Source organism: Streptomyces sp. NPDC060198, from assembly GCF_042728415.1.
In the GTDB taxonomy this organism is placed as follows: Bacteria; Actinomycetota; Actinomycetes; order Streptomycetales; family Streptomycetaceae; genus Streptomyces.
In genome coordinates, this window is record NZ_JBHWZJ010000011.1 from 1 (window position 1) to 47,543 (window position 47,543).

Annotated in this window: 41 protein-coding genes and 1 riboswitch; of the genes, 11 read left to right on the forward strand and 30 right to left on the reverse strand. The window is 72.5% G+C overall.

Annotated elements, in window-relative coordinates; translation table 11 throughout:
• Positions 1-137: 137 nt before the first annotated feature.
• The 9 genes from eno to ACFWEP_RS03200 form a co-directional block, all read right to left on the reverse strand.
• Entirely contained in the window at positions 138-1,424 is a 1,287-nt protein-coding gene (eno, locus tag ACFWEP_RS03160) for a phosphopyruvate hydratase (protein ID WP_266708104.1), read from the reverse strand.
• 350 nt (positions 1,425-1,774) lie between these two features.
• Complete coding sequence (locus ACFWEP_RS03165) at positions 1,775-2,491, reverse strand: transglycosylase family protein (protein ID WP_387364669.1); 717 nt, start codon at positions 2,489-2,491, stop codon at positions 1,775-1,777.
• 3 nt (positions 2,492-2,494) lie between these two features.
• Positions 2,495-2,675: riboswitch (cyclic di-AMP (ydaO/yuaA leader) on the reverse strand.
• Between the two features lie 290 nt (positions 2,676-2,965).
• Complete coding sequence (locus tag ACFWEP_RS03170) at positions 2,966-4,018, reverse strand: transglycosylase family protein (protein ID WP_387364672.1); 1,053 nt, start codon at positions 4,016-4,018, stop codon at positions 2,966-2,968.
• A 106-nt stretch (positions 4,019-4,124) separates the two neighbouring features.
• Entirely contained in the window at positions 4,125-5,465 is a 1,341-nt protein-coding gene (locus ACFWEP_RS03175) for a cytochrome P450 (protein ID WP_387364675.1), read from the reverse strand.
• Positions 5,458-6,441 carry a nucleoside triphosphate pyrophosphohydrolase gene (locus ACFWEP_RS03180; protein WP_387364678.1) on the reverse strand — a complete coding sequence of 328 codons (984 nt, stop codon included), beginning with the start codon at positions 6,439-6,441 and terminating at the stop codon, positions 5,458-5,460. Before ACFWEP_RS03180 ends, ACFWEP_RS03175 begins: the two co-directional genes overlap by 8 nt.
• Positions 6,442-6,466: 25 nt before the next feature.
• Complete coding sequence (locus ACFWEP_RS03185; RefSeq protein ID WP_387364682.1) at positions 6,467-7,183, reverse strand: SurA N-terminal domain-containing protein; 717 nt, start codon at positions 7,181-7,183, stop codon at positions 6,467-6,469.
• 166 nt (positions 7,184-7,349) lie between these two features.
• Complete coding sequence (locus ACFWEP_RS03190) at positions 7,350-8,912, reverse strand: protein kinase (protein ID WP_387364685.1); 1,563 nt, start codon at positions 8,910-8,912, stop codon at positions 7,350-7,352.
• On the reverse strand, positions 8,909-9,628 hold the full coding sequence (locus ACFWEP_RS03195) for a hypothetical protein (protein ID WP_387364688.1): 720 nt from the start codon (positions 9,626-9,628) through the stop codon (positions 8,909-8,911). The genes ACFWEP_RS03190 and ACFWEP_RS03195 overlap by 4 nt, the downstream gene beginning before the upstream one ends.
• A gap of 39 nt (positions 9,629-9,667) precedes the next feature.
• Positions 9,668-11,971 (reverse strand): N-6 DNA methylase, encoded by a 2,304-nt coding sequence (locus ACFWEP_RS03200; protein WP_387364691.1) that lies wholly within the window; start codon positions 11,969-11,971, stop codon positions 9,668-9,670.
• 291 nt (positions 11,972-12,262) lie between these two features.
• Here ACFWEP_RS03200 and ACFWEP_RS03205 point away from each other — a divergent pair, with 291 nt between their 5' ends.
• Entirely contained in the window at positions 12,263-13,042 is a 780-nt protein-coding gene (locus tag ACFWEP_RS03205; RefSeq protein ID WP_387364694.1) for a hypothetical protein, read from the forward strand.
• Positions 13,043-13,391: 349 nt separating this feature from the next.
• On the opposite strand, the gene ACFWEP_RS03210 is transcribed toward ACFWEP_RS03205, so the two are convergent.
• Complete coding sequence (locus ACFWEP_RS03210; protein ID WP_387364697.1) at positions 13,392-14,165, reverse strand: SDR family NAD(P)-dependent oxidoreductase; 774 nt, start codon at positions 14,163-14,165, stop codon at positions 13,392-13,394.
• A gap of 161 nt (positions 14,166-14,326) precedes the next feature.
• On the opposite strand from ACFWEP_RS03210, the gene ACFWEP_RS03215 reads away from it, so the two are divergent.
• Complete coding sequence (locus ACFWEP_RS03215) at positions 14,327-15,271, forward strand: helix-turn-helix transcriptional regulator (RefSeq protein WP_387364700.1); 945 nt, start codon at positions 14,327-14,329, stop codon at positions 15,269-15,271.
• Here ACFWEP_RS03215 and ACFWEP_RS03220 read toward each other — a convergent pair.
• From ACFWEP_RS03220 to ACFWEP_RS03230, 3 genes are all read right to left on the reverse strand, one after another.
• Positions 15,207-15,989, reverse strand: a complete 783-nt coding sequence (locus tag ACFWEP_RS03220) for an HNH endonuclease family protein (protein WP_387364702.1) — start codon at positions 15,987-15,989, stop codon at positions 15,207-15,209. The two genes, ACFWEP_RS03215 and ACFWEP_RS03220, sit on opposite strands and share 65 nt — an antisense overlap.
• 191 nt (positions 15,990-16,180) lie before the next feature.
• Positions 16,181-16,528: a TraR/DksA family transcriptional regulator gene (locus ACFWEP_RS03225; protein WP_387364705.1), complete on the reverse strand. Its 348-nt coding sequence runs from the start codon at positions 16,526-16,528 to the stop codon at positions 16,181-16,183.
• A 216-nt stretch (positions 16,529-16,744) separates the two neighbouring features.
• Complete coding sequence (locus ACFWEP_RS03230) at positions 16,745-17,644, reverse strand: hypothetical protein (RefSeq protein WP_387364708.1); 900 nt, start codon at positions 17,642-17,644, stop codon at positions 16,745-16,747.
• 117 nt (positions 17,645-17,761) lie between these two features.
• Here ACFWEP_RS03230 and ACFWEP_RS03235 point away from each other — a divergent pair, with 117 nt between their 5' ends.
• On the forward strand, positions 17,762-18,355 hold the full coding sequence (locus ACFWEP_RS03235) for a TetR/AcrR family transcriptional regulator (RefSeq protein WP_387364711.1): 594 nt from the start codon (positions 17,762-17,764) through the stop codon (positions 18,353-18,355).
• A gap of 73 nt (positions 18,356-18,428) precedes the next feature.
• Positions 18,429-19,211, forward strand: coding sequence for a hypothetical protein (locus ACFWEP_RS03240; RefSeq protein ID WP_387364714.1), 783 nt, complete (start codon positions 18,429-18,431; stop codon positions 19,209-19,211).
• Positions 19,212-19,247: 36 nt separating this feature from the next.
• Here ACFWEP_RS03240 and ACFWEP_RS03245 read toward each other — a convergent pair whose 3' ends face one another.
• The 6 genes from ACFWEP_RS03245 to ACFWEP_RS03270 form a co-directional block, all read right to left on the reverse strand.
• A complete protein-coding gene (locus tag ACFWEP_RS03245) occupies positions 19,248-20,978 on the reverse strand; it encodes a CocE/NonD family hydrolase (protein WP_387364717.1) in 1,731 nt (576 codons plus the stop codon).
• Between the two features lie 17 nt (positions 20,979-20,995).
• Positions 20,996-21,934 (reverse strand): MBL fold metallo-hydrolase, encoded by a 939-nt coding sequence (locus ACFWEP_RS03250; RefSeq protein ID WP_387364720.1) that lies wholly within the window; start codon positions 21,932-21,934, stop codon positions 20,996-20,998.
• 97 nt (positions 21,935-22,031) lie between these two features.
• Positions 22,032-22,955 (reverse strand): alpha/beta hydrolase, encoded by a 924-nt coding sequence (locus ACFWEP_RS03255; RefSeq protein WP_387364723.1) that lies wholly within the window; start codon positions 22,953-22,955, stop codon positions 22,032-22,034.
• 5 nt (positions 22,956-22,960) lie between these two features.
• Complete coding sequence (locus ACFWEP_RS03260; RefSeq protein WP_387364726.1) at positions 22,961-24,076, reverse strand: FAD-dependent oxidoreductase; 1,116 nt, start codon at positions 24,074-24,076, stop codon at positions 22,961-22,963.
• A 77-nt stretch (positions 24,077-24,153) separates the two neighbouring features.
• Positions 24,154-25,113, reverse strand: a complete 960-nt coding sequence (locus ACFWEP_RS03265) for a phosphotriesterase (RefSeq protein ID WP_387364730.1) — start codon at positions 25,111-25,113, stop codon at positions 24,154-24,156.
• A gap of 55 nt (positions 25,114-25,168) precedes the next feature.
• Positions 25,169-26,134: an amidohydrolase family protein gene (locus tag ACFWEP_RS03270; protein ID WP_387364733.1), complete on the reverse strand. Its 966-nt coding sequence runs from the start codon at positions 26,132-26,134 to the stop codon at positions 25,169-25,171.
• A gap of 443 nt (positions 26,135-26,577) precedes the next feature.
• Here ACFWEP_RS03270 and ACFWEP_RS03275 point away from each other — a divergent pair, with 443 nt between their 5' ends.
• The 4 genes from ACFWEP_RS03275 to ACFWEP_RS03290 are packed head-to-tail and all read left to right on the forward strand — an operon-like array spanning position 26,578 to position 30,754.
• A complete protein-coding gene (locus ACFWEP_RS03275) occupies positions 26,578-28,005 on the forward strand; it encodes a CHAT domain-containing protein (RefSeq protein ID WP_387364736.1) in 1,428 nt (475 codons plus the stop codon).
• Between the two features lie 33 nt (positions 28,006-28,038).
• Complete coding sequence (locus ACFWEP_RS03280; RefSeq protein ID WP_387364739.1) at positions 28,039-28,359, forward strand: hypothetical protein; 321 nt, start codon at positions 28,039-28,041, stop codon at positions 28,357-28,359.
• Positions 28,356-28,985: a hypothetical protein gene (locus ACFWEP_RS03285; protein WP_387364742.1), complete on the forward strand. Its 630-nt coding sequence runs from the start codon at positions 28,356-28,358 to the stop codon at positions 28,983-28,985. Before ACFWEP_RS03280 ends, ACFWEP_RS03285 begins: the two co-directional genes overlap by 4 nt.
• Before the next feature lie 11 nt (positions 28,986-28,996).
• Positions 28,997-30,754 (forward strand): hypothetical protein, encoded by a 1,758-nt coding sequence (locus tag ACFWEP_RS03290; RefSeq protein ID WP_387364745.1) that lies wholly within the window; start codon positions 28,997-28,999, stop codon positions 30,752-30,754.
• A gap of 51 nt (positions 30,755-30,805) precedes the next feature.
• On the opposite strand, the gene ACFWEP_RS03295 is transcribed toward ACFWEP_RS03290, so the two are convergent.
• From ACFWEP_RS03295 to ACFWEP_RS03330, 8 genes are all read right to left on the reverse strand, one after another.
• Complete coding sequence (locus ACFWEP_RS03295) at positions 30,806-31,414, reverse strand: TetR/AcrR family transcriptional regulator (protein WP_387364748.1); 609 nt, start codon at positions 31,412-31,414, stop codon at positions 30,806-30,808.
• A 127-nt stretch (positions 31,415-31,541) separates the two neighbouring features.
• Complete coding sequence (locus tag ACFWEP_RS03300) at positions 31,542-32,216, reverse strand: 3-oxoacid CoA-transferase subunit B (RefSeq protein WP_387364751.1); 675 nt, start codon at positions 32,214-32,216, stop codon at positions 31,542-31,544.
• Complete coding sequence (locus tag ACFWEP_RS03305; RefSeq protein ID WP_387364754.1) at positions 32,216-32,908, reverse strand: 3-oxoacid CoA-transferase subunit A; 693 nt, start codon at positions 32,906-32,908, stop codon at positions 32,216-32,218. The genes ACFWEP_RS03300 and ACFWEP_RS03305 overlap by 1 nt, the downstream gene beginning before the upstream one ends.
• Complete coding sequence (locus ACFWEP_RS03310) at positions 32,905-34,098, reverse strand: thiolase family protein (RefSeq protein ID WP_387364757.1); 1,194 nt, start codon at positions 34,096-34,098, stop codon at positions 32,905-32,907. The genes ACFWEP_RS03305 and ACFWEP_RS03310 overlap by 4 nt, the downstream gene beginning before the upstream one ends.
• Positions 34,095-35,390, reverse strand: a complete 1,296-nt coding sequence (locus tag ACFWEP_RS03315) for an FAD-dependent monooxygenase (protein ID WP_387364760.1) — start codon at positions 35,388-35,390, stop codon at positions 34,095-34,097. The genes ACFWEP_RS03310 and ACFWEP_RS03315 overlap by 4 nt, the downstream gene beginning before the upstream one ends.
• Positions 35,391-35,400: 10 nt before the next feature.
• Entirely contained in the window at positions 35,401-36,033 is a 633-nt protein-coding gene (locus ACFWEP_RS03320) for a maleylpyruvate isomerase family mycothiol-dependent enzyme (RefSeq protein WP_387364763.1), read from the reverse strand.
• Positions 36,030-36,857, reverse strand: coding sequence for a fumarylacetoacetate hydrolase family protein (locus ACFWEP_RS03325; RefSeq protein WP_387364766.1), 828 nt, complete (start codon positions 36,855-36,857; stop codon positions 36,030-36,032). Before ACFWEP_RS03325 ends, ACFWEP_RS03320 begins: the two co-directional genes overlap by 4 nt.
• A gap of 2 nt (positions 36,858-36,859) precedes the next feature.
• Positions 36,860-38,041, reverse strand: a complete 1,182-nt coding sequence (locus tag ACFWEP_RS03330) for a cupin domain-containing protein (protein WP_387364769.1) — start codon at positions 38,039-38,041, stop codon at positions 36,860-36,862.
• 70 nt (positions 38,042-38,111) lie between these two features.
• On the opposite strand from ACFWEP_RS03330, the gene ACFWEP_RS03335 reads away from it, so the two are divergent.
• On the forward strand, positions 38,112-38,888 hold the full coding sequence (locus ACFWEP_RS03335) for an IclR family transcriptional regulator (protein WP_387364772.1): 777 nt from the start codon (positions 38,112-38,114) through the stop codon (positions 38,886-38,888).
• Positions 38,889-39,109: 221 nt separating this feature from the next.
• Positions 39,110-40,753 carry an MFS transporter gene (locus tag ACFWEP_RS03340; RefSeq protein ID WP_387364775.1) on the forward strand — a complete coding sequence of 548 codons (1,644 nt, stop codon included), beginning with the start codon at positions 39,110-39,112 and terminating at the stop codon, positions 40,751-40,753.
• Positions 40,754-41,137: 384 nt separating this feature from the next.
• Here the strand turns inward: ACFWEP_RS03340 and ACFWEP_RS03345 are convergent, their stop codons facing one another.
• The 3 genes from ACFWEP_RS03345 to mfd all read right to left on the reverse strand — a co-directional run bounded on the left by ACFWEP_RS03345 (position 41,138) and on the right by mfd (position 46,556).
• Positions 41,138-41,641, reverse strand: a complete 504-nt coding sequence (locus ACFWEP_RS03345; RefSeq protein WP_387364778.1) for a DUF4265 domain-containing protein — start codon at positions 41,639-41,641, stop codon at positions 41,138-41,140.
• Between the two features lie 63 nt (positions 41,642-41,704).
• Positions 41,705-42,826 carry a Rieske 2Fe-2S domain-containing protein gene (locus ACFWEP_RS03350; RefSeq protein ID WP_387364781.1) on the reverse strand — a complete coding sequence of 374 codons (1,122 nt, stop codon included), beginning with the start codon at positions 42,824-42,826 and terminating at the stop codon, positions 41,705-41,707.
• Between the two features lie 199 nt (positions 42,827-43,025).
• Positions 43,026-46,556, reverse strand: a complete 3,531-nt coding sequence (mfd, locus tag ACFWEP_RS03355) for a transcription-repair coupling factor (RefSeq protein ID WP_387364784.1) — start codon at positions 46,554-46,556, stop codon at positions 43,026-43,028.
• Between the two features lie 290 nt (positions 46,557-46,846).
• Between mfd and ACFWEP_RS03360 the strand changes: the two genes are divergently transcribed.
• Complete coding sequence (locus tag ACFWEP_RS03360; RefSeq protein ID WP_387364787.1) at positions 46,847-47,440, forward strand: hypothetical protein; 594 nt, start codon at positions 46,847-46,849, stop codon at positions 47,438-47,440.
• Positions 47,441-47,543 lie beyond the last annotated feature (103 nt).

Below are 47,543 nucleotides of genomic sequence, written 5' to 3' on the forward strand. Positions count from 1 at the left end.
GCCGGTGCGGGTTGTCCACCGGGTGGGGGTCTTACACGGCATTTTTCATCCCCCCCCCTCCCGCAGGCCGGCCCCCCCCCGCGGTACGGGACCGAGTGCGGGGACGGACGGAGGCTGGTGCCCTCACGGGCAGTGGATCAGCCCTTGAAGCGGGGGAACGCCGAGCGGCCGGCGTACACCGCGGCGTCGTCGAGGATCTCCTCGATGCGCAGCAGCTGGTTGTACTTGGCGACGCGGTCGGAGCGGGCCGGGGCGCCGGTCTTGATCTGACCGCAGTTCACGGCGACGGCGAGGTCGGCGATGGTGACGTCCTCGGTCTCACCGGAACGGTGGGACATCATGCACTTGAAGCCGTTGCGCTGCGCGAGCTCGACGGCGTCCAGGGTCTCGGTCAGCGAACCGATCTGGTTGACCTTGACGAGCAGGGCGTTGGCCGAGCCCTCCTCGATGCCACGGGCGAGGCGCTCGGGGTTGGTCACGAAGAGGTCGTCGCCGACGATCTGCACCTTGGTGCCGAGCTTGTCGGTGATGACCTTCCAGCCGGCCCAGTCGTCCTCGTACAGCGGGTCCTCGATGGAGACCAGCGGGTACGCGGAGACGAGCTCCTCGTAGTACTCGGTCATCTCGGCGGCCGAGCGGGACTTGCCCTCGAACTCGTACTTGCCGTCCTTGTAGAACTCGGACGCGGCGACGTCGAGCGCGAGCGCGATGTCACGGCCGGGGACGAAGCCGGCCTCCTTGATGGCCTCGACGATGAGGTCGAGCGCGGCGCGGTTGGACTCGAGGTTCGGGGCGAAGCCGCCCTCGTCGCCGAGACCGGTGGAGAGGCCCTTGGTCTTCAGGACCTTCTTCAGCGTGTGGTACGTCTCGGCACCCCAGCGAAGGGCCTCGGAGAAGGACTCCGCGCCGATCGGGGCGATCATGAACTCCTGGATGTCGACGTTGGAGTCGGCGTGCGACCCACCGTTCAGGATGTTCATCATCGGAACGGGCAGCAGGTGCGCGTTCGGGCCGCCGAGGTAGCGGAAGAGCGGGAGGTCGGCGGCCTCGGAAGCGGCGTGGGCCACGGCGAGCGAGACGCCGAGGATGGCGTTGGCGCCGAGCGAGCCCTTGTTCTCCGTGGCGTCCAGGTCGCACATCGCCTGGTCGATCAGGCGCTGCTCGGTGGCGTCGTAGCCGACGAGCTCCGGGCCGATCTGCTCGATGACGGCGAGGACGGCCTTCTCCACGCCCTTGCCCAGGTAACGCTTGGGGTCGCCGTCGCGAAGCTCGACGGCCTCGAACGCGCCGGTGGAGGCGCCGGACGGAACGGCAGCACGGCCCGTGCTGCCGTCGTCGAGACCAACTTCGACCTCGACGGTGGGGTTACCCCGCGAGTCGAGGATTTCCCGGGCTACGACGACGTCGATGGACGGCACGAGCATCTCCTTCTGGGATGTGACGCTGACTGTGCGGGGCTCTTGAGCCTGGCGACTAGAGCCTAACCGGACACAGGACATCGGCCAGCCGACCGTCCGTCCAGTGACACGGCGAGCCTACACATTGTTTCCGTACGGAACATAACGTCCGGCGGTACGGGGGTCGGCGGCCCGCGGTACAGCGGGGTGCGCGGCACGCTCCTCCCCCGCTCCACCTGTACGCCACCCGCGGGCGCGCACCCGCACCGGCGCCGGAAAAGGCCCTGGCCCGGCACGCGGGGGGAGTGCGCGCCGGGCCAGGGAGTGGGAAAGGGGTGCCGCCGGACACCCCCGTTCCGGGGAGGAGTGGTTCGTGATTACTTCAGGTGGAGCTGCTGACCCGGGAAGATGAGGTCGGCGTCCTCGACGATGTCGTGGTTCAGCTTGAAGAGCTTCTGCCAGCCACCCTTGACGCCCTGCTTCTCGGCGATGGTGCTGAGGGTGTCGCCGGTGACGACCTTGTACTCGCCGTCACCCTTCTCCACCTTGTCGCCGGTCGGCGTGGTGACGGTCTCGGACTTCGCGGCAGGGCGCTCCTCGCTGCGGGAGGCGGTCTGCGAGTCGGTGGCGCGGTCCGGCGTCGCCGTGGCGGCGCTGTCGTCGGTCGCGGTCGAGCCGGTGCTCGCGGAGGAGCCCGTGTCGACGCCCGGGTCGACACCGTCGTTGGTGAGGTTGCCGGCACCGGCGCAGGACCAGGCACCCGGGCCCTGCAGGTCGAGCAGCACCTCGGCGGTGGCGATCTGCTGCTCCTTGGTCGCCAGGTCGGCGCGGGGGGCGTACTTCGTACCGCCGGCGGCGGCCCAGCTGGACTGCGAGAACTGCAGACCGCCGTAGTAACCGTTGCCGGTGTTGATGGACCAGTTGCCACCGGACTCGCACTGGGCGACGGCGTCCCAGGTGGCGACGGAGGCGGCGGAAGCGTTGGTGGCGCCCATCAGCGGGAGGGCGATGGCGGCACCGGCGACGCCGGCGAGCGTGGCCACACGGACGGCCTTGGACGAGCGGCGGTGCTTACCGTTGCTGGACAGCAGCATGGAACGTCTCCTCACCGACGCCTACGAGGTGAGCTGTCGGGTTCGGGCCAATGAGTGCCCGGCCACACGTCCTTGCGTGTGGCTTAACCCCTAGCCGGTCCCGGTCGCCCGTCGCTTCCGACGGGCCGTCCGATACCGGCGGCTTACCTGGGTCCCCCGCTCCTGCCTACGGCGCTTTACGCGTCTGTTCCCTTCGACCGACGGCAGGATTCGGCGTGACGGTCGACGGGGCCCGCGGTGCGAGCGGTTCTGACCGTAAACAGAGGGAACCCCCACATTCAATGATGGACATATACGACAATCAGACCTTACTGGTCACGCCCGGATAACCGTTTTCGCAGGTCAAAGCGGACATCCGCGAACCTCGGCGACCGCGACACGCCGGAACAGCGAAGAGACCCATGTCTCACTTTCGCAAAAGTGGACATAGGCCCCTTAACTGCCCCTCTTTTTGGGGTGTTTTCCCGAATTGGATCAGTTGGCGGGAGCGGTCTCCGCCGTGTCGGGAACGGTCTCCGGCGTGTCGGAGGTGGTGTCCGACGCGGCCGCAGCGGTGTCGGTCGCCGCGGGGGCCGCCGCCGTACTCAGGTCGAGCTCCTGGCCGGGCAGGATCAGGTCGGGGTCGGAGCCGATCACGCTCTCGTTGGCCTGGTAGAGCTCGGTCCAGCCGTCGGAGAGGTTCTGCGCGTCGGCGATCGCCCAGAGGTTGTCGCCGGACTGGACCGTGTACGTCCCGTCCGTCGCGAGCGTCGCGTCGTCGCGCGCTTCGCCGTCCCCGCGCGAGGCGTGCCGGCCGGTGTCGCGCGACGCGTCGGCGGCGGCGGCCTCGGCCGGGTCGGGCGTCCCGCGGTGCTTGCCGCCCGTCGCGGTGTCAGCGGTCGCCGCGTCCGTCGCGCCGCCCTTCGCACCGCTCTTGCCGGGCGTGGTGGCGCCCGGGGTGGCCGAGCCGGAGGGCGAGGGGGTCACGGAGGCGTCGGGGCCCGGCGTGGCGCTGCTGCCGGTGGTGGTGCCGGAGTCCGAGGCCCCGGTGGAACCGGAGGTGCCCGTCGACTCCGTGGTGCCGGTGGAGACGGGTGCGCCGTCCGCGTCCGGGATCGTGCCGGCCGAGGCACCCGCGTCCGTGGAGCCGGGGTCGACGCCGATGGGGGTGCCCGCGGGCGCCAGCCCGGAGATCACCGCGCACCCGGGCCACGCCTGCGGGCCCTTGGCGTCGAGCACCTTCTCCGCCACGGCTATCTGCTGGGTGCGGCTGGCGAGGTCCGCGCGCTGCGCGTAGTCCGTACCGCCGTAGGCGGACCAGGTCTCCTGGGAGAACTGCAGTCCGCCGTAGTAGCCGTTGCCGAAGTCCGCGCTCCAGGTGCCGCCGCTCTCGCATTCGGCGACCTTGTCCCAGGTGTTCGCGTCCGCCGCGCCGGCGCTGCCCGCGGCGAGCAGCGGAATCGCGAGGGCGGAGCCTGTCACGCCGGCTGCGACGACGATGGCGGGTGCCTGGCGAGGGCGGCGGTGTCTGCCGTTCGCGGAGCCCATGGGAGTGCCTTCCGTGTGACTGACGGGTGAACTGATGCGTCGAACCGTGAACCTAGCGGGACTCGAACGTGTGTCACAAGTCGATGCCTCGCAGATCACGTGAACATCACAGTGTTGACGGAGCGTCACTTTCACCGAGCGCCGGTCCCGGCGTGAACTCCACCGGAAGGGTGCGCAGTCCACGCATGATGAGCCCTCCACGCCACCGCAAATCGGCCGTTTCTCCCGCAAGACGCAGGTCAGGGAGACGTCTCAACAAGGTGGCGAGGGCGGTCCGTCCCTCCAGCCGGGCGAGCGGCGCACCCACGCAGTAGTGGATGCCGTGGCCGTAGCCGAGGTGCTGATTGTCACGCCGGGCGAGGTCGAGCACGTCGGGGTCCTCGAAGCGCGCGGGGTCGCGGTCGGCCGCCGCGAGGACCACGAGCACGGGATCCCCGGCCGCGATCTCCTCGCCTCCGAGGGTCAGCGGTTCGGTGGCGTACCGCCAGGTGGCCAGCTCCACCGGGCCGTCGAAGCGGAGCAGCTCCTCGACGCCGGTGGCGAGCAGCTCCTCCTCCCCCGCTTCCAGCGACGCCTGGAGGCGGGCGCGCTCCTCGGGGTGGCGGAGCAGGGAGTGGGTGCCGTTGCCGATGAGGTTGACCGTCGTCTCGAAGCCGGCGAACAGCAGGATGAAGGCCATCGCGGCGGCCTCGTTCTCCGTGAGGTGCTCGCCGTGGTCGCTGGTGCGGATGAGTTCGGAGATCAGGTCGTCGCCCGGGTTCTCCCGCTTGCGGTGGATGAGTTCGGCGAGGTAGGCGCGCATCCGCTTCACCGAGCGCGCCACTCCGCCGCGTGGTCCGCCGCCGTGGCGGATCATCATGCCCGCCCAGTCCCGGAAGTCGTCCTGGTCCTCCTCGGGCACCCCGAGCAGGTCGCAGATGGCGTAGATGGGGAGCGGGAACGCGAACTCGTGGATGAGGTCGGCCTTGCCCTCGGTCACGAACCGGTCGATGAGCCGGTCCGTCAGCTCCTGCACCCGGGGCGCGAACTCCGCGACCCGGCGCGGGGTGAACGCCTTGGACACGAGCCGGCGCAGCCGGGTGTGGTCGGGCGGGTCGATGTTGAGCAGATGGGTCATCAACTCGGCCTTGCGCTCCCCCGGAATCCCCGTCTTCCCCTTGGCGTGCGCAGACCCGGCGTGGTGGACCGGGTTCTTGGAGAGCCGGTTGTCGGCGAGGGCGTGACGGGCGTCCGCGTACCGGGTGACCAGCCAGGCTTCGACCCCGCTGGGCAGCGTGGTCCGGTGCACCGGGCTGTGCTCGCGGAGCCAGGCGTACGCGGGGTACGGGTCGGTCGCGAACTCCCAGGTGAAGAGTTCGGGGGCGGCGCTCGCGCGGTGCGCGGGGCAGCCGGCGGGCGCGCCGGGGCCGGGTTCCACGGGGCTGTCGTCCACCGGCCGGTCACTCATCGTCGGTGCCCGGAGTGTCCGCGCCCTCCGCCGCGAGGATCGCGTCGCGGTAGGCGCGGGCCGCGGCGCGCAGGGCGGCTTCCGGGTCGACGCCCTCGGCCTCGGCGCGGACGGCGAGGGCGAGCAGTTCGTAGCCGAGGGTGTCGCCGGTGGGCGGGGCGACCTCCAGGCCGGAACCGCGGACCCGGCCGCCGAGCTTCGCCGCGAGGGCGAGGGCGGGCTGACCGAGCGGGACGCCCTCGGTGACCGAGTCGCGTCGCTTCTCGACCGCCTTGGTGCGCAGCCAGTGCGCACGGACGTCCTCCGGGGTCTTCGCGGTCGCGTCGCCGAAGATGTGCGGGTGGCGGCGGATCAGCTTCTCCACCAGGGTGCCCGCCACGTCGTCGACGGAGAAGGGCGCCTGGGTGTCCTCCTCGGCGATCCGGGCGTGGAAGACGACCTGGAGGAGGACGTCCCCGAGCTCCTCGCGGAGTTCGTCGCGGTCGCCGTCCTCGATCGCCTCGACCAGCTCGTACGTCTCCTCGATGGCGTACTTGGCGAGCCCCCGGTGCGTCATCGTCGAGGTCCACGGGCAGTCGCGGCGGATCACGTCCATGACCTGGACGAGGTCGAGGAGGCGGGCGCCCGGCAGGTCGTACGAACCGGGGAGCAGCTCCAGGTCCGGCATCCGTACCCGGCCGGAGCCGCCGAGGCGGGCGAGTCCGTCGGTGAGCCGCTGATCGCCCTCACCGCCGACCAGCACCACCACGGTCCGGTCACCGGCGCAGGCGTCGACGAGTTCCTCGGCGGTCGGCTCGGTGTGCTCGACGGTGACGCCCGCCTCGCGCAGGTAGGGGAGCTGCACGTGGTCGGGGGCGCCGCACAGGACGCGGTCGGCGGTGCGCAACGTCTGCCAGGCGGGCCAGGACAGCAGTCCGGGGGCGACTCGGTGGCTGGCGGTGAGGAGGACGACCCGGCCGGGTGCTTCAGCGTTCACCCGTCGAACCTACCCCGGCGGCGTGTCAGCCCGCCGGGGCGGTGTCCGTCTGCCCGGAGCCGTCCTGCCCGCTGCCGTCGCCTCCGGCGCCGTCCCCTCCGGACGTCGCGTCGTCGGCGCCGGTGGCCTTGGCGAGCCAGGGGGACTCGTAGGTACCGAGGCGGATCTGCTGGTCGTCCCAGGCTCCGTAGCGCGGGTTGACGTCGATGTGCAGCGACTTCGACGCCTTGGTGAGCGCCTCGGTCACCTTCTGGGTGCCCTCCTGGGTCTGGAGGTCCGCGCCGAGCGAGGCCGCCAGTTTCGGCAGCTGGACCTCCTGGCGGAGGTCGCCGTCGATCTGCTCCGGGGAGATCCAGCGCTCCTGGAGGAGGGTCGCGGCCAGCTCGTCCTCGCCGCCGTACTGGGCGACGGCCGTCTGGTGGACCTGCTGGAGCTCCTTGCGGCTGACGGTCACCCCGGCGTCCTCGGCCGCCTTGTCGAGGACCTGTCCGAAGATCAGCCGGTGCAGGGCGGCACGCGGGAGCTGTCCGGACCCCTTCACCAGCTGGGCGGACTGCGGCGAGTTCTGCTGCGCGCCGCGCACCTCGGCGACGTCCGCCTGGAGGGTGGAGACCTCGATCCGCTGCCCTCCGACGATCGCGGCGGCGCCGGGATGGGCCTCGCCGCCGCAGGCGGTGAGGACGGGCGCGGAGAGCAGGAGTGCGGCGGAGAGGGTGAGCGCGGTGCGACGACGGCGGTGCAAAGGGAGCCTCCCGATGAGAGTTTGTGCATCAGTGCACAAAGCCTTGCGGTGATCGATGTTAGGCAGTGGCGGCCATGGGGGCCACTGGTTCGACCAACGATTCGGGACGAGTTGGGGATGTGGTGCCGTCGGGGGGTGTCCGCCCCGGCCGTGCTCGGCGTCGGCCTCAGCCGCCGCGTACGTCCCGCTGGTGCGTCAGCTGACGGCGGAGTTCGGCGGGGAGCGGGTGGTGCGGGCCGTAGGAGCGCTCGGTGTCGTACAGCAGGGCCTGGAGTTGGGCCCGGCCGGCGGTGTGGTCGCCGACCGCGAGCAGCAGCAGACCGATGCGGTGGCGGATGTCGAAAGCCCGGCCGGGGTCGGTGGCGACGGCTCCGTAGACGTTCTCGTAGTACGGAAGGACCGCGCGGTACTCGTTGAGCGCGGCGGCCGTCTCGCCCAGCTGCTCCAGGCACTGGGCGGCGTCGTAGCGGTACTGGAGCGTCTGCGGGTCGCCGGGGCCCGCTTCGGAGGCGCGGTCGTCGGCGAGGCGCCGCAGTTCGGGCAGGGCGCGGCGGTACTGGCCGTCGTCCATCAGCGTCGCCGCGTACTGCTTGCGCAGGATGCGGACGACGGGTGAGCGCTCGCCGTGCTCGGCGGCGGCGGTCGGCAGGATGGAGCCCAGGATGTCCACGGCCTGGGTGATCCGGCCCTCGCCGAGGAGCTGCTTGACCTCGTCCACGGCGCGCGCCACGTCCGCCCGGCCGGACGCCGGACGCTGGGCGGGTACGGGCGGCGGGCCGAAGCCGCCGGCCGTCACGGGAGCGGGGGCGGTCGCCCGGTCGGGCCAGGGGGCGTGCGGGCGGAGGAACGGTCGGGTCGGATCGAGCGGCCCGGCGGGCGTCCCGTGCGCCGGCAGCAGCGGGGCGAGGGCCTCGTACACCTCCTGGGCGGAGCCGGGACGGGCCTGCGGGTCCTTGGCGAGCAGCCGCAGGACGAGGGCCTCCAACTGCTCGGGCACGTCGGCCCTCAGGTTCCGGACCGGCAGCGGGGGTTCGTAGAGGTGGCGGTGGAGCACGCCGAGGGCGGTGGACCCGGAGAACGGCACGTCCCCGCTGAGCAGCTCGTGCAGCAGCACGCCGAGTGCGTACAGATCGGTGTACGGGCCGACCGCGCCGCCCATCGCCTGCTCGGGCGCCATGTAGGCCGGGGAGCCGATCGGGGAGCCGGTGTGGGTGAGCCGGGTGGTGTCGGTGTCCAGCACGGAGGCGACGCCGAGGTCGAGCACGGTGACGGTGCCGTCGGGGCGGACCATGACGTTGCGGGGCTTGAGGTCGCGGTGGACGATCGGCACCGCGTGCACGGCGCTGAGCACCGCGCAGAGCTGGGCGGCGACCGCCACGGCCCAGGGCCACGGGTAGGGGTCGTGCTCGGCGAGGTGGTCGGCGAGGTCGGAGCCTTCGACGTACTGCATGACGAGGAAGAGGTCGTCGCCGTCGCCCCCGGCGTCGTGGACGGTCACCAGTCCGGGGTGGTCGACCTGCGCGGTCACCCGGCACTCCCGGGCGAACCTGCGGCGCATCTCCTCGGCTTCCTCCCGGCCGCCGGGCACGCCCATCCGGTCGGGTCGCAGCAGCTTCACCGCGACCCGGCGGTCGAGCCGCTGGTCGTACGCCGTCCAGACCTGGCCCATGCCGCCCTGGCCGAGGATCGCGGCGAGGGCGTACCGCCCGGCGACGACGCGTCCGCTCACCGGCCCTCACCCTCCTTGCGCAGGTAGTCGCTCAGCTCGTCCAGCTCGGCGCGGACCTGGTCGAGCCGCTGGGGCGGGCCGGGGCGCCGCGGGGGCGGGGTGGGCTGCGGCTGCGGGGTGGGCTGCGGCTGCGGCGGGACGGCTCGGTAGGGCGCGGCGGGGCCCTGCGGGTGAGGGGTGACGGGCGGTGCGCCGTAGGGGGGCGTCCGGTGCTGGGGGGTGGTGGCCGGCGGGTAGCCGTACCCCTGGGCGGGGCCTGCGGACGGGTAGCCGGGGGTGGCCCGCGCGCGGGCCGCGAGGGCCCCGGGGCCGTTCGGGCCGAAGTGCCGGATGTCGGCGAAGAGGTAGTACCAGGTGACGCCGCCGAGGAGGGCCAGGATCCAGCCGATCAGGGCGAACGCCTGGTTGTCCGTCATCTCGTCCTCGGCGCTGGGGAGCACGTCCAGGTAGACGCCGAGTCCGACGGTGAGCACGACGGACAGGACGAACAGCCCCCAGTCGCGCGGGCGCCGGGTCACGATGGCCAGCCGCAGCATCGCCGTCCATGCCAGGAAGCCGCAACTCAGCACGGTCAGTGCCACGAAGACCACGCGCAGGACCGTCAGCGTCGCCGAGGACGGGCGCGCCGGGGGAAGCTCCGGCGGATAGCCGTAGCCGTGCATGTGCCGCTCCCGGGAGGCGATGGGCGGATGTGTGGTGCGAGCGTATACACCCACGCGTGCGGCCGTTCCCTGGTTGTGCACAACGGACGTGACTCAGCTCACTGAAGGGGACACCGTCCCGTCCGTGAGTCCGTCGTACATGCCCTGGACCAGCAGCCCGCCGAGTCGGCCCGCCGTGCGCAGCGCGTCCTCGAAGGCGGCGAGGGCGCGGAACTGCTCACCGTACCGGCGCTGTTCGTCCAGCGGGAGCCGGGGCAGCCGGATACGGCGGGCGTCGAGCCGCGAGGCGGTGGAGGCGTGGCTGCTGGCACGGCGGTTGTTGGCCGTGCCACGCAGGAATCCGGCGAGGAACCACGGGTCGAGCACGGCCGGATCGGGGCGCAGCAGTTGGAGGTTGCGGCCGAGCACGGCACCGGCGGTCGCCTCGTCCACGACCCGGACGACCGAGCCGCCGCCGAGCACGGGGACGACGACGTCCCCCGTGCGCAGGACGACCGCGTCGTCGGCGGGCCCCGCCGCACCGGTGGCGCTCGCGGAGGCGGGCCCGGTCGCGAGGAAGGCGAGGGTCTCGGACTCCTGGGCGGGGCCGGCGGGAGCGCCGCTGGGCGGGGTGTTGCCGAGGACGTCGTGTTCGGTGAGGACGGGCCCCCGGCCGCCGCCGGAGCCGCCGGTGCTGAGCCGGAGCGCGCCCGCGCGGGCGAGTTCACCGAGGGTGGTGAACGGCCGGGAGGCGGGCTCGACCAGGCCGGCGGAGGGCGGGGTCAGCCGGAGGGTGAGCCGCAGTTCGTCGGTCAACCTGTCCCGTACGTCGGCGAGTTCCGCCGCACCCCCGGCGGTGGAGGGCCGGGGCAGGTGGCGTGCGGGGGTGAGGTCGACGTCGTCGTCGAGGAGGTCGATGACGGGCACGGCCCGGCTCGGCCCCGAGGCGGGCGGGGCGGTGGTCCCGGCGGTCGGCGGGCCGCCCGGCGCGGCGGGGGCGCCGGATCCGCGACCGGCGGTGGCGAACGCGCGCCAGGCGTCCAGGACCGTACGCCGGACGGCGGGCCAGTCGATCCGCTCGCGTCCGCTTCCCGCGAGGCTTCCGGTGCCGCCTCCTCCGGCGGCACCAGGGGCGCCCGCCGCCGGGTCGGGGGACTCGGCCGTGTCGACGAGGAGGAGCTCGGGCGTGGGCTGCACGCCGTGGTCCGGCTTGCGCAAGATCCACAGGTGCAGCGGGATGCCGTACGGCGGGGCGGCTCCGGCGGGCAGCGCGACGACGGCCCGCAGTGCGCCCCGGCGCAGCAGGTCGGCACGGATGCGGCGGCCGGAGCGGCGGGAGACCGCGGCCGGCGGCATCAGCAGCACGGCGGTGCCGCCGTGGCGCAGCCGGGCCAACGCGTGCTGGACCCAGGCGAGTTCGGACTCGGCACGGGCCGGATAGCCGTACTCCCACCGGGGGTCGTAGGCCAACTCGTCGTGGCCCCAGTTGCGTTCGTTGAACGGCGGGTGGCAGAGCACCACGTCGGCCGCCAGCTTCGGGAAGGCGTCGGCGCGCAGGGTGTCCCCCGTGCGCACCACGGGCTCCGGCGCCCCCTGGTCCGCGCCACCACCGACACCCAGGGCGAGGCGGAGCGCGGTGAGCGCCGCGAGGTCGGGGTCGGCCTCCTGCGCGTGCAGGGCGGCGGGCCTGCCGACGGCCCGCAGCAGCGCCCCGGTCCCGGAAGCGGGGTCCAGGACGACGGGAGCAGGCGCCTTCCCGGGCGCACGGCCGGGCCCTTCGCCCTGAAGGGCCAGGTCGGCCATGAGTGCGGCCAGCTCGGGCGGGGTGAGCGTGTACTGCCGTGGATTGGCGTCCAGTTGGCGGCCGAACAGGAACTCGAAGGCCTGGCCCGCCCCGGACTCCGCCGCCAGCGCGGCGGCCCCGCGGAGCAGCGGTACGGACGGTCGCAGCGCCTCCGGCCCGGGCACCCGGACGGCCCGGACCGCCGACGGCGCGGCGCCCTCGGCACCGGCCGGGACCTGGGGCCCGAACCGGGCTTCGAGTACGGGGGCGAGGGCGTCGGGCAGCAGGCGGGCGACGCGTTCGTCCGAGACCGCCACCAACTCCAGCCAGTCGGTGGGCCGGTCGCGCACGAGCAGCAGGGCGCAGCCCACGTGGATCAGGGCGGTGACGGCCCCGGCCGGGTGGCCGGAGAGCTGCTGCCAGACACGCTCCCGGAGCGGCACCTCGGCCAGCTTCCCCTGGCCCCGGAGCCACTCCTCGACGTCGGCGAGCGCGAAGGAGGGGCTGGTCTCCGTGCCGCCGACCGGCTTGGGGAAGTCCGCGTGGCGGCGGCGCCAGTTGCTGACGGCGGCCCGCCCGACTCCGGCCAGGCGGGCGATCCCGGCCGCGGTCACCTCAGAGGCGTTCTCCGGCACTGTGCTGTCTCCCTGGTCCGAACCGTCACCGTTCGCGCCACCGTCCGCGCTGTGCAGGCGAGCATACCGACGCGCACCGCACCGATCGATTCACAGGCGAATTGCCGTTGTTCACAGAAACGCTGGTTGACTCGGTTCACAAGCTCTGCTGTGATGGGGCTGTGCCCGCACCGGTGGAGTCCACCGGTGCGAACGGTCCGGAGAAACCCGCCTGCCCGGGTACCGCCGGGCGTCGGCGCCCCCTTTCTCTCCCGTCCCCCTCTTCTTTCTGACTTCTCCTGGAGTACCGCCATGCGCCGAGTCGCGCGTACCGCAGCTGCCGCCGTCTGCACCCTCTCCGTGCTCACCCTTGCCGCCTGCGGCAGCGAGGGGGGCGACACCGCCACGGACGCGAAGAAGGGCGGCGCCGCTTCCTCGGCCGCCCCGGCGGAGAAGGAGCCGTTCGCGGACATGTCGGGCCCCGACGTCATCAGCGCGGCGTTCAAGAACATCCACAAGGCGACCTCCCTGCGCCTCTCGGTCGACATGCGGTCGACCGACGCCCCCATGAAGGCCGATTTCTCCACCACCGTCGACGGCGCCCGGTGCGCCGGCACGACGGACATGGGAGCCGGCGGCTCGATGTCCATCATCAAGATCGCCGAGACCGTCTACATGAAGCTCGACGAGACGATGCTGCGCGCTCAGTCCGAGGGCGAGTCCGAGGCGGACATACAGGCCACGGTGGACATGGTCGCCGACCACTGGATGGCCGAGAAGGCTTCCGACCCGGACACCAAGGACATGATCGGGTTCTGTGACCTGAAGTCGTTGCTCTCGGAGTTCGAGGGAGGCGACACCGAGGCGAAGAAGGCGGGCACGACGACCCTCGACGGCACTCCCGCCCTCCGCCTGACCGAGAAGGACGGCGAGGAGACCTACTCGGTCCTGGTCTCCACCGAGGGTGACCCGCAGCTCCTCCAGGTCAGCTCCACGGGCGGCGACGAGCCGATGACGATGACCTTCTCCGATTTCGACAAGCCCGTCGTGGCGGAGAAGCCGGCCGCGAAGGACATGGTGGACGTCGGCTGAGCCGGGCGTCCGGCATCCGGGCATCCGGGCATCCGGGCATCGAAAACGGCCCGGTGCGCTCGGGGGGACGCGCCGGGCGGGGGCGGGCGTCGGGGGCGTCCGGGGCGGGGGCGGGCGTCGGGGGCGTCCGGGACGGGGGTGGGCGCCGGGGGCGCCCGGGACGGGGGCGGGCGTCGGGGGGCGTCCGGGACGGGCAGCGCCGGGCCGGGGGGCTCGGCGCCGCCCGTTCACCCGGGGCCGCGCCCTCCCATCCCCCTCGACCCCTCGCCCCCTCGACCCCTCGCACACGCGAACCCGCGGGCCCCGCACACCCGCGCGCGCCGGCACCCGCCCACTCGGACCGGCCCGCTCAGACGAAGCTCCGTGTCGCCGTGAGCCCTCCGTCCACGGGGAGCGTGGCCCCGGCCACGTAGGAGGCCCGGTCGCTGAGCAGCCAGGCTGCTGCCTGGGCGAACTCCGCCGGCTCGGCGACACGACCCAACGGCGTGACGCGGGAGACCATTTCGGCGAAGGCGGGACCCGCGGCGAAGAAGCCCTCCGTGGCTGAGGTCCGGGTCACCCCCGGCGCGATGGCGTTCGTACGGATGCCGTGGTGCGCGTAGTCCGCGGTGGCGGCCTTCACCAGCCCGATCAGGCCGTGTTTGGCCGCCTGTTGGACTCCGTCGCCGAAGCCGCCCACGAGGCCGCCCACGCTGCTGTTGACGACGATCGAGCCGCCCCGGCCCGCCCGGGCCATCTCGCGCAACTGTGCACGCAGGCACAGCCAGGTGCCACGCAGGTTCAGCGCGTGCACCTCGTCCCACTCCTCTTCCGTACGGTCTGCGAGCGGCGCGGGTGCCGGCCCGGCGCCCGCGTTGTCGAAGGCGGCGTCCAGGCACCCGAATTCGGACAGCGCCGCCCGTACCGCGTCCTCCGCTCCCCGCTCGGTACGCACGTCGCCGGGCACCGCCACGGCCTGCGCGCCCCCCTTCCTCAACTCGGCGGCCAGTGCGCCGATCTCGTCTCCGGAGCGGGCCACCAACACGAGCAGCGCCCCCTCCGCCGCGAACACCCGGGCCGCTGCCGCGCCGACACCCCGCCCGGCACCAGTGATGATCGTGACCTTGTCGTCGAGAAGTCCCATGGGTGAGAGCCTGCGGCGGTCGGGCCCGGGTGTGAAGGGTCCGGGGAATCCTCGGACGGCCAGGTCCTGCCCGGGGCCCGGCCAGTACCGCCGTTCCCCGGCCGTCTGCCGGGACCCGTCAGGTCCTGGTTGCCATCGGGCGCGTGTGGGACCGTTGCGGCATGACCGAGACACCCCTCGGCGCGTTCCTGCGTGCCCGCCGACGCGGCCTGAAACCGGCCGAGTTGGGGCTGTCGCCCGGCGCCAGGCGACGCACGCCCGGTCTGCGGCGCGAGGAGGTCGCCGGCCGGGCGGGCATCTCGGCGGACTACTACGCCCGCCTGGAGCAGGGCCGCCAGTCGGATCCCACGGAATCGGTCCTCGACGGCCTGGCCACGGCGCTGCTGCTCACGGACGCGGAGCGCGGCTATCTGCACCGGCTCGCCGCCCCTCGCGGGCACCGTTCGCCGCCTCGTACCGCCGCCGTCAGCGAGTCGACCCGCACCCTGCTGGCGGCCTTCACCGACAGTCCCGCCCTCGTCCTGGGCCCGTGTTTCGACCTGCTCGCCTGGAATCCGCTCGGCGGAGCCCTGCTGAACGGACCCGGCAACCGTCTCCCGCACGAGCGCAATCTGCTCTGGCAGGTCTTCTGCTGCCCCTACGGCGACCGTCTGCCCGGCAATCGCGCCCCCGGCATCTCGGTCGGCGCCGACCTGGTCGCGGCGCTGCGCGCCCACCACGCCGACCACCCGACCGACCCGGATCTGGCACGGCTGGTGGCAGGTCTGTCGGCATCGAGTGCCGCGTTCGGGGCGCTCTGGTCCGAGCACCGGGCCTCCGCCGTCCGCGAGGGCACCCTCCACATCCCGCACCCCGCCCTGGCCCCGGACGCCCCTTTCGGCTACACCGTCCTGTCGTTGCCCGACCCGGGACAGCACCTGTTCGTCTTCCTCCCCCCGGCCCGTACCGGCGGCGGCAAGGCCTTCCGCGGTCTGGCCGACGCGATGGACGTGGACGCCGGGGCGGCCGCGCCGGAGCGTTCGGCCGCTCGGGTCCGAGCCGTCAGCCCGCGCACTGCCTCAGCATCATCGCCTTGTCGGCCGTGGTCACCGGCAGTTCGTACTTGAGCGAGACCTGGGCGAAGCGGAGCGCGTAGGAGCAGCGGATCGGCTTGTACGGCGGCAGCCAGGCGGCGGGCCCGGAGTCGCTCTTGGAACCGTTGGTGGGGCCGTCGACGGGGATGAGGTTGAGCGGGTCGTTGGCGATCTGCTGGCGTTTGGCGTCGCTCCAGCGCGAGGCGCCCATCTGCCAGTCGTAGGACAGGGGCATCACATGGTCGATCTGGATCTTCGTGGCCTTCGTCTTGGTCCACGCGATCGTCGTGCCGGTGTACGGGTCCTTGAGCGTCAGCGAGGCCACCACGCAGTCCGATCCGCTGCGGAAGCGCACCTCCTGGCCGTCCCGCTTGAGCAGGTCGTTGCGCGTGTCGCAGCCGTTGCGGGCCAGTGCTATGCCGTTCACCGTGTCCTTCCACGCCGAGCCGAACTCGTCGCGGTCGTAACCGGTCTTGGGGCCGCGCCCCTTGGTGAGCACCTTCTCGATGACCTTCCGCGCCTCGGCCCGGTCCGCGTCGCTGGTGAGCGGTGCCAGGCCGGGCTTCGTGCCGTCGGGGTTGTCCAGCGGGCTCGCGCCGAAGCCCTCGGTGGACCGCGCGCCGTCGTTCGCTCCCGCGCCGGGTGTCCCTTCCGGGGCGGCGAGGTCGTCCGGGTCGCAGCCGGCGAGGGCCAGTACGGCGACCGCGCTCAGGGCCGGCAGGACGACGCGGTACGTACGGAGAGATATCACTGGCAGCCGTCCTGACGGAGAGAGAGCCGAACCCGGGAATCCTACGGACGTCTTCCCCGCCGGCTGCCATTCATGGCGTACGGGGCTCCGGGTGACGGTCACTCAGTCGAGCGGCGGGCGCCTCGGCGTCGGTGCGGCAGGCGCCTCGGCGCCGGTGCGGCGGGCGTCGCCTGCGCCGGTGCTGCGGCGTCTCAGCGCCGGCGCTTCCCCCGCGTCCGGGCGCAGGCGACGCAGCGGGTCGCCTCCGGCCGAATCTCCAGGCGGGCGGCCGGTATCGGCTCGCCGCAGCTCTCGCACCGGCCGTAGGCGTCGTGGTCCAGCCGTTCCAGCGCGCGGTCCAGCTCCGTCAGCTGTTCACCGGCCCGGGCGAGGAGGGCGGCCACATGGGCCCGTTCGAACGCGGTGCTGGAGCCCTCCGGATCGTGCTCGTCGTCCACGGCCACCAGTGCGTTCGCCTCGACGATCCCTTCGAAGTCGCGTCGCAGCGCTTCGATCCGCGCGCTCGTGGAGGCGCGTTCGGCGGCGATGCGCGCGCGCACGGCGTCCTTCCCGGGCGGCCCGGGAAGCCCGTCCCCGGACCGGGCGTGGTCGGCCCCGGGGAGAGGGACGGATGCGGAGTTACCACTCATACGTAACGGAACGCGGAACTCCGGTCACGCATTCCGGCGCGGCCACCGGCCGACACGGCCGACGCCCTCATCACCGGTCACCGCCCCCCTTCGGCCAGGGCACCGCACCCGGCATACGGACGGCCCTCAGATCTTCCCGATGCCGAGCGTGTTCTCCGCGGGCAGCAGCCCGGAGCCGATGACCTCCAGCCACGGGGTGCCCAGCAGCTCCGCCAGCCGGGCCCGGTCCGGCTCGCCGAGCGCCCGCCACGGTCCGGCGGCCCGCTCGTCGGTACGCCGTTCCATCTGCGTACGCAGCGCCCGGCCGGCCTCCGTCGCCGTACCGTCCTCCGCCAGCAGGCCCCGGCCCGCCAGTCGCTCGCGGGCGGCCGTCCACTCCCGCTCGCTCCATCCCCGGCTCGCGAAGACCGCCACCGGGGCGGCCCCCACGGCGGCGAACGAGACCAGCGCTTCGACGGGGTCGAGGCCGGCCTCCCGGAGTGCGGCGAGGTGACCGTCGCCCCGGTGCTCCCGCAGGATCGTGGCCGCGTGCCAGAGGACGAGGTGCGGGGCGTCCGGCCAGGGAAGGGTGGAGATGGCGGCCCCGAGGGGCAGCCCGTTCGCCGGGCGGGCCGGGTCGGCGGTGACCGCCTCCGCCGCGCGGCGGGCCAGCGCCGCCGCCTCGGCCGCCTCGGGCCCGTCGATCCAGGTCCCGAGCAGCGCCCGGTACGCACGGTCCACCGCACGGACCCGCGCGGCGAGCACCGCCTCCGGGCCGGCCGTGGCCCAGACGCCGGGGACGTACCCACGCACCATGGCGGGGCTGAAGCTGTAAAACGCCTCGGTGACGTACTCCGCCGTGGGCTCGCCCCCTCCGGACGCCCCGGCCGGGGCCGCCCGCCAGGCGAAGTAGCTCGGCCAGCGTTCCTCGACGCCGTACCCGAGCTCCGCGGCTTCCTCGAACGCCTCCGGGGCGTAATAGAGAACCGCGTGCAAGGGCTCCAGCAGGTGCCACATCTGCCGGACGCGCCCCAGTTCCTCGGACATGCTCCCCACCTCCGCGATCGACCGACCCGGCATCTAGCCATTGCCTAGATGCCCTGCCGCCAGCGTGCACCCGCTCCACGAACTTGTCAATGACTAGATGCGGCGTACGGTACGTACATGAGCACCGACCGGGACGTGAGCGGCGACCAGACCTCGTACCACCACGGCGACCTGCGCCGGACGATCCTGGCGGCGGCCGTGGACGTCATCGCGACGGAGGGTCCGGCCGCCCTCAGCCTGCGTGACCTGGCCCGCCGCGCCGGGGTGTCGCACGCCGCGCCCGCGCACCACTTCAAGGACCGCACGGGGCTGCTGACTGCCGTGGCGACGGAGGCGTACACGCTCTTCGCGGACTCCCTCTCCGAGGTCACCGACCTCAGGGAGCGGGGCGCGCGGTACGTGAGATTCGCGGCCACCCACCCGGCGCACTTCCAGGTGATGTTCCAGCCCGGCCTCCACCGCACCGACGACCCGGCCCTGGTCGCCGCCCGGGAACGGGCCGCCCGCGTCCTGCGCGAGGGCGTCGCCGGCCTGACGGCCGACGGTTCCGAGGCCGACGCAGGGGATGCCCGCCGGACAGGGGTGGCCGCCTGGTCCCTGGCCCACGGCTTCGCCGCGCTGCTGCTGAGCCACAACCTGACGGACTTCCTGGACGGCCGCGACCCCGAGGACGCGTTCCGGTCGGTCGCGGAGGCGGTCTTCGGGAGCTGAGGGCCGGCGGGGTGGAAGGCCGGCGGAAGGCCCGGCATCGCGGTACCCGGAAGACCGGTGCTTGGATGACCGGGTGACGACGGCTTCCCCCGGCTCCCCCGCTTTCTCCGACCGTCCCGCCTCCCCCGGCTCCCCCGTGGGCGGGACCGGGTCCGGCCGCTTGGCCGCCCTGCTGGACCGTGCCGCGACCGGCCGGGAGGATCAGGCGTGGAGCGACCTGTGGACGGAGCTCTTCCACAACGGCACCCTGAACGTCTCCGATCCGCTGGCCATGACCGCGCTGAGCGACATGGCCCGGGGCGACGACACCAGGACGGCGGCTGCCGCCCTCCATCTCGCCGGCGCTCTCCTCGTCCAGGCCGACCAGCGGCACGAGACCCGGGACCTGCGGAGCCGGCGCGCGTCCGAGGTCGCCCGCATGGTGACCTCGGCCGGCCGGCTGCGGAGGACCACCACCGACCGGAGCGACTACTGCTACCTGCTGGAGGCCCTCCTCGACCTCGAAGGCGACATCCTCTGGGCGGAGGATCTGTTCTGGGGCATCGTCGGCGAGGAGTACGAGCTCGACTGCCCCGATCCGGAGTGCCTCGCCCCGGTCTGGGTGGTCGTGGGCGAGCGGGGCTTCTTCAGCACGGATCAGGACTACGCCCTCTCGGACGACGTCCAGACCCTCCCGCTCCACCCCGCCGCACCGGGCGCCCTCGACGGCCTCGGCCGCCGCCTTTACGACATGGCGCTGACGGACGGCCACGCGGAGGTGGCGAACGCCCTGACGTACGCCTTCGGCGAGGCGGCCTGCCCCACCTGCGGGGCGCGCTTCTCCGTCGCCGGGCGGATCACTGCCCGTACGGGCTGAGGCACCCGAAACGGTCTCGGCGGCGGCGTCCTGCGACTACCGGGCCGACGCGGCCCTCGTGAACGGCAGCACGAGCCGGGACGGGTGGTCGGCGTCGCGGTAGATCTTGTGGGTGACGGGGCGGCCCACCGGGAGGTGGAAGGCGTCCGGCGGCAGGAGCGCGTTGTGCTCGTCGGCCAGCGGTTCGTCGTTGGAGAGTTCCACGACCAGCCTGTGGCCGGGCAGGAACGTCGCCGCGAACGGGTAGACGCGCAGCACGTACTCCTCGGTCTTCCCGGGCTCGACCGGCACGGCGCGGGTGTGCGGGTGGTGCGGGTCGCCCTCGGTGGTGCGTTCCTCGTCGAGTTCGCGGTGCGAGGCCTTGAGGTAGGCGGTGGTGATGAGTTGCCGCTTACCGCCCGGCGCCTCGTCCCACAGGCGCAGGATGAAGTTGGTGTCGGGCTGGTCGATCTCGGCGAAGAGGTGGGCCGCGCCCTGGCCGATCATCTCGGTGGGCTCGGCGAACGGGGCCGTGCTCCAACTCAGGATCTCCACCTGGTCGGTCACCGTCAGCGGCGCCTGGTAGAAGCCGTCCGGGGCGGCGTGCTCGGCGCCCATCGGCTCGGGCTCGTACGAGAGGGTGCGGCGGGGGCGGAAGTACAGCGAGCGGTACTCGACGTCCCTGGGGGGCCACTGGGCGGCGGTAACGGTCTCGCGCGTGCCCTCGACGTGGACGGAGACGGCGGGCTCGTCCATGATCCCGTTGTCGATGCCCTTGAGCCAGTACTCGTACCAGCGGAACATCTTGTCGTGCTCCTCGACGAAGGGGCGCGACTGCATCGGCGGATAGGGCCCGATGTCCAGCTTCTTCGGGCCCTTCAACGACTGGTACAGCTCGATGGTGCCGTCCATCGTCCAGCCGCGGCCCTGGTCGATCTGGAGCCAGACGGGGACGTCGATGGCGGGCGCGAGGGTGACCGGGTTGCGCTCCTCGTACCAGTCGCCGTCGACCTCGTTCATCACGATGTCGAACCACGCCTCGTGATTCTTCGGGTAGTTGAGCACATGGACCAGGTTGGGCCAGGCGGCGACGTCCGGGTCGCGGAGCCGCTCGGCGACCCTCTCGCGGATCTCCTCGGCCGAAAACGTCTCCAGCATGCGGGACTTGACGCCGTCGGTGAAGGCCCAGCCGGAGTCGCCGCCGCGGCCCTCGCGGGCGGCGCGCGGCATGAACCACATGACACCACCGTGGTAGGTGGTCTCGTAGAAGTCGAAGTGGCCGCCGCTGACGAAGATCGCCTTCAGGGACGGCGGGCGCTCGGCCGCGGCGAGCACCTGCATCGATCCGAAGTACGAGATACCGATCATGCCGACGTTGCCGTCGCACCACGGCTGCGCCGCGACCCACTCGATGAAGTCGTACGCGTCCTGCCCGAGCGGCACACCACCGGCGTTGTAGTTGCCGATGTGCTCGCCCTCGGAGGCGCCGGAACCGCGCAGGTCGCCGATGACGTGGACGTACCCCTCGCCCACCACGCGGGCGATGTCGCCCGCCTCGATGCAGCCGTCCCACATCGGGCTCGGGCGGCGCTGCGGGGGCGTGGTCAGGGCGAGGGCCTGGAGCTCCTTGCCGTACGGGCTGAGGGCCACCAGGGCGGGGCGGGGTGTGTCGTCCACCGGGCCGTAGGTGTCGGCCGCCAGCATGACGCCGTCGCGCATGGGCACCCGGAGGTCCTTGCGAACGGCGATCGCCTGCCGGCCGGCCAGGATCGTGCGGAAGTCGGTCATGGGTGTCAACTCCTGTGTCACAGGTTCCGGTTGCGCGTGCGGTAGCCGTGCATCGAGGTGAAGAACGGCGACGGCTCCAGCGAGGGATCGCCGGTGTAGCCGAGTTCCTCGGCCGCCCCGGTGAACGGGGCGTACGGCGAGTCGGCCTCCTGCGGGCCGGACTCCAGGCAGCGGCAGGCCGCCTCGGTGACGCGTTCCTCGACGGCGAGGCTCTGAGTGATGGCCTCCCGGGCCTGCGCCTCGTCGAGTTCGACGCCGTACGGAGTGCCGTCGGCGCGGCGGTAGGGGTGCCCGAGGTAGAGGTGGCGCGGACGGACCTCGTCCCGCAGGTGTTCCAGGCTGGTGCGGTAGGCGTCGGGGTCGGTGTAGCCGGGGAAGCCGTTGGCGGCCCCGTGCACTTGGACGGCGTCGCCGGTGAAGACCGAGCGCTGGCCGTCGACGACGTAGGCGACCGACCCGGGGGTGTGGCCCGGCAGGGCGTGCACCGACACGGTGACGTCGCCGCCGAGGGAGAGCGTCTCGCCCCCCGTGACCAGCACGGACGGCTCCATCTCACCGGAGATGACGGCCCGTGTGGCGGCGGCCACCTTCGCCTCGCCCTCGGGGTCGTCCAGGTACCGCCCCCTTCCCGCGAGGTACTCCTCCACGTGGGCGCGGCGCGAGCGCAGCAGGGGCGCGTCGGCCTCGTGGATCACCACCTTCGCGCGGCGGCCGGTGAGTTCCCACAGGGCGTGGGCGCCACCGACGTGGTCGATGTGGCCGTGGGTCAGCAGGATCCAGCGCACGTCCTCGATACGGCGTCCGATCGCCCGGAGCGCGGGAGCCATCCCCTCGGCGGGCGAGGACGCGATGCCGGTGTCCACGACGGCGGGTTCGGGCGCGTCGATGAAGAAGCTGTACAGACCGAACCGGCCCCAGGGCGACACCAGGGGGTGGATGGGGACTTCGTGGGTCATGGTCCTCTTTTCTGGGGTCGGGCGGGTGCGGGGCGGCCCGGGGGCGTGCAGCGCTCCCGGGGGCGTGCGGCGCTACCCGGGCCCGCGTCGGACCGGGTCAGCGCCCGTCGAGGAACGCTCTCGTCTCGGCGAAGACCGCGTAGTACTGCGGAATCCAGGAGAAGTGCTGGACGAAGCCGTGGCCGGCGCCGTCGTACCGGCTGACCTTCGCCTCCACTCCGGCCTCCCGCAGTCGCTGCCCGTACAGCTCGCCCTCGTCGCGCAGCGGGTCGTACTGGCCGGTGACGACGAGCGCGGGCGGCAGCCCGGTGAGGTCGGTCCGCTTGACCGGTGACACCAGCGGGTCGGCGGGGTCGGCGCCGCTGTCGAGGTAGAAGGCGTTGAAGGGCTTCAGCCCCGCCGTCTCCAGGCCGTAGCCCTCGGCGTTCTCGCGCAGGGATGCGTAGCGGTCGGTGTCGAAGTCCAGGTCGAGCGAGGGGTAGTAGAGGATCTGGTGGGTGATCCGGTCGAACCCGTCGTCGTGCGCCCGGGCCGCGACCGCGGCGGCGAAGGTGCCGCCGGAGCTGTCACCGGCGACGGCCAGGATCCTGCCGTCCCAGGCCAGGCCCGCGTCCCCCTCGACGGCCCAGCGCACGACCGCGTAGGCGTCGTCCAGACCGGCCGGGAAGGGCGCTTCGGGAGCCAGGCGGTAGCCGACGGAGACGACCTTCAGCCCGGTCTCCTTCGCCAGGGAGCGCGCGATGTGGTCGTGCGTCTCCAGGCTGCCGAGGAAGAACGCGCCGCCGTGGAAGTAGACCAGCACGCCGTGCTCGTCGGCCCCGGACGGGGTGTACACACGCACCGGTACGTCTCCGGCGGGCGTCTTCGCCGTCACGTCCTCCACCGCGTGCAGCGGCGTACGGTCCTCGACGGGCGGTACCTGCGACTCCTCCGCGGCGCGCATCGCGACCGGGTCGAGCGGCCCGTCCGGCGGGGCGGGGAGGGAGGCGAGGATCTTGGCGATCTCGGGGTGCAGGGGCATGGCCGTCACTCCTTCGGGGCTGCGGCGGCGGGCTTCTGGCCAGGGAAGACGTCGCTGATCTCTTCCTCGGTCCAACCCTGGCGGGAGATGCGCTGCAACTCGTCGGTGACCGGCTTGCGGGTGGCCTGGTACAGGGCCAGCGCCTCCTTCACGGAGTCCGCGTCCCGCAGGGCGTCGGCGAGCGCGCCGCCGTCCTCGATGGCCGAGTTGGCGCCCTGGCCCTGGTGGTGGAGCATCGAGTGAGCGGCGTCGCCGACGAGGACGACGGAGTCCGTGTGCCAGGTGTCGACGGGGTCGATGTCGTAGACGGCGCGGACGTTCACGGTGTCCATGTCGAGGTCGCGCGCGATGTTCACCAGCCGCTCGTCGAAGCCCGCGACCGTGGCGAGCAGGTCGTCCCTGGTGACCCGGGGCGCCCAGGTGCCGTCCGGGTTCAGGGCGGTGACGTCGAACGACACCTGGCCCCGGTGGCGCAGCGGCAGCAAGTAGATCTTGGTGCCGCGGCCGATGTACATGCGGAGGTTGTCGTCGACGACCATGCCGTGCGCGGCGTCGACTGGGATCACCGTGCGGTAGGCGTGCTCGCCCGAGAAGACCGGGTCCCTCTCGCTGAACAGCTGCCGCCGGACAACCGACTTGATGCCGTCGGCGCCCACGACCAGGTCCGCCTCGACGGCCTTGCCACCGGCGAAGGTGAGGACGGAGCGGTCGCCCCTGTCCTGGAGGCTCTCCAGCCTGTGGCCGAGGTGGACCATGCCCTCGGGGAGTACACCGAGGAGGGCGTCGATGAAGTCACCGCGGTGGATCAGGTGGGTGTGGGCCTGCTCGCCCGCGGCCGGCCAGGCCTCTTTCATGATCGGGTCGCCGGTGGCGGAGAGGATCTCGAAGTAGTCGCTCGGCGAGCTGACCCCGGCGATCGCGTCGAAGATTCCCCAGGCGCGGAAGCGGTTCATGGTGGAAGGGCGCAGGCCGATGCCCGCGCCGACCTCGCCGATCCGGCTCGCCTGCTCGTAGACGTCGACCTGGGCACCGAGCAGGCTGAGCGCCTTGGCCGCGGCGGCGCCGCCGTACCCCGCCCCGACCACGGCGATCTTGAGGTTTTTGATCTCGGAGAGCTGCATCGTTGGTTCTCTCTGCTTCTTGATGGTCAGTGCGGCTGAATGGTCAGTGCGACTGAGAGATCGGTACGACTGACTGGTCAGTGCGACTGGATGGTCAGGAAGTCCGCGGGGTTCTCGACGAAGATCGTCCTGATGGCGGCCTCGTCGAGTCCGGCGTCGCGGAGGTCGGGGATGAGGTCTTCGAAGATGTAGTTCACGGTGTGGCCCTCGACTCCCGGCCAGCCGAGCGGGCTGCAGTTGGCGTCGGCGGAGGCGAGGACCTGCTTCAGCCGGCGCCCGCCGTCGATGAACCGCAGGAAGTGGTCCAGCCGCTCCTTGCGGGGGCGGGCCCAGAACGGCGGGTCCGGCAGTTCGGTCTCGTATCCGAAGGTGTCGAAGCCGATGCGACCGCCCTGCTCCGCGATCCACACGTCGCGCGTCTTGTCGGCGTTCACGCCGTCGTCGACGTGTCCGAACAGGACGCGTTCCAGGGGCAGTCCCTCTTCGCCGAAGATGGCGATGGCGTTCTCGGCGTCGATCGCCAGGTGGGTCAGGATCGGTACGCCGGTGCGCAGCGAGGCGCGGGCGGCGGCGCGGTAGATCCGCTTGTCCAGCTCCGTCATACGGCCGCCGCGGCTCACCCCGACCTTGATGACGCCGGCGAGGCTGCCGGTGCCGCCGATGCCGACGGTGATCTCGTGGACGAACTGACGCATCAGGTAGTCCACGTCGGCGTGGGCGAAGTGCGGCAGGGCGGTGTCACCGCCGACGAAGCCGGTGCAGGCGACGATGTGGACACCGGTCTTCGCGGACAGCGACTTGTAGTGGTCGATGTCCCGGCCGTTGCAGATGCCGGTGGCGTCGACGAAGGTGCCGCCGCCGTACTCGTGGAACGCGCGCAGCTTCGGGACGGTCTCCTCGTGTCGCCTCTCGGGGCTCTTCCACCACTTCGTGTCCAGCTCGGAACCGGGCATGCCGTAGCCGATGTGCTCGTGCACGGCCACGAGGCCCAGCTCCTCGGTCGGAACCGGCCCCAGGACGGTATTGACGCGCGACATGGAACTCACCTTCGGGGGAGGGAACTTGCAGGGGGGCGCGGGGGGCGCGGGGTGCTCAGCGCACGGACAGCAGTGCGCGCGGGTTGTCGACGAGAATCCGCCGCACGTCCTCGTCGCCGAGTCCCCGCGCGTGGAGCAGCGGTACGAAGGTGGTGAGGAGGTAGCTGTACGGCAGGTCGGCGGCGGGGTGGCCCTTGGCGACCCCGGTCGCGTTGCTGGAGAGCAGGACCCGGTCGCCGAAGCCCGCCGCGACCAGTTCGGCGACGAGAGCGGCGCGCTCGGCGTCGGTGAGATGGTCCTCGTCCGTCGTGCCGACGTGGTCGAGCGCGACGTAGGTGCCCTTGCGGGCGATCACCGTCGGGGCATCGGCGGCCACGGCGTCGGCGCGGTCGAGTCCGCCGACGACGACGCGGTCGGCCGGCAGGTTCTCGTCCAGGACGACGCCGAGGTCGTGGACCGCGTCGGCGCCGTAGCGCACGGAGAGCGCGACGCCGGTCCTCAGAGCGGTACGGGCGGCCCCGCGGAACAGGCTCTCGTCGGTCGCGGTCATGCCCTGGCGGGTCGCCGTGGTGGCCACCAGCCCAGCGGGGCCACGCCGCTCCACGCGGGGGACGACCATGCCCTGGGCGATCTCGTCGGTGAAGAGATCGGCGAACCGGTCGGCCGGCCAGGGGGTGGGCGGGTTGGTCTGCGGTGTGAGGAAGTAGCCGCCGAGCATCTCCTCGGGCCCCTGTCCCGTGGAGGCGACGATGTGCACGCCGGTCGTGCGGGAGAGGGCCTCGTACAGCGGGACGTCCCGGCCGTGGAACATGCCGGTGCTGTCCACGACGGTGCCGCCGCCGTGGGCGTGGAAGTCCTTCAGCTTCGCGGCGAGGGTCTCGAAGATCTCGGCGCGGTCGATGGTGATGTCGAAGGCGTGCTCCGCGCCGGGAACCACCGACAGCAGCGCCTCGTGGACCGCCACCACGCCCAGTTCCTCGGCCGGCACCGGGCCCAGGACGGTGTTCACGGTGTTGCTCATGCCGCTCATGCCTGCCTCGCGTATCCGGGGTGGGGTGCTCAGCACCCGGGGGATGCAGTCACGTTAGCCATTCGGTTTACACAACGTCAATGAAACGAACACATGGAAAAAACAACGGTCATGGAGTAGAGACGGGCGGTTTGTCATCCCGTGGACACCCTCCGGAGCCGCCGCGCGGCGGGGCACGGGAGGTGCGTCGCGAAGCGTTCACGCGACGTGACGAGCGAGGCCGCACCCGCGCAGCCGCCCGTCGGACACCCGGGGCTCACACCGCGGGCACCGGGACTCACGCGGACGGGGCCGCCGTCGGGCACGGGGCCGGGCCGGGCGCGGCCTCACGACACGGCGGCGAGGAGTGCACCGGTCGACGCCGCCCACCGATGCGCCGGACTCCCTGACACGGCCCCGCCCCGATACCTAGGCTTCTCGAAGGGGGATGACTGATGGACGGTGGGGAACAGCGGCCGGCCCATGCCGTGGACCAGCGGATCGCTCTCACTCGCAGGTGGGACGAGCTCGTCGAGGAAGTCCGGCAGTTGGGCCGCGCCCGGCAGGTGCCGTATCTGGCGGACTTCCTCCGCCCGCCGACCGCCGCCTCGTTGACCGTCGCCGCCCGCGAGGGGGCCGTGGCGGTCCTCAACCTCAGCGAGGACCGGAGCGACGCCCTCCTGCTCGTGGACGACAGCGTCCGCTCCCTGCCGCTGCCGCTGGTGACACCGGACGAGGTCACCTCCCGTGCCACCGCTTACCTGGACTGCCTGAAGGCCTTGGAGACGGCGGGCTGGAACCTTCAGCGCGCGATGGTGCCGTTCACCCGGGGTGATCGGAAACGAAGGGTGTTCGCGAGGATCGCGAGGGCACGACGGTCCCTGTCCGACGCCCGCGACAAGGCCGAGCGCGAACTCGCCGGTCTCACGGCCTGGCTCTGGGACGCGATCGCGCGGCCCGTCCTGGACGACTTGGGGCACTGCGGCCCCGCCGCCCCCGGCGACCCCCTTCCCCGCCTGTGGTGGTGCCCCACCGGGCTGCTCGCCCTGCTGCCGCTGCACGCGGCCGGTCGCCACTCCGAGGAGGAGGGGGAGGAGTACCGGACCGTCCTGGACCGGGTGGTGTCCTCCTACACCCCGACGGTGCGGGCGCTGATCTCGGCCCGTGGCCGCCCCCGGCCTCCGGACGCCGCCGGCCGCGCGGACTCCCCGGACATGCTCTTCGTCGCGCCGGAACCCGAAGGTCTGCCGCGGCTGCCCGCCCACGAGGCCGACCAGGAGTCCCTGCGCAGCGCGTTCGGCCACCGCCTGACGTCGCTACGAGGCGAAGAAGCCACCGTAGAGGCGGTGCTGGCGGCTCTGGGCCGGCATCCTCGGGCGCATTTCAGCAGTCACGCGGCTCAGCGGCTCGACAGCCCCGGACATGGAGGGATCGCGCTGCGGGACGGACTTCTGACCGTCCACGACCTGGTCAAGGAACGCTTCACCGGGGAGTTCGCCTTCCTGTCCGCCTGCCAGACCGCGGTGGGGGGCGTCCAACTGGCCGACGAGGCGATCACTCTGGCCGCGGCCCTGCACTTCGCCGGATTCCGTCATGTCATCGGCACGCTCTGGTCCGTGCAGGACAGCGCCGCGTCCGTCATCACCCGGGACTTCTACACAGCGGGTGCCCCGGGGGACCGCGCCGCCGAACCCGGCGCCGGGGAAACCTCCGGGCCCGGGTTCGATCCCGCGGACGCGGCGCAGCGCCTCCACCGGGCCGTACGGGAGATGCGTGAACGGGACCGGGCCCTGGCACGACAGCGGCAGGAACGCCGCGGCGGTACCCAGAGCGATCACCTCCGACTGACGACCTGGGTTCCCTTCATCCACATCGGCCCCTGAACCCCTCGTCCCGTCCCGTCCGGAAGGAACCGCATGCCGACCCCGACAAGTCACCAGCCCGTTACCTACCAGGAGATCACCGAACCGTTCTACGCCACCGAGGTGGCACAGAACCACACCCTGGAAGAGGCCTACGGCGACGACTACGTACTGATCTGCACGTGCCCGCGCTGCGGCGCCGCCCTCGACGTCGAACTCTTCGACCCCGTCTACAGGGCGGCCGCCGCCGGCGCCCCGCCGAACACGGCGGGCGGACACGCACTTCCGGTGAGCTGCGTGTGCGCGGGCGAGCACGTCGGCCGTCCCGAGGGCCGTAGCGGTTGCGGAGCCTACTGGCCTCTGGAGTTGTCGTGAACGTGCCGCCCCGCGTCACCGCACCGGCCGGCCAGGCGGGCCCGCGCGACCTGCTGGCCGCGCAGGAGCGCCACCGGCTGGCCCGGGAGGCGCTGCCCAGGATCCGGGCGGCGGCCACCGGCTGGCGCAACGCCGCCGGCGTCCTGATGGCCGGGCTCGTCGGCTTCGGCCTGGTGAAGGGCCGCACCGACGTGGGGCAGTTGGAGCAGACCTGGGGAACCGTCGTCGGGGTACTGCTGCTGGCGGCCCTGGTCTGCGGAGCGGGGGGCGCCTACCTCCTGAACCGGGCGGCGCACGGCCCGCTCGGGTCCGTCCCGGCAGGTGGTCGCGCCACCCGGTCGGCGATCGAACACCGGGAGACCGTGAAGGCTCTGAGCGCCGTGCGCCGGGGCATCGCGCTCAGCCTCGGCTGCGCGGTTCTCCTCGTCGCCGCGGTCGGCGCGACCTGGTACGGCCCCGCGGCCAAGGAGCCCGCTCTGGAGGTCACCTCCCCCGGCACGAGCAGCGTCTGCGGGTCGGTGACCCGCGTCGCCCGGGGCACGATCTGGCTGAAGAGCGGGAAGACGACCGTGGAGATCCCGCTCGCCGAAGTCACCCGGCTGCGTACGGTCGAGGCCTGCCCGTGAACCGTCCGCGCATGTTCGACCTGGCGCTGATCAGAAGGCGCTTCGAGGTGTCCTTCCGTTTCGCCCGGGTGTGGCTTCCGGCCGTGGGCCGCACGGTGCGCGCGATCGAGGCCGGCGACCCGGAGCAGGTGCGGGAACTGGCACAGCTTCTGTCCGTCCTGCGCGCCACGCCCTCCGTGCCCACCTGGATGCGGGACCTGATGCGCCGCGTGGAGATGGAGGCGCGCGTGTCGCTCTCCGCGCTGGCGCGGGAGCCCGAGCAGCTCGACCGGGCCGTCGCCATGGGCGAGGCGGCTCTCGCGGCCCCGCGCACCTCGTGGGAGGCGGAGGCCCTGGACCGGATCGCGCTGGCCGAGGCCCTGAGCAACCGATTCGAACAGCGCGCCGAGCCGCAGGACGTCGACGCGACGATCGACCACCTCCGGGCCGCGAGCGAACTGTGCGACAGGCGGGAGAGCGCCGATCGGCCTCGTCTCTCCTTACGGGAAGGACTGCGCCGCTGGAACCGGCGGTTCCCGCCCCGCAAACTCGCCTACGACACCGTCCAGTGGCCGCCCATGGACGAGTTCATGCGTTCCCAGCTCCTGTGCAGGCTCGCCGTCGCGTACCACACCCGTTTCCAGGCGCTGTCGGCCGTCGCGGACCTGCAGCGCGCGGTGATCGCCATCGAGCAGGCGGAGGCCCTCAGCCGCACCCTCATGTGGGCCGTTTCCACGAACTCGTCGGGATACGGAAAACACCGCGGTGTCGTGCTTTCCCAACTGGCGGCGGTACTGGTCATCCGCTACGAGAACTTCCGCGACCCCCAGGACATCGTGCGGGCGCACTGGTATCTGAAGGACGCGGACCGGCTCATGCCGCGCCGTGACGAGGAGAGTGCGGGACTGGCCCGCAATCGCGTACACGCCCTGGTGCTCCAGGCCGAGGCGCTGTCCCGGCCGGGCGACCTCGACAAGGCGGAGGCTGTCCTGCGCCGCCGTCAACCCCGCGACCCTGGTTGGCTGCCCCAGGTCCAGATCGCCCTGGTGCGCTCCGAGCTGTCCGGGACGGCCGAGGGACTCGACACGGCGGTACACCTGGTGGAGTCACTGCTGGCCGGCGCCGACCCGACGGAAGCGCCCGACCTGCTGAGATGGCTGGGGGTGCTGCTCTGGCAGTGGGCCGAGGTCGAAGAGGCCCACCCGACCCGGCCGGACGTGGACGCGGCGTCGCCGTCCTCGTCGGCGACCGGGCTCTGGCGCCGCTCGGCCGATGCCTGGCGGCGCCTGGCCGTGCTGGAGTCCGCCCCCGCCTGGCGCCGCCTGGCCGCCGCCTCGTTGTGGACGCAGTTCGGCCGGCACTCCGGCGCCGGACCGGCGGAGCGGGCCGAGTCCAGCTCCCTGGCCGTCCGGCTGCTGCCGACGACCGCCTGGCGCGGTCTTGACCGCCCCGACCAGGAGATGCTCCTGACGGCCGGTGGCGGAGGTCTCGCGACGACGGCTGCCGCCGCCCAGCTCGACGCGGAGCGACCGGAACATGCCCTCGAACTGCTGGAGCTGGGACGTGGTGTGCTGTGGTCGCAGAAGCTCGACGCCGACACCGACCTGCACGTGCTGCGCGAGCACTCCGAGGAACTGGCCGCCCGGCTGACGAGCACGCGGCTGCTCCTTGAGCGGACCACGTCCCCCCTGCCGCACGTGGCCGACGGCGCCGCGACGGGGTTCCCGGTCGCCCGGGCACCCGCCCCGGCAGGCGGCGCACCGTCGAAGGACGCGGCCCGTCGACCCTGACGGCCTCCCGGGCCGGATCGGAGGCTGCCTCAAGCCCGGCGGCGGGCCCGCTCAGGTCAGCAGGCGCTCCCAGCCGGCGCTCAGCTCGTCGACCATCTGCTCGGGCGTGAGCTTCCAGTCGGCGCCGCCCCAGTGCTGGGAGACGTAATCGAGTTCGGCCATCGCCAGGACGCCCCGGAAGCGGCGCTGGTGGGGCTCGAAGCGCCCCGCCGATGTCAGCCCGTCCTCGACGTCGCTGATGGCCTCCTCCATCCACCGCTCGACGAGGTCGGCGAGGTCGGGATCGACCGCCGCCGCGTCCCGGCCGACGCGGATGATCGGCCGCACGGCCGGCCAGTTGTCGACGGTCCGCTGGATCCAGGCTCTGATCGCCTCCGGGGTCCCCGCGGTGACGGTGGCGACGAGGTCCAGTGCGGTGGAGCCGTGCTCGGGCGAACGGACGCGCTGGAGAGCGTCGTTGAGCCGTTCGTCGATGAGCGCCTTCATCAGGTCGCTGCGGGAGGGGAAGTAGGCGTAGAAGGTCACGCGCGTGGTGCCCGCGGCGGTCGCGATGTCGTCGACCGTGGTGGCGGCGTACCCCTTCGTCGTGAAGAGTTCGACCCCCGCGTCGAGCAGCAGACGGCGGGTCATCTGCTTCTGTGCCTCACGAAGGTTCGCCATGCGGGGATTTTATCGCGTCCACGCATGGCACCCGTACGGACCGTCTTCCCTCTTCACACCGTGTACAGCGCGTACAGCCCGTACCGGTGACCGACCCCGGGGACCCGGTGCCGGGCCCCCGGGGCGCTCACGGCAGCAGATCGACCCCCAGCCGCTCCCGGAGTTCCGCGAGGGAGACGCCGTACGTCTCCAGGACCCGTACCCCGTCGGGACCGGGTTCGAAGACGCCGTGGTCGGTGTAGACGCGGTGGACGCAGCGGGCTCCGGTGAGCGGGTAGGTGCAGGCGGGGACGAGCTTGGCCGTGCCGTCCCGGGCGAACAGCTTCATCATCACCAGGACCTGGCGGGCACCGACCGCGAGATCCATCGCACCGCCGACGGCGGGGATGGCGTCCGGGTCGCCGGTGTGCCAGTTGGCCAGGTCGCCCTGGTGGGAGACCTGGAAGGCGCCGAGCACGCAGACGTCCAGGTGGCCTCCGCGCATCATGGCGAAGGAGTCCGCGTGGTGGAAGTACGCCGCCCCGGGCAGCTCGGTGACCGGGACCTTCCCCGCGTTGGTGAGGTCGGGGTCGACTTCGTCGCCGATGGCGGCCTGGCCCATGCCGAGCATGCCGTTCTCGGTGTGCAGCACGATTCCCGCCTCCGGCGGGAGGTGCTCGGCGATCCGGGTCGGCTGTCCGATGCCGAGGTTGACGTAGGACCCGGCGGGGATGTCGCGGGCGATGCGGGCCGCGAGTTCCTCGGTGGTGAGCGGGCCCCGGCCGGTGTTCTCCACCGGGGCGGTGGCGGGTGCGGTCGTCATCAGCGGGCTCCCTGCACGGTGAGTCGGCGGGCCTCGGCCCGTACCAGACGGTCGACGTAGATCCCCGGGGTGACCACGGCCTCCGGGTCGAGCTGCCCGGCGGGCACGATGTCGACGACCTGGGCGACGACCGTGGTGGCCGCGGTGGCCATGACAGGGCCGAAGTTCCTCGCGGTCTTGCGGTACACGAGGTTGCCCAGGGTGTCCGCGCGATAGGCGGAGATCAGGGCCACGTCACCCTTGATCGGGTACTCCAGGACGTGCGGGCGCCCGTCGATCTCCCGGGTCTCCTTGCCCTCCGCCAGCGGGGTGCCGGCGCCGACGGGGCTGTAGAAGGCGCCGATGCCCGCGCCGGCGGCCCGCATCCGTTCGGCGAGGGTGCCCTGCGGCACCACCTCCAGTTCCACCCGCCCGGCCCGGTACAGGTCGTCGAAGACGTAGGAGTCGCTCTGCCGGGGGAAGGAGCAGACCACCTTGCGCACCCGGCCCGCTTTCAGCAGTGCGGCCAGGCCCGCGTCGCCGTTGCCGGCGTTGTTGGAGACCACGGTCAGATCCCCGGCGCCCTGTCGGATGAGGGCGTCGATGAGGTCGAACGGCATGCCCGCCAGACCGAACCCGCCCACCAGGACGGTCGCCCCGTCCTCGATGCCGGCCACGGCCTCGTCGGTCGTGGCGGCCACGGTCGCGCTCATCGTTCCCCCGCTTCGTCGGTGACGTTCTCCAGGACCACGGCGAGGGCCTGGCCCACGCCGATGCAGATGGCCGCGACGCCCCAGCGTGCGCGGCGCTCGCGCAGCACCTTCGCCAGCGTGCCGAGCAGCCGTCCGCCCGAGGCGCCCAGCGGATGCCCGAGGGCGAGGGCACCGCCCCGGGTGTTGACCTTCTCCGGGTCGATGTCCCAGGCGTCCACGCAGGCGAGCGACTGCACCGCGAACGCCTCGTTCAGCTCGACCGCGCCGACGTCGTCCCAGCCGATACCGGCCCGGCGCAGCGCCTGTTCGGCCGCCTCCACCGGCGCGTAACCGAACATCTTCGGCTCCACGGCGTGCACGCCGCGGCCGGCGATGCGGGCGAGGGGAGCCAGCCCGATCCGGTCGGCCGCCGCCTCGGTTCCCAGCAGTACGGCGGAGGCGCCGTCGCTCAGCGGGGAGGCGTTGCCGGCGGTGATCGTCCCGTCCGGGCGGAAGGAGGGCTTCAGACCCGCCAGCGCCTCGGGCGAGGTGCCGGGGCGAATGCCCTCGTCGCGGGTGAGGCCGGCCGTGGGCACGACCAGGTCGTCGTAGAAGCTTTCGTCCCAGGCGCGGGCGGCGAGCCGGTGGGAGCGCACCGCGAAGGCGTCCTGCCGTTCCCGGGTGATCGAGAACCTGTCCGCGAGGAGTTCGTTGCTCTCGCCCAGCGAGAGGGTCCATTCCTTCGGCATCGCGGGGTTGACGAGCCGCCAGCCGAGGGTGGTGGAGACGGCCGTGACGTTCCCGGCGGGAAACGCCTTCTCCGGTTTGGGCATGACCCAGGGGGCCCGGGTCATCGACTCCACTCCTCCGGCGACGACGATGTCGGCGTCGCCGGATTCCAGGGTGCGGGAGGCGATGATCGCCGCGTCCAGGCTGGATCCGCACAGCCGGTTCACGGTGGTCGCGGGCACGCTCACCGGCAGTCCGGCCAGCAGGACCGCCATCCGGCCGACGTTGCGGTTGTCCTCACCGGCGCCGTTGGCGTTGCCCCACACCACGTCGCCGATGGCCGCGCGGTCCAGGCCGGGGGCCTTGTCCAGCAGGCCGTTCAGCGCGGTGGCGGCGAGATCGTCGGGGCGTACACGGGCCAGGGCTCCACCGAAGCGACCGAAGGGGGTGCGGGCGGCGGCGTACAGGTAGGAGTCGCTCACTTCGTCCCGCTCCCCGCCGCGGTGAGCGCCTCGTCCCGCGCGGCCGTGGCGACCACGGCGCGCGCCGAGGTCAGCGGTATCGGCTCGAACATGGGGGGCTCCTCGTCCGGGGTCAGCGCGGTGGGGCCGTACAGCCAGTCGGTGAAGGAGTAGTCGTGGGTGTCGCGGGCGCGCAGGATCGCGTTGCGCTGCTCGCGGGCGGCCCCGTCGAGGTGCCACAACTCGCCCCACGCGCGGGACGTGGTGGTCACGCGGCGGCAGTGCTCGGGGCGGACGGCCTCGTAGGCGGCGAGGGCGGCGGTCCAGTCGACCGTGCCGTCCTCGGCGCGGTTGCGGGCGACGTGCTCGCCGAGCACCCATCCGTCCTCGATCGCCATGATCGCGCCCTGCGCGATGTACTGGAGCGGTGGGTGCGCGGAGTCGCCGAGGAGGGTGATCCGGCCGTGGACCCAGTTCATGACAGGGCCGCGGTCGAACATCCGCCACCACTTGTCGCGCCACATGAACCCGAGGCCGTCCCTCACGAAGTCGCTGGTGGCGGCGAAGGCGGTGTCGAGTTCGTCGGGCGTGCCCCAGTCCTCCTGGCCTGCCAGTGCCCTGGGCGACTCGAAGACCGCGACCTGGTTGAGCAGTTCGCCGCCGCGCAGGCCGTAGTGGACGAAGTGGCAGCGGGGTCCCACGTGCACCACGACCTCGCCGAGATCGACGGACCGCGCCCGCGGCAGCTCGGCGGGGACGGTGCCCCGGTAGGCGACGTACGCGGAGGAGACGGGCTCGTCGTCGACGAGCAGTGCGCGGGCGACGGAGTGCAGGCCGTCGGCGGCGATCACGACGCCGGCCTCGTGGACTTCGCCGGACGCCAGGGTCACCCGGGCGCCCGCCGGGGTGTTCTCGTACGAGGTCACCTCGGCGTCGGTGATCAGCTCGACGCCGCCGCGCCGGCAGGCACGCAACAGCAGGCCGTGCAGGTCGCTGCGGTGGATGACCATGTACGGGTAGCCGTAGCGCTTCTCCAGGTCACGCAGGTCGAGCCGGGTCAGCTCGGTACCGTCGACGGCGTCGCGCATGATCATCGCCTCGGGGACGACGCCGAGGTTCTTGGCCTCGTCGAGGAGGCCGTAGTCCTCGAGGATGCGGGTGCAGTTGGGGGCGAGCTGGATGCCGGCGCCGACCTCGCCGAACTCGGCGGCGCGTTCCAGCAGGCGGACGTCGAGCCCCTGGCGGGTCAGCGAGAACGCCGCGCCGAGGCCGCCGATGCCGCCGCCGACGATGATGACATCCGGGTGGGACATGGGGTGCTCCTCAGAGCCAGGGGCCGAGCGCGGGGGCGTCGGCGAGCGAGTGGGGGCGGCCGGCCAGCCAGGCGGTGACCTCGGGCAGGGGCCCGGCGGGGAGCGTGGCCAGTGCGCGCTTGTCGCGGATCTCGTCGGCCAGGGCGGTCAGGAATCCGTCCGGGAGACCGGTGAACGAGACGCCCGTACCGAAGTCGACGGCGTGCACGCAGGTCTCGCGGGACCGCATCCAGGGCAGCTCGGTGGCGGGGACGGTACGTCCCTGGACGGTGACGACCTCGTGGCTCCACTGCTCCTCGGTGAGGGCGTCGAGACTCTCGCCGAGCTTGTGGGCGGAGTCGGCGAGCCAGGAGCGGAGTTCGCCGGCGGAGAGAGCCGGACCCTTGGCGATGCCGGCGGCGCGCTCCTCGGGGGTGGCGTACATGGGTGTCTCGACGCCGGTGGCGGCCCAGTGCACCAGGTTGCCCAGCGCGTCGGCGTTCGCGGCGACGTGCGCGGCGAGGTGCTTGCGGGTCCAGCCGGGCAGCGCGCTGTCGGCCGAGAAACCGGCCTCGTCCAGGTCCGCGACGGCGTCGAGCACCAGACGTGTACCCGTCCGGGCCCAGGCGCGGGCGTCGGCGAGGGTCCGGGTGCCGGCCGTCATGCCCCGACCACCTTGTTGACGCAGGCGCCCAGGCCGGCGATCTCGGTGACCACGGTCTGGCCGGGGAGCAGGAACACCTTGGGGTCGCGGGCGTTGCCGACGCCGGCCGGGGTGCCGGTGGCGATGATGTCGCCGGGGTTCAGGGTGATGACGGTGGAGATGTACCGCACCAGGTGGACCGGGTCGAACAGCAGCGTTCCGGTGTCGTCCCGCTGCATGACCTGCCCGTCGACGAGCGTCCTGACCTCCAGCGCGGGGCGGACGCCGCCGACCTCGTCGGGGGTGACGACGTACGGGCCGACGGGGGTGGTGGCCTCCCAGATCTTGCCCTGGGTCCACTCGATGGTGCGGAACTGCCAGTCGCGCAGCGAGATGTCGTTCATGACGGTGAAGCCGGCGATGGCGTCCGCGGCCTGCTGTTCGTCGGCGCGGCGCACCCGCGTACCGATCACGACGGCCAGTTCGACCTCCCAGTCGAAGGCCTCGGTCTCGGCCGGCTTCACGATGTCGTCGCCCGCGCCGATCAGGGTCTCGGCGAACTTCGGGAACAGAGTCGGGTGGCTCGGCAGCTCCCGCCCCATCTCCTTGATGTGGTTGGTGTAGTTGTGGCCGACGCAGACGACCTTGGAGGGGCGGGGCACGACCGGCGCGAAGTCCGCGTCGGCGACCGGGTGCGCCGGGCCGGTGGCGGTGGCCGCCTTCGACCGCCAGTCGGGCTCGGCGAACAGTTCGCCGAGGTCGGCGTATCCGAGTTCGACGAGCGATTCACCGTCGAGGCGGACCGCCCGGGTGCCGTCGGCCGTGCGCAGGGTGGCGAGCTTCATGGTCAGTGGTCCTTCTCGGTGCGGTGGAGGCCGGCTTGGGTGCGTTGGAGCCCGAGCGCCTCGAAAACGGGCGCGTCGGAGAAACGGAACAGGTCGAGGGCGCCCTCGTCGGAGTCGGTGGTACCGGCTTCCGAGCGGACGGAGAGCGGTTCCCATGACGGGACGACGAACAGGTCGCCGCGGGCCACCCGCCACGACTTCTCCCCGACGCTCACCACGCCGGAGCCGTCGAACACCTGGTAGACCGACGAGCCGGTCTCGCGTACCGGCGCGGTCTCGGCACCCCGGACGATCCGGTGGAACTCGGCGCGCAGCGTCGGCAGGACGTCGGAGCCGTCGTGCGGGTTGGAGTAGCGCACCGCGGCGTGACCGGGTTCGACGGTGCCGCCGAAGCCCTCCTTCTCGAGGAGCAGTTGGTCACGCAGGGCGGCGTTGGTGTACTCCCACTTGTAGGACAGCAGCGGGCTGCCGGGCGTGACCGGGGCGGCCGACAGCGGGCGCAGGCCGGGGTGGCCCCACAGGCGTTCGGAGCGCGACCGCTCGGGGGTGATCCGTTCGTCGTCGGAGATCCCGTCGCGGCCGAACTCGAAGAACTGCGCCTCGGTGACGTACTGGAACGGGATGTCCAGGCCGTCGATCCAGGCCATCGGCCGGGAGGTGGCGTTGTGGTGGGCGTGCCAGTTCCAGCCCGCCTGCGGGAGGAAGTCGCCGCGGTTCATCGGTACCGGGTCGCCGCCGACGACCGTCCACACGCCCGAGCCCTCGACGACGAAGCGGAAGGCGTGCTGGGTGTGGCGGTGCTCGGGGGCGTCCTCGCCGGGCATGAGGTACTGGATGGCCGCCCACAGGGTCGGGGTGGCGAAGGGCCTGCCCCCGAGGGAGGGATTGGCCAGCGCGATGGCCCGGCGCTCGCCGCCGCGGCCGACCGGCACCAGGCCGCCGGCCCGGTCCGCCAGCTCCCGCAGCCGCTCCCAGCGCCACAGGTGCGGCACGGCGCGTGAGCGGGGGTGGGCCGGCATCAGGTCGCCGATCTCGGTCCACAGCGGTACGAGCAGTTCCTGCTCGAAACCCCGGTACAGCTCTTCGAGCGCCGGGGTGACGTCGGGCTGTCCCGCTGCGGAGACAGCCTGTAGCCGGACCGGGGACTCCGTGGCGGTGGCGTGGGTGAGGGAGGAGTGCGTCACGGGGTCAGCGTGCGCCGCGTCCGGGGAGAGGACATGTAGATTCTGGAGAGCAGAATTGGAGCGCCGGACCATGGACAAACCGCTCAAGACACCGCCCCCGTACCCGATCGCCAGCGTCGACCACGCGTTGCGGGCGGCGACCGTCCTGCAGATGGAGGGCGGCGCGACGGTGTCGCAGATCGCCGAGCGGCTGGGCGTCGCGAGGTCGACGGCCCACCGGATTCTGGCGATGCTCGTGTACCGGGACTTCGCCGTGCAGGGCGACGACCGGGTCTACCGGGCGGGGCCCGTGCTGGAACTCGCCGCGCACTCCCAGTCCCTCGTGTCGAAGCTGCGGGCGGCGGCCCTGCCCCATCTGCACCGGGTCGTGGACGCACTGGACGAGACGACGAACCTGATCGTGCGCGCCGGGGACACGGCCAGGTTCATCGCCAGCGTCGAGTGCCGTCAGGCGCTGCGCGTCGGATCGCGGGAGGGCATGGTCTTCCCGGTCCACCGCACGACGGCGGGGCTCCTGCTGCTCGCGGGCCTCACCCCGGAGGAGCTGGAAGGGGTCTACGCCCCCGAGCGGTACCGCGACCGTCCGGCCGACCGTCCGGATCTCGCCCGACTGCGGGCCGAGCTGAAGCGGGTGCGCCGCAACGGATTCGCCGTCAACAAGGAGCGGTCCGAACGCGGTCTCGTCGCCATCGGCGTACCCGTACGGGGCCGGGACGGCTCCGCACTGGCCGGACTCTCGGTGTCGATGCCCAGCGTCCGTTACGACCCGCACCGCCTCCAGGCCCTGGTCAACGCCCTGGACGCCACGGCACACGCACTGGAGAGGGACCTGTCCGAGCAACCCTGAGCCCATGATCTGACATAGCGATCACGTGTCATACGCGTTATCCGAAAACTTTAAAACGCGCACACATCATTGACGTGGCGTAAAGCGAATGAAATTCTCCCGGCATCACGCCCGGCTCCCTCGTCGTGCGCCTTCCCCCCACCGCGCACGCGGAGCCGAGCCCCTTCCTCTCACGGCTCCCCCTTCGGGATGCCCGCTTTCCCCAGCCAGGGAGAACAGCAATGACGCTCAACAACGGGACGACGACGTCCCACGGCCCAACCGCGGGGGCCGCCCGGACGCCGGGCTACGCGGGAACACTGGCTGCCGCCTGCGCCACCGTCTTCGTGGCGCAGGTCGCGAACGCGCTGCCGGCCTCGCTCAACGGCCTCTTCCAGGAGGACCTGCACACGCACGGTTCGCAACTCACCTGGATCACGGCCGCCTTCATGGTCGTCGTGGTCTGCTTCGAGTTCACCTTCGGTGTGCTCGGCGACCTGTTCGGGCGGCGCAGGCTGGTCGCGACAGGCACCGCCCTGCTCGCGGCGGGCAGCACGGTGGCCGCGCTCGCACCCACCGTGCAGGTGCTGTGGATCGGCGCCGCCCTGAACGGCCTGGGCGCCGGGGCCATGTTCCCCGGCTCCCTCACCTCGATCACCGCCGTCACCCGCAGCGCACGGGAACGGACTCACGCGGTGGCGCTCTGGAGCGGGTTCCTCTCCGCCGGCGCCGCCGTCTCACCGCTGCTCGGCGGCATGTTCGCCAGGATCGGCTCCTGGCGCGGCTCCTTCTGGGTGCTCGTCGGGCTCGCCCTGGTCAGCATGGTGCTCACGCTGCTGCTGTCCGCGGAGTCGAAAGCACCCGAGGGCCGTACGTTCGACGTGGCCGGGCAGATCACCTTCGCCCTCGGCCTCGTCCTGATCCTGTACGGAGCCGTCGAGGGGCCCGAGTCGGGCTGGACCACCCTTCCCGTCATGTTCGCCTTCGTCATCGGCGCCTGCTTCCTGGCCGCGTTCGTCGTGGTGGAGCTGGGAGCCGAGTCCCCGATCTTCGACCTGAAACTCTTCCGCGACCGGGCGTTCACCGTCTCGTCCGTCGTGGCGGTCATCGGCATGCTCGCCTTCCTCGGCGCCTGCTTCGCGACGAGCATGTGGCTGGGCCCCGTACAGCACCAGGACCCGATCCGGGTGGCGGTCCCCTTCCTGTTGCTCCAAGGGCCCGCTTTCCTGCTCATCCCGGTCGTCTCGCGGCTCCTGCACCGCGTCGCCCCCTCGTGGCTCCTCACGACCGGATGCGCCCTGATGGCGATCGGCTGCCTGCTGTGCAGCCGGCTCGACATCACCGACCCGGGCCTCGGCGCGTTCGTCGCGCCCGCCCTGCTGATCGGCGTCGGCTTCGCCCTGACGGTCAGTTCGGTGACCGCCGTGGCGCTGAACAGCGTGCCCCTGAAACTGGCAGGCATGGCCAGCGCCACCACCAACATGCTGCGCGACCTCGGATTCGCCCTCGGGCCAGTCGTCGTCGGCGCGGTCGCCCTCAGCCACGCGGGGTCGGTGTTCGGGTCGGGCCTGTCCGGCGCGGGCCTGTCGGCCGGACAACTGGCTGCGGCCCGGGAGGTCTTCGGGGCGGGCGGGCCCATCGCCGTGAACAGCCTGCCGCCCGACGCCCCGGGAGCCGCGGCCCACGCCCTGGCCCTGGACGCCCTGGGCAGCGGCTTCGGCACCGCGTTCCTGGTGTGCGGGGTGGCGGCGGCCGCGGCGGCGGTCCTCACCGCCTTCGGCATGATCGGGACCCACTCCCGCCCTTCCGTCGAGGGCGAGGCGTCCGCCTCCCCGGGCCTGCCCCCCGTACGCGACGGCGAGCCGGAACCGGCAGCCACGGCATAGGCGGCGAGCCGCCGGACACACGTCCGTTTCCCCGAAGGGGAGTTGAAGACTCCGCGAACCACCGGGCCGAGCCTGCGGGCCCGGCCCGGTGATTCGGCGCCCGGCGGGTCGGCCCGGCGGATCAGCCCGGTGGTTCGGCGCCCGGCGGATCAGCCCGGTGGTTCGGCGCCCGACGGATCAGCCCGACGGATCAATCCTGCGGATCGGCCGGTGTCGCCGATCGCGCGACGGATGAGGTCGGCGACCGCCTCGGGTTCGGAGACCGTGGCCGCGTGCGAGCCGCCACGGCGACGACCGGGTTGCCCGCCGACGTGAGCCCTGCCAGGGCCGCCGCCCCGCCGACGCGAGTCCTGCCGGGGCGGCCCCACCGGCGTGACGACCGGACTACGCGTCGCGCCACGCATCGGTGACGCAGCCCTCCTCGAAGTGCCACCACCCGTCCCGCACGCCCTGGACGAGCAGCGCCTTGATCCCACCGAGGTCCGCGTCGGCCGGCACGTTGAAGGCGACCAGGGGGAACTCCTCGCTGAAGACCTCACCGCCCAGGCCGAACGGCGACAGCCGCTCGTGCACGGCGCGAGCGCTCCGTCCCAGGGGGCCGGACGGAACGGACAGGACCCGGACGGTGCAGTTGCCCGACGCCTCCACCCGTTCCTTCGACCAGTGGAGACCGTCGGCGTCCGTCACGAACCGCACGGTCTCCCCCTCGGCCACCCCGTTCTGCAGGAAGGGAACGTTCTCGACCCGGGCGGTGTCGGTGCTCAGCCGCGTTGCCCACAGCCCTTCCGTGTCGTGGGGAAGCCAGCCGTCGCGTGGCACGAAACGGAACCACACCTTGATGCGGTCGCTGTCGGCGGCGCCGGGCTCGGACGGGGTCGTTGAGGTCACGGTCCTGATGATCGCTCACCGGCCCTCGCGGACCGCGCGCGGATCAGTACGCCAGGGGCGCCCTCAGGCCCCGGCCCGGCGTGCCACCTCGCTCTCGCGCCCGGCCCACCCGGTCACCGCCGCGCCGCCTTCCGCGTCCATGCCCACGTCCACACCCACGGGCGGGTAGAAGCGGCGGGCCCAGCGGCGGAACGGGCCGATCGGGCCGTCGCCGTGGGCGAGTCTCGGGGGCTGGAGGTACTGCTTGTGGTTCCAGATCGGGAAGTCCGCGGCGGTGAACTCGCAGCTGGACCGGAACACCGCCCGGTCCAGCAGCCGGGCGGCGGTCCGGCTCACCGTGCGGGCGAGCGGGGCGGGCAGCCGGGACGGTTCGGTGAAGGCGATGCGGTTGCGCTGCCGGAACTGCATCCGGTGCGGTCCGACGGCGGTCGGCAGCACCATGGTGCACATCCGCAGCCCGAGCCGGGGCGTGTACACGTCGGCGTGGAGGCAGCCGAGGCCGTACCCGTCCACCTCGATCCCCACGACGAAGTCGCCGAGGAGCGGGGCCGACTCGTGGGCCCGCATGGAGACGTGGAACCCGGCATCCTCGTACACGACCGGCCCGCCCATCTCCGCGCGCCGCCAGCCGTGCAAGGTGGCGAAGTGGCCGAGGTCCACGGAGTTCTCGATGACCTCCTGGACGTTCCCGCCGAGCTCCCACGCCGCCTCGCGGGCCGGGCGGTGGCCGATCTCGTGCCACGGCGGAACGAACCAGTCGGGTTCCCGGCCGTCGTGGTGGCGCCAGACGAAGACGGCCCCGTTGACCTCGTGCACGGGCAGCCGCGTCAGCGGCGACCTCGGGGGCGGGGTGTCGTACCCCGTACGTACGCAGCTGCCGTCGGGCCCGAAGGCGAACTGGTGGAAGGGACAGACGAGTTCGTCGCCGTCGACGCGCGCGAGCCCGAGGTGGGCGCCGAGGTGGGGGCAGTACGGCCGGATGGCGCGTAACGCTCCCGACCGCAACCGGTACAGCACCACGTCCTCCCCGGCGAGTGGCCGGGTCAGTACGGTGCCGGGCTTCAGCTCGGAGGCGAAGGCGAGTGCGGACCAGCCGCTCGGGTAGGGCAGGGCGGGCGTGCCCGCGAGGTCGGCAGGGGTCGGTCCTTCGGTGATGGCGCGGGTGAACGGACGGGGCAGTCCCACGAATTACCCTCTCGGGCCGAGGATCAGCGGTCGCCAGAAGGCTGCCCGCCCCGCCCCGGAATCCGCGCAGCACCCCGACGGCCACCCGAACGTGGTACATACATGCAGATAGTGACACCGGGCGGCTTGCTGCCGGGGCGGGCGTCGGGCCCACCGGGCCTGGAGCGCCGGGCCCGGTGGGGCACCGGCGCTCCTCTCCCTACGACCCCAGGATCGTGGTCAGGAACTCCCCCGTCCAAGCCAGCAGTTCACGCCCCACGACCGGCTTGCCGCCGATGCGGCCGGCGGTCGGGCGCGGGACCAGGATCTGGTGGGTGGCGGCCTTGATGACGGTCTTCGGGTGGAGGCGCTTGAGGCGCAGCTCCTGCGACTCGCGCAGTTCCACCGGGGCGAAGCGGATGTTGGAGCCCTGGAGGACGATCTCGCCGACTCCGCAGGCGCGGGCCAGCATGCGCAGGCCGGCCACCAGGAGGAGGTTCTCGACGGGTTCGGGAAGCTTGCCGTAGCGGTCGGTGAGTTCCTCGCGGACCGCGCGGATGTCCTCCTCGGAGTTGGCGGAGGCGATGGCGCGGTACGCCTGGAGGCGGAGCCGCTCGCCGGGGGCGTAGTCGTGCGGGACGTGGGCGTCGACCGGGAGCTCGATCTTGACCTCCAGCGGCGCCTCCTCCTCGACCGTGCCGTCCATCTGGGCGCGGTAGTCGGCGACGGCTTCGCCGACCATGCGGATGTAGAGGTCGAAGCCGACGCCCGCGATGTGGCCGGACTGTTCGCCGCCGAGGAGGTTGCCCGCACCGCGGATCTCCAGGTCCTTCATGGCGACGTACATGCCGGCGCCCATCTCGGTGTGCTGGGCGATGGTGGCCAGGCGCTCGTGGGCGGTCTCGGTGAGCGGCTTCTCCGGCGGGTAGAGGAAGTAGGCGTACCCGCGGTCGCGGCCTCGGCCCACCCGGCCGCGCAGCTGGTGGAGTTGGGAGAGGCCGAAGTTGTCGCCGCGCTCGACGATGAGGGTGTTGGCGTTGGAGATGTCGATGCCGGATTCGACGATGGTGGTGGAGACGAGGACGTCGAATCTCTTCTCCCAGAAGTCCACCACGACCTGCTCCAGGGCCTGTTCGGACATCTGGCCGTGCGCCGTGGCGATCCGGGCCTCGGGGACGATCTCGCGGAGCCGGGCGGCGGCACGGTCGATGGACTCGACACGGTTGTGGATGTAGAACACCTGGCCCTCGCGCAGGAGTTCACGGCGCACGGCGGCGCCGATCTGCTTCTCCTCGTACGGACCGACGAAGGTCAGTACGGGGTGGCGCTCCTCGGGCGGGGTGGTGATGGTGGACATCTCGCGGATGCCGGTCACGGCCATTTCGAGGGTACGGGGGATGGGCGTGGCGGACATGGTGAGGACGTCGACGTTGGCGCGGAGCTTCTTGAGCTGCTCCTTGTGCTCGACGCCGAAGCGCTGCTCCTCGTCGACGATGACCAGGCCGAGGTCCTTGAACTTGGTCTCGGAGGAGAACAGCCGGTGGGTGCCGATGACCAGGTCGACGGCGCCGTCCTTCAGCCCGGCGAGGGTGGCCTTGGAGTCCGCCTCCGACTGGAAGCGGCTCAACGCCCGGACGTTGACGGGGAACTGCGAGTACCGCTCGGTGAAGGTGCCGTAGTGCTGCTGGACGAGGAGGGTCGTGGGGACGAGCACGGCGACCTGCTTGCCGTCCTGGACGGCCTTGAAGGCGGCGCGTACCGCGATCTCGGTCTTGCCGTAGCCGACGTCTCCGCAGATCAGGCGGTCCATCGGGACCGTCTTCTCCATGTCCTCCTTGACCTCGGCGATCGTGGAGAGCTGGTCGGGCGTCTCCGCGTACGGGAAGGCGTCCTCCAGTTCGCGCTGCCACGGGGTGTCGGGGGCGAAGGCGTGGCCGGGGGCGGCCATGCGGGCGCTGTAGAGCCTGATCAGGTCGCCGGCGATCTCCTTGACGGCCTTCTTGGCGCGCTGCTTGGTCTTCGTCCAGTCGGCGCCGCCGAGGCGGTGCAGGGTCGGCGCCTCGCCGCCCACGTACTTGGTGACCTGTTCCAGCTGGTCGGTCGGGATGTAGAGCCGGTCGCCGGGCTGGCCGCGCTTGGCGGCGGCGTACTCGACGAGCAGGTACTCGCGGGTCGCGTTCTGGACGGTGCGCTGGACCATCTCGATGTACCGGCCCACGCCGTGCTGCTCGTGGACGATGTAGTCGCCCGCCTCCAGCGTCAGCGGGTCGATGGTCTTGCGGCGGCGGGCCGGCATCCGGCCGAGTTCCTTGGTGGCGGTGCGCTGGCCGGTGAGGTCGGTCTCGGTGAGCACCGCGAGCTTCAACGCGGCGTCGATGAAACCGTGGTCGATGGCGCCGCAGGAGACGTGCACGACGGAGGGCGAGATCTCCGTCAGGTCGGCGTCGAGCCGGGCGGCGATGCCCTCTCCGCCGAGCACCTCGACGGTCCGCGAGGCGAGCCCCTGGCCCTCGGTGACGTAAACGGTGCGCCAGCCGTCGGCGATCCACCCCTTGGTGTCGGCGAGCGCGCGTGCGGTGTCGCCCCGGTACGCCTCCGGGGCGCGCATCCCGAGCTTGAGGGTGTCCTCGTCCAGCTCGTCGTCGGCGGCGAACGGGGAGGTGGACCACCACATCATGCCGAGCTCGCGGGCCCGGTCGCGGACGTCCGCGATGGACCGGAGGGAGGCGGCGTCCACGTCGATCGGGGCCTCGCCGCCGCCCGCCGTGGCCGCCCAGGACGCCTGGAGGAACTCCTGACTGGTGGCGACGAGGTCGGCGGCGCGGGTACGGACCCGCTCGGGGTCGCAGACCAGGGCCATCGCACCCTTCGGCAGCACGTCGAGCAGCAGCTCCATGTCGTCCACCAGCACCGGCGCCAGGGACTCCATGCCCTCGACCGCGATGCCCTCGGCGATCTTGCCCAGCAGTTCGCCCAGCTCCGGGTGGGCCTCGGCGAGTACGCGGGCGCGCTCGCGGACCTCGTCGGTGAGCAGCAGCTCGCGGCAGGGAGCGGCCCACAGCCCGTGTTCGGCGACCTCCAGGGAGCGCTGGTCGGCGACCTTGAAGTACCGGATCTCCTCGACGTCGTCGCCCCAGAACTCCACCCGCAGCGGGTGTTCCTCGGTCGGCGGGAAGACGTCCAGGATGCCGCCGCGCACCGCGAACTCGCCCCGCTTCTCGACGAGTTCGACCCGGGAGTAGGCGGCTGCGGCGAGCGCATGGACGACCTCGCCCAGGTCGGCGCTCTGCCCGCTGGTCAGCGAGACGGGTTCCAGGTCGCCGAGCCCCTTGACCTGCGGCTGGAGCACGGAGCGTACGGGCGCCACGACCACGCTCACCGGCCCGGTCTCCGGGTCGTCGGCGCGCGGGTGCACGAGGCGCCGCAGTACGGCGAGGCGGCGCCCCACGGTGTCGGAGCGGGGCGAGAGCCGCTCGTGCGGCAGGGTCTCCCAGGACGGGTACTCGGCGACGGAGTCCGCGGGCAGCAGGGTGCGCAGCGCGGCGGCCAGGTCCTCGGCCTCCCGTCCGGTGGCGGTGACCGCGAGGACCGTACGGCCGGTCCCCCGGGCCAGCGAGGCCACGGCGAAGGGGCGCGCGGCGGGCGGTCCCACCAGGTCGACGTGCATCCGGTGACCGTCGGTGGCGGCCTTCACCGCTTCGGAGAGCGCGGGATCGCGTGCGACGAGATCCAGCAGACCGTGCAGGCTCATGGAGGGCTTCCGTCCGGGGTGGCTTCGGGCTTCCCGGCAGCCGGCTGCTGCCAGGAGCTGCGCGCCGCGCCCGTGGGGCACAACGCGAAGGGCCCGACACGTGGAACGGGCCGGGGTCTCCACCCTACGACTCGGGACGGACAGTCGCGTCCGCGACGGGGTGCGGGCGGGCGCTCGGGGCGCTCCGCACGCCCCCGGGCGCCGCCGGGCGGCCCCGGGCGGCCCAGGCGGCAAGGACATGGCCGGAACCGGCCGTAGCGGGCGGTCCGGGGCGGCCGTAGGGTGCGCCGATGGTGTTCGGGGGGCTTCGTACGCGAGGAGCGACGCGATCCGCGCCGTACACCGGCTCGGCCGCGGTGTGCCTGCTGCTCGCGGTGGCCGTGCGCCCGAGCGGTCTGCTGATCCTCGTCCTCGGGCACGTGGTCCCCGGGTGGGCGGCGGGCGCGGCCCTGATCCTCGGGTCCGTCGTCCTGCGGCGTGCCGGTGAGGTCCGGCGCCCGCCGGAGCGCGACCGGGCAGGTCCGCGCCGTGCGGCGCTCGCGCGGTACCTGCGCGTCGCGCTGATGGTGCTGGGCGGCTGGATGTGCGTCCTCGGGGCGCTGCTCGACCTCACCGCGCACTACGAGGTCCTGCGGCCGGCCGGCCCGGACGGCTGCACCGCCGTGGTGCGGGAGGCGGCGTTCCTGTACGGCCACGACGGCGAGCTGTACACGGTGGGCCGGAGCGGCACGGCCTGGAAGCCCTCGGCCTCGTGGCACGCCGACAACGGCTACCGCGCGGCCCCGTACGAGCTGCGGTGGACCGGGGACGGGGGCACCCTCGTGGTCGGTGGCATCGACGCCGCTCCGGGCACGGACGGCCCGCTGCGCTTCGACTGCGGCTGACGGGGGCCCGTACGCACGCCTCCCCATGCCCGTACCCGAGTACGTTCCGGTCCCGTACACGCACCCGTACGCACGGCACCCCGCGACGCTCCAAGGAACTGTC

Excerpts from the sequence above, each read along its gene's own strand:
- ACFWEP_RS03245 (WP_387364717.1), bottom strand. The coding sequence starts at position 20,978 with ATGACCGACTTCCGCACGATCCTGGCCGGCCGGCAGGCGATCGCCGTT.
- ACFWEP_RS03255 (WP_387364723.1), bottom strand. The coding sequence starts at position 22,955 with ATGCCCCTGCACCCCGAGATCGCCAAGATCCTCGCCTCCCTCCCCGCC.
- ACFWEP_RS03230 (WP_387364708.1), bottom strand. The coding sequence starts at position 17,644 with ATGTCCGAGGAACTGGGGCGCGTCCGGCAGATGTGGCACCTGCTGGAG.
- ACFWEP_RS03170 (WP_387364672.1), bottom strand. The coding sequence starts at position 4,018 with ATGGGCTCCGCGAACGGCAGACACCGCCGCCCTCGCCAGGCACCCGCC.
- ACFWEP_RS03295 (WP_387364748.1), bottom strand. The coding sequence starts at position 31,414 with ATGGCGAACCTTCGTGAGGCACAGAAGCAGATGACCCGCCGTCTGCTG.
- ACFWEP_RS03335 (WP_387364772.1), top strand. The coding sequence starts at position 38,112 with ATGGACAAACCGCTCAAGACACCGCCCCCGTACCCGATCGCCAGCGTC.
- ACFWEP_RS03270 (WP_387364733.1), bottom strand. The coding sequence starts at position 26,134 with ATGAGCAACACCGTGAACACCGTCCTGGGCCCGGTGCCGGCCGAGGAA.
- ACFWEP_RS03315 (WP_387364760.1), bottom strand. The coding sequence starts at position 35,390 with ATGTCCCACCCGGATGTCATCATCGTCGGCGGCGGCATCGGCGGCCTC.
- ACFWEP_RS03205 (WP_387364694.1), top strand. The coding sequence starts at position 12,263 with ATGCGCCGAGTCGCGCGTACCGCAGCTGCCGCCGTCTGCACCCTCTCC.
- ACFWEP_RS03165 (WP_387364669.1), bottom strand. The coding sequence starts at position 2,491 with ATGCTGCTGTCCAGCAACGGTAAGCACCGCCGCTCGTCCAAGGCCGTC.
- ACFWEP_RS03215 (WP_387364700.1), top strand. The coding sequence starts at position 14,327 with ATGACCGAGACACCCCTCGGCGCGTTCCTGCGTGCCCGCCGACGCGGC.
- ACFWEP_RS03340 (WP_387364775.1), top strand. The coding sequence starts at position 39,110 with ATGACGCTCAACAACGGGACGACGACGTCCCACGGCCCAACCGCGGGG.
- ACFWEP_RS03250 (WP_387364720.1), bottom strand. The coding sequence starts at position 21,934 with ATGACCCACGAAGTCCCCATCCACCCCCTGGTGTCGCCCTGGGGCCGG.
- eno (WP_266708104.1), bottom strand. The coding sequence starts at position 1,424 with ATGCTCGTGCCGTCCATCGACGTCGTCGTAGCCCGGGAAATCCTCGAC.
- ACFWEP_RS03320 (WP_387364763.1), bottom strand. The coding sequence starts at position 36,033 with ATGACGGCCGGCACCCGGACCCTCGCCGACGCCCGCGCCTGGGCCCGG.
- ACFWEP_RS03265 (WP_387364730.1), bottom strand. The coding sequence starts at position 25,113 with ATGTCGCGCGTCAATACCGTCCTGGGGCCGGTTCCGACCGAGGAGCTG.
- ACFWEP_RS03280 (WP_387364739.1), top strand. The coding sequence starts at position 28,039 with ATGCCGACCCCGACAAGTCACCAGCCCGTTACCTACCAGGAGATCACC.
- ACFWEP_RS03235 (WP_387364711.1), top strand. The coding sequence starts at position 17,762 with ATGAGCACCGACCGGGACGTGAGCGGCGACCAGACCTCGTACCACCAC.
- ACFWEP_RS03325 (WP_387364766.1), bottom strand. The coding sequence starts at position 36,857 with ATGAAGCTCGCCACCCTGCGCACGGCCGACGGCACCCGGGCGGTCCGC.
- ACFWEP_RS03290 (WP_387364745.1), top strand. The coding sequence starts at position 28,997 with ATGTTCGACCTGGCGCTGATCAGAAGGCGCTTCGAGGTGTCCTTCCGT.
- ACFWEP_RS03175 (WP_387364675.1), bottom strand. The coding sequence starts at position 5,465 with ATGAGTGACCGGCCGGTGGACGACAGCCCCGTGGAACCCGGCCCCGGC.
- ACFWEP_RS03360 (WP_387364787.1), top strand. The coding sequence starts at position 46,847 with ATGGTGTTCGGGGGGCTTCGTACGCGAGGAGCGACGCGATCCGCGCCG.
- ACFWEP_RS03275 (WP_387364736.1), top strand. The coding sequence starts at position 26,578 with ATGGACGGTGGGGAACAGCGGCCGGCCCATGCCGTGGACCAGCGGATC.
- ACFWEP_RS03260 (WP_387364726.1), bottom strand. The coding sequence starts at position 24,076 with ATGCAGCTCTCCGAGATCAAAAACCTCAAGATCGCCGTGGTCGGGGCG.
- ACFWEP_RS03305 (WP_387364754.1), bottom strand. The coding sequence starts at position 32,908 with ATGAGCGCGACCGTGGCCGCCACGACCGACGAGGCCGTGGCCGGCATC.
- ACFWEP_RS03300 (WP_387364751.1), bottom strand. The coding sequence starts at position 32,216 with ATGACGACCGCACCCGCCACCGCCCCGGTGGAGAACACCGGCCGGGGC.
- ACFWEP_RS03210 (WP_387364697.1), bottom strand. The coding sequence starts at position 14,165 with ATGGGACTTCTCGACGACAAGGTCACGATCATCACTGGTGCCGGGCGG.
- mfd (WP_387364784.1), bottom strand. The coding sequence starts at position 46,556 with ATGAGCCTGCACGGTCTGCTGGATCTCGTCGCACGCGATCCCGCGCTC.